This is a genomic window from Thermodesulfobium sp. 4217-1 (assembly GCF_039822205.1).
Classification (GTDB): domain Bacteria; phylum Thermodesulfobiota; class Thermodesulfobiia; order Thermodesulfobiales; family Thermodesulfobiaceae; genus Thermodesulfobium.
Genome location: NZ_JBAGBW010000007.1, coordinates 1 through 57,671, shown reverse-complemented (window position 1 = coordinate 57,671; position 57,671 = coordinate 1). Strand labels below are relative to the sequence as shown.

Here is a 57,671-nt window from a genome sequence, read left to right as displayed (position 1 = left end):
AGAAGAGACTCTTTTAGAGAAAATTCAGCACAACTTTCCTATTGTAGAAAAGCCCTTTGATGAGCTGGGCGCTCAATTGGGAATAAGTGGACAAGAAGTAATAAAAATTCTTCAGAAGTTAAAATCAGAGGGCATAATTAGATTGATAGGCGGGGTATTTGACCCAAGAAAATTAGGCTTCAAGGGAACCCTTGTGGGACTTAAGGTTGACAACGATCACATTGAAAATGTAGTAGAAAGAATTAACAAGTGTCATGGAGTTTCTCATAATTATCTAAGGGATCATGAATATAACCTCTGGTTTACTTTGATAATGCCTTCTAAAGAAGAAATTGACGCATTTATCGACGATCTAAGAAAAGAAGAGGGCATTATAAGCCTGGTGGAGCTTCCTGCCAAGAGAATCTTTAAAATTGACGTAAGGTTTAAAGTTAAGGAGTGAATTTTTATGACTATTTGTGAAGGCACCCTTCTGTGAACAATATAAATAACTCTCATAATGGCGCAGGCTGTCCTGACGATATAGATTGCCTTCCTGTGGTATCCTGTGGGGATCTATCTGGGATTAGCTTGATTTCTTTGATAAAATATTTGGAAAAAAATAAGGATAAAAAAGTCATACTCTTTACAAACAAGGCATTTTTTGATGATTTGTGCCATTTTATGGGCTCTGAAGTTCATATGCCCATCTATAATAAAGATAATGGCTTTGGGATTGTAGACCTTGACTCTGGTTTTGGAATAGAGGTTCTGGGCAAGCCAGATGAGAGAGTGGGGAGATTTTCATATCAGTGTTTTGTGGAGTCGTTAAAATTCGTAGAAGAGGAAAATTGTAAGTTTTATTTAACCTTGCCAATAAATAAGAGTTTGATATCAAAGTCTATAAATAGAAATTTCTTAGGACACACTGCCTTCCTTGAAGAGAGATATTCGAAAGATGTAAGCATGAATTTCTTTGACGGATTCTATCTCTTAAATCTTCTTTCCCACCATATACCCATTTGTGAAGTGCCAAAACAGGTTACATTTGAAAGGCTAAATCTCTCTCTGCAGTCGATCATATATCTTGCAAATATTTTAGACATAAAGCCATTGAAGATTGCTATATCTGGCCTTAATCCTCACGCTGGCGAAGAGGGAAGCATTGGAGGCGAAGAAGAGTCTATTATTAAGCCATTTATTGAATATGCAAGATCAAGCTGCTCTTATGCTGAGATCTTTGGTCCTCTTGCGCCCGATTCAATATATTTTAATTTAAAAAATCTTGATATCAGGTCTGTGATATCTCTTTATCACGATCAGTTTCTGTCTATTATGAAGGCGCTCTCCTTCCCAAGGATAATTGAGATAAATACCGGGCTGCCCTTTTTAAGATGTACCCTGGCTCACGGAGTGGGATATTCCATAGCAAACAATCCTCAAATGGTAGACGAGGGCGGGCTAAAACTGGCATTTGATTTCTATGAAAAGTTTGTCACCTTTAAGAACAATAGCTATTAAAATATTACATAAATAATGAAAAATCTTGCACCTTTAAAGAGATATGGTCAAAATTTTCTGGTAGATCAGAACGTATCCAAGAAGATTATAGAGTCTGCAATGATAGAAGAGGATGACTTTGTAATTGAGATTGGGCCTGGAAAAGGTGCTCTGACAACATATCTTTTACGGATTCCAAACGATTACTTAGGAATAGAGGTCGACAGGGGGCTCTTCGAGCTTTTGAGCGAGGATTACGAGAAGGATTTAACTCTGGCAAACAAAAACATTCTACTATCTGATGCGCTTAGGACTGATTTTGGATTTATAGACAAGAGAGTGAACGTAATTGCAAACCTGCCATATAATATTGCGTCTTTAATAATCGTAAAGATGATAAAAGAGAATATCAGGCTGAAGGGTATGACTTTGATGATTCAAAAAGAAATGGCACAAAGGCTCTTCGCTCCACCAGGCATCAAGGATTATGGAAGGCTAAGCGTCCTTATTCAAAACCTTTTTGACGGCAGGGTGCTTTTTGAGGTTTCAGAAGGGTGCTTTTATCCTAAGCCGAAGGTAAAGTCTGTGGTGATAAAGCTGACTCCAAAAAATGATTTCTACGAAAAAAAGCCATATTGTGAGGACTTTGAAAACTTCTTGAGAAGAATTTTTTCTCAGCCAAGAAAGATTTTAAAAAATGTGTTAAGTGAAGAGTACATAAGAGTATTTTCTGAAATATACAGTGATCTGTTGCAGAAGAGACCTGGTCAGATAGATCCAGAGACTTATTGGGAAATATTTAGATTCCATAGGTCTTAGAGATACAGTATTTAGAGGTCAATCTCCATAAGTAGAGGGGCGTGATCGGATGGCTTTGGCGTTCTTCTTCTTCTGAGAGAAAAGTCCACTTCTACTCTCTTTACTTTATCTAAAAGCGGCCTGGTCACCAATATATAATCTATTCTCATACCGTTGTTTTTCCATATTTCGCCGCCTATATAACTAAACCAGGTAAAGCCTGGATCGGTCGGATGAAAGTGCCTGTATGTGTCTACGAATCCGAAACTTAGAAGCTCTCTTAATGCGTCTCTCTCTTCGGGCATCGTGCCGATAGTGTCCTTTAAGAGCTCTGGATCGTATACGTCAAAATCTGTTAAGGCTACGTTGAAGTCTCCAAGCATAACTATTGGGTCATCAGGAGTAAAGTTTTCGTTTAGAAATTTAAGTAATTTTTTATAGAAAGTTAATTTATAATAAAATTTATCGTTGTTTCTAAGATCGCCGTGAGGAAAGTATATGTTCATAAGAGTAAAGTTTTCAAATTTTACAAATAGGGATCTTTTCTGATCCAGAGAGTCTTGAAATTCGTTTTCAAAATGAATCGAGTCAAGTTTTGTGCAAATTGCAACTCCATTGTATGACTTTTCGCCTGACACTAAACACTTGTAGTCGGGAAATATTAGTTCTGGAAAGAGATCTGGAGTGCACTTTATTTCTTGAAGTGCTATTATTTCTGGATTGTGCTTTTCTATAAGTAAGCTGACAATATCAGTTCTGCTTCTTATAGAATTTACATTAAAAGTAGTTATAATCAATTTAATCTCCTTTTGAAGAATTGAGGATATTATGAAAAAATATATTTTAGACGTTCAACTGCCAAATATAAATAAGAGACTGAGTTATTATATCAAATCTGACGTAGATATTGATAATGGGTACATTGTAGACGTTCCAGTAAGTGGGAAAAATTTCTTGGGAGTGGTCGAAACCGTAAAAGAGGCCGCAGAAGGAGATGACTCTTCAGAGCTCAAATTCGTTAATTCGATTTACGAGAAGAGATTTTTTAATGATGACCTGTATAAATTATACAAATTTGTTTGCGAATATTATTTTGTTATGCCTAATAGTGCGCTTGGACTTTTTCCATCATTTAACATAAAGCTATCAAGCAAAAATAAGGTTAAGATTGCTGAAAGGGGCAAGGAAGTCTTAGATTACTCTTTGCTAATTTCTGATGATCTGAAAGGCTTCTTAGAGCTGCTAAGCAAGAGAGAATATGATCTTTCATATATAAAAAGTAAGTACAAGGATACTTTTAGATACGCTCTATCTGAGAAACTGATAGATATAGTTAATGAAACTACTGCAAAAAATGATAAGGCTAATTTTGATCTGTGCGAAAAGACTGATGAGATTGAGAAATGCAAAAACTTAGCAATTCTAAACGATGAACAGGATAGAGCTTTTAAATACTTCAGGGGACATCTAAATGGGTACAGTGAGCTCTCTTTAGTAGGGACTACCGGGAGCGGCAAGACTGAGGTCTATCTGAAGCTGATAATGGAAGTTTTGCAAAATGGGAAGAATGCAGTGCTTCTTTTGCCAGAGATTACTCTTGCGACGCACTTTGTAGATATGCTGGAAAAGAGATTTCCCAATCTTATATATGTGTGGCACAGTCAGTTGGGTAAGTCTGAAAGAAACAAACTTTTGAATATCATTCCAAATCTGACTGAGAAGATATTTGTCGGACCAAGGTCATTGATCTTTCTCCCTATAAACGATATAGGGCTAATTATAGTAGACGAAGAGCAAAGCGAGAACTACAAGCAAGACGACTTTATAAGATACGATGCAAGAATCCTTGCAAGGGAGAGGGCAGAGTATAACAATTGTCCAGTTTTGTATGTAAGCGCCACCCCAAGCGTAAATCTGGGCAGAAAAATCCTGGATGGGAAGGTTTCTTCTTATTTTCTTTCTAAAAGGTTTGGAGATTTTAGCCTGCCAAAAATAAATATTGTTAAAAGACAGAGCTTTTATGGATCGTTTAGTGAAGAATTTATAAACTCTTTGAAAGAAGTAAGAGAAAAAAAAGAGCAAGCTATTGTTTTCGTGCCAAGAAGGGGATTTTATCCATTCGTTAGTTGTGCTGACTGCGGAGAGTTAGTAAAGTGTAAAAATTGTGATGTGCCGATGTGCGTTCACATGATAAAAGGGAAAAGGGTATATGTATGCCACCATTGCGGCTATAAGTTCACTACAGACCCTGTGTGCAAGAAGTGCTCGGGCTTAAATTTCAAACAATATGGCGCTGGATCACAAAAGATTACCGAAGAGTTAAAAAACCTTTTTCCAGATGCTAATGTGGAGAGGATAGACTCTGACAGCGTAAATACCTACTCAAAGCTAAAAGCTGTGCTTAAAGATATATTGGATGGCAAGATAGACTTCTTGGTTGGCACTCAGATAATTACAAAGGGTTTAAATTTTCCGAAAATAAACTTTGTGGGCATACCCTTTCTGGAACCCTTAACATCGATGCCAGATTTTAGATCGTTTGAAAAGCTATATCAATTGCTGGTTCAGGTAACAGGTAGGGCAGGGAGATATTCTATGGGAGGTAAGGTGGTAATTCAGGCGAGCGAAGATCAGGTACCTATTATTCGTAAGTATACGACGATAAGCTATTGGGATTTTTTATTGGAAGAATTGGAGTTAAGAAAGGATATGTCTTGCCCTCCTTTTAGCTATGAAGTGATATTTAGGTGGAATGGAAAATTGACAGAGGTAAAGGACGAGGCGAAAAAATTTAGAGAAATTTTAAAAGAGGTATATAACCTTTTTGACAATAGGGAAATAAAAGTAACTCCACCAAAGTTTTGTCCAATTTTAAGACTACATGGAAATTATAGGATGTATTCTTTGATCAGATTTAAGGATAAGGCCACAAGAAAAGACTTTCTTGAAATACTGCTGAAGAGATATTCTCCAAAGGATAAGAAAATATTTATTGTAGACGTAGATCCTTTGTATTATTTTTAGGAAGAGAGTGATCTATTTTGAAGCTCAATTAAGTTTTTGGCTACGTCTCTGGCTATTTCAGTAGTTTCTTCTATTGTTCTTCCTTGCGCAATAAGGCCCTGAATATCTTCAGACGTTGCAAGATAAAGCCCTTCTGGTAATCTCTCTATTTTTATGTTTATGATCTTTTCCATAATCTCCTCCTCAAATATTTAATAATATATAATTTTTGTCTTAATCTAAAACTTTTAGCTTGATATACCAATGTATTTTTTGGCACTAATTTTACCTAAAATATATTATTTGACAGTGAGCTATTAATAAGTATAATCTAGATAATTAGTTTTTATCAATTAGATTTATGATTGTTATTTAGGGGGCTTTTTTATGATAGATTTTTGTAGTTTCAATCTTTTTAGTGTGAGGAAATTATGAGTAGGATTTCAAATATTAGGATTAAAAATTTTAAAACTTTTGATGATTTGGAAGTTAAATCTCTAAATAAAAGGATTAACTTTGTGTATGGAGAAAACGGTGTAGGCAAGACGTCTTTGTTAGAAGCTATATATTTACTTCTGTGTTACTCAGAACCTGATGTCAGAGTTCTAAGCGCTAATTTTCAAATGGTGTTGCATTATCAATCTTATTTAAATCCTCTTTTAGGAACCACATTGCTAAAATTTGACGATTTGTGGAATACAATATTTAAAAATTTGAATATGGATATGATATTATCATTCGACTTAGAGGGTAAAGATAAATTGTCTTTGTTAATATTTAGAGATTTTAATAAAGATTATAGTTCTCGAGAAGTAGTTTTTAAATGGGAATATATAGATAAAAAAAGTAAAGAACCCCAGATGCAGCAGCATAGCATAATAGATAACAGCAATATGATGAATAGAAATCCTTTTCTATCATTTGATGTACTACCATCACAAACGACTATTAATAAAAAATTAAGTTTTTATTATATACCTTCAATGTTTATGTTTAACTCGACCCACATAAATGCAATTTATAGTGAAGTTGTTATGTCCAATAAGAAAAAAGAATTAATCGATATACTGAAAATAGTTGAAGACGATATTGAAGATATTGATCTTATTTCAACTGGTTTGCAAACTGTCATTGTTAAAAGAAAAAATGTTTCTGTGCCTATTAACCAAATGGGAGAAGGTTTCTTAAAGATATTTTATATTATAGGTGTTTCTATAACACGAATGGATGGAATTATTCTTATAGATGAAATAGAGAACGGCCTTCACTGGTCTATTCAAAAGAAAATTTTTGGATACATCTTAAGACTATCTAAGGATCTTAATATTCAATATTTTATAGCCACACACAGCCTGGAATTTGTACAGGAAGCCTTTAAGGCTATGAAAGATAACGATATAGATTCTATAGGTGCAACAAGAATAAATAAAAAGTACGATGGGAAGATTTATCCTACTCTTATTAGCGGACAGGATCTAAAAGAGATGGTAGAAGGAGATATGGAATTTAGATAAATTATGAAAAAGCAGAATGAATTATTCCTTAAATATTTAAACACTCAACACCTTATCGCAGTTGAGGATAAAAGTATTAATTGTTTAGTTGAGTCTCTTATAAAAAAATTAAATAATAATTATGTTATTAAAGAAAATGTAGATAATGATAGGGACAAGTGTGTATACTTTGATAATAAGTGTGTTTGTGATTTGTATTTATTAAATGGAAAGAATTATATTAATCAATTACCGAATGTTCCTTATTTTGATAATCTAAAATCACTTCTTTTGATACTGGATAAAGATGCATCTGCAGAGATAGAAGGTTTTAAGAAGAAGATTAACGAAAAAAACAATTTAGATTTAAAGAATTTTGACTTTTGTTTAATCCCAAGCGAATCTCAAGATGGCGACGAAATAGAAGACTATGTATGCAGCAAGCTTAAAGGTAAAAATAAAGAGAAAATTAATGAAATTGGGGAGTTTTTAGGGTCATTTATTTGTAAATTTCATAAAAGTAGATTAAATTCTGTTACAAAATATGGTAAAAGAAAATTAAGCATTCTTCTTTATATAGAATCGAAAAATTTGCGCAACGTAGAACAAGATAAGCATAAATATATAAGACAAATTGTTGATAATATTGACGAACAAGAAGAGATATTTATAAAGATAAAAGATTATTTTGACAGAATATTAGAGGGAGACAATGATTAAAGTTATTTCTAAATTTAAATATTTTAGGAATTAAACGATATGAATAAATCAAAATCTTTTTCTGAAAGAATGGGTGAGTAAAGAAGTCTATTTATTAATTTTTTCTACAAAATCGCGCACAACTTTGTTAAATTTTTCAGGCTCTTCCCAGAACAACATATGTCCTGAATTTTCGAAGAATTCTATTTGTGAATTGGGTATATTTTCTCCTACCCATGCACTGCCTTGCCAGGGAAAAACCATACTATTTCTTGCTACACAAACAAGCGTGGGAAGCTCGATGTGTGGAATAAAATCGCGCCAATCTAAATTTGTATGGTCGCGCATAATTTCTATTCGGACATAAGGTGGACATTTGGAAATTTCATCTGCGATATATTTAGCTTCTTCAGCAGATGGCTTATGATTAAGGCAGGCGAATGCCAATCCTTCTGCACAACCACGTGGGTCAAATTTTATATTGCAACAAAGATGAATAAACATTTCTACATCATAACAGCCCTTCTGCCCCCAAACCCAATCTGGACCTGTATATTGTGCAGGCGATTGATCTACACATATAAGGCCTTTAAGTCTGTAATTTCCAAACAGTTCTATATAGCTCCACAAAACAGAGGCGCCCATTGACCATCCAAGTACAGTAATATTATTGATATCTAAATGATCAAATAAGTTTTTTACGTCCATTGCATAGCGAGAAATGCGATGACTGTGCATAACCTTTTCTGATTCGCCGTGGCCACGCATATCCATACTGATTACTTTAAACTTTTTGGAAAGCTCGGGTATATTTTTCTTCCAGAAACGCGTGGTACATGTCCAGCCAGGCAGCATGAAGAGAGGCTTTCCTTCGCCCTGTATATCATAATAAATTTCTACCCCGTCGTTCGTCTTAAAGTTTGCCATCGCATTTCCTCCAGTCATAATTTATCAAGCGTTAAACTTAGTCATTTGAAATCTCTAATTCTAAAAAGCTTGGTATTTTAAATATTCAAAAATCTCGATAAGATAATTATAAACTCTTAAATCTGAAACTGTCACTGATAGCGCCTGCTAAAAATAATCATATACATCTCATGATAAAAATAAAACTACTTTTGCGATGGTTTTGCTCTAACTACTCCTTTTTTAAAGGTGCAGAGCTTGCGATCATATTTCTTATATTTTTTGGTTGATTTTTGGTGGCAGAAGTTAAATTTGATTCTAATAGTTAAATGTTATAGAATGTTTTTATTTATTGATCTTATTGATAATTATATATGTTATAATTCCAAACTATACTCTTTAAATTTTGCTGCTTGTAGAAAGCTAAAATTTTTATTTAATTAGGGGTAATATTTATGAGTTTAGATTTTTTTGAAGCAATATTGCGCTCTTCTTTGTTTGGCGTTTATATAAACCAGGGAGAAGATGGCAGGATAGTTTTTGCAAATAAACGTATTGCTGAAATTTTAGGTTATGAGAGCCCAGATGAGCTTATTGGTAAGAGCATATTGGATATTGCTATGAGAACGATTAAAGAAGAAATAAAAGTAAATCTAATAAGACGTACAAAGGGAGAATTTTTTACTGTAGAGTATTCTCAACACTTTCTTTTATCAAAATCAAACACATTTGTTCCTGTAGCCTTATTTGCTTATACTATAGAGTATGAAAACAAACCCTCTGGCTTGGTGCTTATTTTAGACAGAACTAAGGAAAAGTCATACGAAAAGCTTTTTTTCACTCTAAGCCAAATAAATCAACTAATAGTAAGAGTAGATAATGAGCAGGATTTGTTGGAAAAGGCTTGTGACATAATAGTCGATGAGGTGGGGTATTTAGATTGTGCAATAGGCTACGTGGATAAAGATAATCTCTTTAAAAAAATCTATACAAGGGCAAAAACAAAAGAGTTACAAGATGATATTAAAAATAATATAGAAGGCGTAGATGAGTCTACCCCTTATGGGAGAGGTTCTGTATCCAAAGCTTATCATACAAGAAAGGTGAGCATGGTCCCGCAAATCTCGAAACTTCAAACTACTTTCTATTGGCATGATTTTTACAATAAATACGATATCCAGTCTGCTTGCTCTATTCCAATATTAAAAAATAATAAGGTAGAATATATTTTGTCAATCCATGATAATGTAAAAAATTCTTGTGACGAAGATCATTTACACCTTTTGGATGAGATGCAGTTAGATCTATCTTTTGCTTTGGAAAAGATAGAATCCCAGAAAAATATTCTTGTTTTAAACCAGGCTATCTCTGTGTCTCACGAGTGGGCGGTAATCACAGATAGAGATGGCACTATAATAGACGCAAACAAGGCTGTTTCTGATATATCAGGTTACCCTAAAGAGGCGCTCATTGGCAATAATCCAAGAATATTTAAGTCAGGGCATCATGATAAAACTTTTTATGAAAAGCTTTGGAAAAAGATCTTGTCAGGAGAGTCTTGTACTTGTAGGTTTGTAAACAAAGCAAAGGATGGTTCAATTTTTTATCTTGATTCAATAATAATACCTGTTATGCAAGATGGTGAAGTTTATCGTTTTGTTGATCTATCAATGGATGTTACAAAACTTGTAGAATATGAAGATCGATTAGAGTTGAAATCAAGGATTTATAATACCTTGTATGAAATTAGCAATTTATCTCTGAAAATAAAAACAAAGGAAGAATTTTTATCGTCCTTACCCATGCTTTTAGTTGAAAATCTGGGTATGGAAGTGTCTTATGTACTTTTAAAAAGTAATAAAAATTTTGAAGTTGTCTACTTTTCAGCTAAAGATGATAGATTTCAAGGATATTTAGATAAGGCGAAAATGGTAGGTCGCCTATTTACAAATAATAAGTTTTTACAATCAGATGAACCTCTAATAAAGAGTCTAAACAGTAAAGGTATATATTTATTAGAAGACATTTGCTCACAGGATATTTGCCCATTTAGAGAATTTGTTTGCTCTTATGGGTTTAATTCTTGTATTGCGCTAAGCATATCCTTTAAAGAAGATATTATTGGTTCTCTTGTTCTAATTTTTACTAAAAGTCTTTTCAATAATGAGATATTTAACTTATTTAAAGTAATTCAGCAACAAATTGAATTTATCCTGAATAAACTGGAAGATGAAAAGTTCTCAAAGATAACTCTTAGTGCTTTGGATGCTGGTTTTGAGTTTGTAGCAGTTACTGACAGTAATTTTAACATAGTATATGTAAATGATAGAGCTCTTAGAATATTTGGTTATTCGAAAGATGAGATTATAGGTAAACACCACTCTATATTTTCTCCAAGAACGCATACAAAAGAGTTTTCAAAAAAATTTTACAAAATTCTGAAATCTGGAAATACTTACTCAGGATTAATTAAATATAGAATTAAAAATGGCTTATTAAAGGATTTTTATGTCAATATAACGCCTTTTTTTGAGGGTTCAAATATTACGCATTATATAGTAGTAGGCAAAGAAATTGAGAAAGATGATGAGCTTTTAAGAGAATTAGACAGATTAGTTAATTATGATGGCACAACTGGATTAATTAATTTAAACTCATTTAAAATGGAGTTAGAAAAACTTTTAGAAAGAGCGAAATCTGAAAACCAGATTTTTTCAGTAGCTATAATAAATCCTCTAAACTTTAAAAGAATAAACGAAGCCTATGGTTTTGAAGTTGGAGATTATATGCTAAAAAAAATAGCTCAGAGGTTGAAGGACAATCTAAAGGCATACGATGTTATAGCGAAGCTTGAATCTGACAGATTTGGCATTCTAGTTAAAGATTTAAAAGCGGAAGAGGACATACTTATAGTAGTTTCAAAGATCTTAAGTGATATTATAGAACCCTATGAGATGTTGAATAAAAATATTTCTGTTTCATTTAACATAGGACTTAGCCTGTTTCCTAGGGATGCTAATACTTCTGAAGATTTACTAAATAAAGCCATGATAGCTCTTGCAGATGCCAAAGAAAAAGGAGAAAACCAGATAGGTTTTTTCAGGCAGGATTTAGAAATAGAGGCTACAAAAGCTTTAAGACTAAAGTTAGATTTAGATCTTGCGGTAGCAAACAAAGAATTTATTGCCTTTTATCAACCTTATGTAAATAAAGATAGAAAAATTGTTGGGGCAGAGGCTTTAATGCGCTGGAATAAAGATGGTAAAATAATTCCTCCAATTGATTTTATAGAATATTTAGAAAAAACCCCTCTTATAATAGATGCAGAACACCAACTCATAGAGAATGTCCTTGATGACTTGCAATCCTTTAAAAAAACGATTCCTATATCAATTAACCTTTCTTCTAAAAGTTTGATGCAAAGGAGTTTGAGGGATGATTTATTTTCTAAACTAAAATTTCATCACCTGCAAATGGATTTATTGAAAATAGAGATTGTTGAAAGAGCATTTATAAACAGCTTTGATTATATTTCAGATCTTATTAGAGAGTTAAAAAAATATGGCATATATTTTTCTTTGGATGACTTTGGCACTGGATTTTCCTCCTTGTCTTACCTGTCAATGCTTGACATTGAGACGCTAAAGATAGATATATCTTTCATAAGAGGTATAGAAAACTCTAAAACAAGAAACATTATAAATTCCATTATTTTTCTTGCACATTCGCTAAATATAAAGACAATTGCAGAAGGAGTAGAAACTGTAGAGCAGTTTGATATTCTAAAATCTATGAATTGTGATTACTTTCAGGGATATTTGTTCTATAGGCCGATGCCAAGAGATGAGCTTGGTGAAATTTTAGGTAACATTTAAGGGTTATAAATAAATTTTTTGGAGACTTTAATCTGGAGAATAGGTTGGATTTCAGAATTGACTTGAGAAAAAAGAGTTTTTTGAGACAGCTTTTTGAGAAATCTATTAATGAGATATATATTTTCCATCCAAAGAGTTTAAAATTTTTTGCTGTAAATCAGGCTGCCAGGAAGAATTTAGGATTCTCATCGGAAGATTTAAGTAATATGACCCCAGTTGACTTGAATCCAGAGATGAGCGTGGATCGCTTTAAGAGGCTGCTTGAACCCTTGATAAAGGGTGAAAAAGGGAGTATTTCTTTTCAAACTAAGCATCGCCGAAAAGACGGCACTCTTTATCCTGTAGAGGTGAACTTGCAGCTTATTAGCTACAGGGGCAAAAACCTATGCATTGCCTTTATCTCTGACATTACAGAAAGAGTTCTAATAGAAGATGAGATGCAAGAGGCCCAACTAAAATTTGATGTGGTCATTAACTCAGTTTGGGATGCTATTGTAATAATCGACGATCAAGATAGAGTAACCTTTTGGAATAAAGCTGCAGAAAAGCTCTTTGGCTATTCTTGGGAAGAAGTTATTTGGAAGAAATTGGATCAATTTCTCGTTCCTGGTAGTTATTATAAGCCCCATATTGGGACGATAAAGCATAACTTTTTAGAAGGAAAAGGAAATTCCTTAGATAGGGCAGTAGAAATGAAAGCAAGAAATAAAGATGGAAGAGAGGTCTTTATAGAAGTTTCTTTATCAATTTTTAATTTTAAGGATAATTGGTATTCAGTAGGGATTGCAAGGGATATTAGTGAACAAAAGAAGTTGGAAGAAGAAAACAAGATTAAGGAAGATCGACCCAGATTAATGCTGGGGGGTTTGCCTACCCCTGCCTGGCTGATTACAAAGAACAAAAAAATTCTTGCACAAAACAAGATGGCTGAAAAGTTATTTCATACTAAGGTTAATGGCTATTGCTGGGAAGAAATTCACAAAAATATTTACATACAGAAAACAAATAGAGATGTATATGAAAATACAAGCGTGCCTTTGCCTGATACAAAGTGCTATTTTTGTAAGGCTGATGAGGCATTGTTAAGAAATGAATCGATAAACATTGAAGTGGAGCTTGAAGACAAAGTATGGGATACCTGGTGGATACCATTAGGAGGTGACATATACCTTCATTATGCCAATGACGTTACTGCGTATAAAAATATAGAAAAAGAGCTCTATCTTCTGTCAGTTACAGATCCTTTGACAAGCATATATAACCGTCGATATTTTCTTGAAAGATTGGATGAAGAAATAGAGAGGATAAAGAGGACGAGTTCTAAATTTTCTGTAATAATGCTCGATATTGACAATTTCAAGAGCATAAACGACAAGTTCGGTCACAATGCAGGGGATTTAGTTTTAAAAAGTTTATCTGAGACGATAAAAGATAGAATAAGAAAAATTGATATATTTGCACGCTGGGGCGGCGAGGAATTTGTAATATTGCTCCCTGAAACCACTCCACAAAAAGCTTCAATATTAGCAGAAGAGATTAGGGTTAGATTGAGTAATTTAAAAATTGAGGACATTAATGGCATTACTGTAAGCTGCGGCATTGCAGGATCTCGCCAATGGGACAGCGTTGACTCATTGATAGAAAGAGCCGATAATCTGATGTATGAGGCTAAAGCCGTTGGAAAAAATTGTGTACGTTATGAAGAGTAAGGTTGATTTTAGATGTAAAATTTGACAGAGGGGTAGAGTTAACAGTTAAAAAATTTTTTATTATCAGCGTTTTTGTGTTGTTTTTGATATTTTTATTTCCACTTCTATTTTTCAATGGAAGTGATAGGGGGTATTTAAATTCGGCAAATTCATTTTTTGATAAGAAAGAGTATTTCAAGGCTATATCATTTTATAATATGGCTATAGAGTCAAATCCAAAACTGGTTGATGCTTATGTAATAGGGCAAACTCATATTTCAAATTGCACGAATACGACAAAGCAATTCAAGATTTTTCAAAGGCAATAGAGCTAAACCCAAAAAACGCTGATGCGTATGAGGGCAGGGGAATATCATACTATAAAACAAAAAACTACGATCTTTCGATAAGAGACTACCAAAAGGCAATAGACTTAAACCCGAAAAATGCAAGCTATTATAACAATCTGGGGGTTAGCTATTATGATTCGCGTGAATTTAATAAGGCAGTCGTTGCATATAGCAGCGCAATAGACATTAACTCAAATATGTCTGTGGCATATTTTAATAGAGCAAGTGCATATTATGCATTGGGTGACTATACAAACTCAGAAAGAGATTCTGCTAATGCGAGAAGGCTTGATAGCAATAACTAAATTTGATATATTTGATAAAAATATCAAAATTTAAGGAGGGCCAATGTATACTGCGGTAGGCTTAGCAAACAAGTTAAGAGAGATATACCCAAATTTGGGAGAAAACAAACTGAATTTCAGTGTCGTATTCGAAGAAGACAAAAACGCTTGGTTGATAAATTTCTTTAAGGGAAATTTTAAGAGATATGCATATCTGGACAAGTCTGATGCTGATTCTTGTATTGAAGGCGAAAAGTGCATATATTTAGAGTTTATTATTGATCAATATTTGAGCATTTTTGACGAAGAAAACAAAAAATAAATCCTTTTTATCGCAGCCGTTAAGATATCTTAACGGCTGCAAGCGATAATACGTATATTATCATTAACCAACTTTTTTAGGGGTTAGCTTATCTTTTACAAATCCCTCATCAATGTCGAGCGTGCTATCTTTTGTAAACGAAGACGTTTCAAACATAATGTCTAACATGATAGTCTCCATTATAGATCTTAGACCTCTGGCGCCTGTATTTCTTTTTATCGCTTCTTTTACAATAAAGTCCAAAGATGCATCGTCGAAATTTAGAGATATATTGTCCATATCCATAAGTTTCTTGTACTGTTTTAGGATCGCATTTTTTGGCTCTGTTAAAATCTTTTTTAATAAAGCCTCATCAAGAGGGCTCAAAACTGATATGATAGGCAAGCGACCGACCAATTCAGGAATAAGTCCAAAGTGTATGAGGTCTTCTGGCAGAATGTTTTCCTGTAATATCTTCCACTTTTGCTCTTCTTGCTTGATGTCTCCATCTTTATTGCTCTTGGATATAAAGCCGATATTTTTCTTGCCAATTCTTGAATATACTATCTCTTCAACCTTTTCGAAGGAACCGCCGCAAATAAATAGTATATTTTCAGTGTTTATCTGTATAAACTCTTGTTGAGGGTGTTTTCTGCCGCCCTGGGGTGGGACATTCGCAACCGTGCCTTCAAGAATTTTTAACAATGCCTGTTGGACACCTTCTCCTGATACATCTCTGGTAATGGATGTATTTTCAGATTTTCTGCCGATCTTGTCTATCTCATCTATGTAAATAATGCCTTTTTCAGCAGCATGAATATCATAATTAGCGGCCTGAATAAGCCTTAAGAGAACATTTTCGACGTCTTCACCCACATAGCCTGCCTCTGTAAGGGTAGTGGCATCAGCTATTGCAAACGGAACGTTTAATATCTTTGCAAGTGTCTGGGCCAGCAGGGTTTTGCCTGTTCCAGTCGGTCCAATCAATAAGATATTGCTTTTTAAAATCTCGACGTCGTTATCGCTCTTTTCTTGCATTATTCTCTTGTAGTGATTGTAAACTGCCACTGATAAAACCTTTTTTACATCTTCTTGACCTATCACATATTCTGATAGCTTTGAAAATATCTCTTTTGGTTTTAGCTTATTTATGGTGTTGTTATAATTTTCAAGAAGTTTTTCTTCCTCTTCTTTTTCAAGTATCTTGTTTGCAATTTTTATGCAATCGCTGCATATCAAAGAGCCATTTTTTCCAGAGAAAAACTTATCGACTTCTTTCGAGTTCTTGCCGCAAAAAGAACATTTCTGTAAATTTTCATTGTCCATATCTTCGATTATTCTCTCTTTTCCAGAATTTCATCAATAATTCCATATTCTTTTGCCTGCTTGGCATCCATATAAAAATCTCTCTCTGTATCGTTCTTGATTTTCGATATATTTTTTCCAGTGTGATTGGATAATATTAAGTTCAGTGCATCCTTTATCTTCAAGATCTCTTTTGCCTGGATGGCAATATCAGTTGCCTGTCCCTCTGCTCCGCCCAAAGGCTGATGGATAAGGACTCTTGCGTTTGGAAGGCAATACCTCTTGCCCTTTTCGCCTGCTGCAAGTATGACTGCAGCCATGCTGGCAGCCTGTCCGAAACAAATCGTGTTAACTTTTGATTTTACATATTGCATAGTGTCATAGATAGCAAGTCCTGCAGATACCACACCTCCAGGGCTATTTATGTAAAGAAAGATATCTCTTTGTGGGTCGTCTGCTTCTAAGAAGAGCATTTGCGCTACCACAAGATTTGCTACATCTTCATTTATTGCAGTGCCTAAAAATATAATCCTATCGTTTAATAGCTTCGAAAATATATCGTAAACTCTTTCCCCATGGGAAGTTCTTTCAGTAACTGTTGGTATCAGAATACTATTTGAAATATTCATCTTCTTCACCATCCTAAGGTTAATTTGATTTAACTCTTTAATTCACTTTCTGAGCCTTCAGACTTGGAAGCCTCCTCAGCGCTATCAGTGGCTTTGTCTTCGGATTCTCTTTCGATGCACATTGTCAACAGGGCAGAGAAAACCCTTTCTCTTCTGACATCAGCCATTATTTGTCCCCAGGTCCTTTTGTCATTTTTAAGCTCTAAGATCCACTTTTCTAAATCTTCTTCTCCAATATCTTTTCTGTAGGCTCTCAACCTTTGTTCAATTTCAGCATCTTCTATTATTATGCCCAAATCTTTTGAGACCTTTTCAATTATTAGAAGCTCCTCTATTGACTTCTTTACCGTCGCATCTGCAAATTCTGAGAATTCATCCTTGCCGCTATTTAAGGCTTCCACCTCTTCTTTTGAAACCTGTCTATTTTTCAGTCTCTTTTCCAGATCGCTTATATACTGTTGCCTTTCTAATTGCAGGGCAGTTTCTGGAATGTATATCTTGCTCATTTCTCTAATCTTATCTAATATTGCATTTTTCTGATTTTCAATTTCTTGCTGGAGTTTGTTCATAAGAATCATATTTTTTTGTTGATCTTTAAGGTCATCCATGCTGTCTACTTGAAAATTCGCTTGTAAATCAATATCAGACCAATTTGATAGCTCTTTTCTTCTTATGGAATCAATCTTTGCCTTTATATGGGCAGTTTTTTTTGCTTCTTCTGACTCTAACTCTATATCACATTCGACTTCATCGCCAACTTTTTTCCCTATTAAGACGTCCCTGAGAGGTTTCAGTCTATCTTTGATATCTGGATTGATAGAAATGGCTGATTCTCCAGTATATTCTTTTACATCTTCGTTGTTCTCGTCTTTTGTGTCCATAGTTATCTCTACGACATCTTTTAACTGAATCTCTCCCTCTTCGACGTTATTCCACTTTGCAAAGCTTTGGAGTATTAAGTTTAATTGTTCTTCGACCTCTTCATCAGAGACTGCTACTTCATTGGCTTTTATACTTATCGATCTATAATCTCCCAATTCTGGGTCTGGCCAGTATTCAAATACCATCTTAAACTTATAGTCTTTATCTTTTTGGATCTCTGATTCGTCTTCTTTTAAAACGTTGTAAAGATGCTCATCGCTATGTTCATTCTTTATCTGGTTAAATGACTTTCTCAATAGCATTTCTTTGAGGTTCTCTACTATCTCTTCATCTTGTATTACCTTTTCTAATATATTTTTTGGCACCTTGCCCTTTCTAAATCCTGCTATGCTTGTTCTATTTGCGAGGGCGTTAAATGTCTGTTTCCATTCGCTTGCTACTTCCTCTTTTGGAAATATTACATCAAACTCAACTTTTGTTGTTGATTCATATGTCTTTGAATAGTCCAATTTTATCCTCCTAATTTATATTTATATTTATATTTCAATTTCGCCTTCGAATACCATGGTTGCGTTGGCAGTCATAAACACATTGACTGTGTTGTATTCTATGTAGAGCACTCCACCTGGAAGGTGAATGTTTACGTTGCAATCTACTAAGCCATTTAATTTTGCAGCGACAGCAGTAGCACAGGCTCCAGTTCCACAAGCCAAAGTCTCTCCTACTCCTCTTTCCCAAACCCTGAGCTCTATATCATTTTTCGATATTACCTTTGCAAATTCTACATTAGTTTTTTTCGGAAACCATGCTGAATGTTCTACTTCAGGCGCAATGCCTTCTATTGGGAAACTCTTTATATCATAATCCATAAAAATTACTGTATGAGGGTTCCCCATTGAAACACAGGTTACATTTAAAAATGTCTTATCATTTATTTGAATTTTTTCATTTATAACAGCATCTTTTCCCTCAAAGCCCAAAATTGGAATTGATTCTGGCTTTAAATTTGGAGTACCCATATCTACTCGAACTAGTGATTTTCTGCCATCGAACTTTACAACTTCTGGCACAATGATGCCAGCAAGCGTTTCTACCTTTATTTTGTCCTTGTTTACTATCTTCATATCTTTTGCTAATTTAGCAAAACATCTTATTCCGTTTCCGCACATTTCGGCTTCACTGCCATCTGCATTGAAAATTCTCATTTTTAAATCAGCTGTATCTGACGGCAGCATAAGGATCAAGCCATCGGCGCCAATCCCAAAATGTCTATCGCACAGCTTTTCAGAAATTTCAGCAGGATCGTTTGACTCTACGTATTTGGATTCTTCTGGTAAAAGCATAACAAAATCGTTACCAGCTCCTTGCATTTTGTAAAACTTCACTAATCCAATTCCTCCTTAATTTTTTTTAATAAGCAATTTGCACTAATATTATAATCTATGTTTTCAATCCATTCTGTATTTATTTTTTTAAACCATGTCATCTGTCTTTTTGCAAAATTCCTTGTGTTCTTCTTTATAAGTTCAATTGCCTCTTCAAGGGGCAAGTTGTTTACAAGATAATCTATTATTTCCTTATATCCATAAGTTTGAAAAGCCATAGTATTTATATCATACTTATCAATAAGAAATTTTACTTCATCTATTAGGTTTTGTTCAATCATTACGTCGACACGCTTGTTTATTCTTTCGTAAAGCAACCCTCTATCAAGTTTTAAGCCAAAAACTTTATAATCATACTTCTTTTCTGATATATTTGCTGATTTTGAAAAAATTTCTCCTGAGACCTCGTAAACTTCCAATGCCCTTATTATTCTTATTTCATCAATAGGGGAAATAGATCGGGCATAATCTGGGTCTATTTCCAAAAGTCTTTGGTAAAGGTATTCAAAGCCTTTTTCTGTTCCTATTTCTTTTAACCTATTTCGTAATTCTTTGTCTTTGGTTCCGCAAGCAAAGTTGTAACCTTCAATTAATCCCTTTAAGTAAAGGGCAGTTCCACCTACTATCAGGGGTATCTTCGATCTATTTATTATATCTTCAATTAACTCTAATGCCTTTGTTTGAAAAATGTATGCATTAAATTCTTCTGTTGGATATATTATATCAACAAGATAATGCGCTATCCCTCTCATTTCCTCTTTTGTGGGCTTTGCGGTTCCAATATCCATATGTTTATATACTTGTCTGGAATCAGCGGATATAATTTCTATTGGCAATTCTTGCGCAACTTCTACAGAAATATTTGTTTTTCCAGTACAGGTTTGTCCAAGTAAAATAAAAACTTTATTCACAATTGTTATTCAATTACCGCAAGAATAGCTTTGTTTGGCAAAATAAGATAGGAATTCCCCTCGAAAGTTATTTCGAAACCCATATCTTTTGAAAATATTACTTGATCGCCTACTTTTACTTTGATTTCTGATGAGTCACCTATTGCTATCACAAGACCTTCCTTTGGACTTTCTTTAACAGTTTCTGGTATGAGTATTCCTGAGGATGTCCTATCGCTTGGGCTCATTGCCCGCACAAGTATCATATTGTCTAAGGGTCTAATTGTCAATTTTATTCAATATCCTTTCTATTTCATCAAAGTCAGCAAAATATTTGTTTTCAAACTTTAAGATAGGCAAGGTTTCAAGCCCAACTTTTTTGAAAATTGTTTTTATATCTTTCTGATTTTGATTCATGCAGTACATATCGTATACAGATACTATCTCTACGCCTAAGCCTTTATCATTTATATATCTTTCTAAGATTTGGCAGTATTTATTTCCAGGATAGGTATAAAGCACAGGTTTATTTGTCATAATTTTCACCTACTATCATGGTTCCCACTCCCTCAGGGGTAAGGACTTCGAGCAAGAGCGAGTGAGGTTCTCTGCCATCGATAACGTGAACTGCTTCAATTCCAGATTCTATCGCCTCTTTTGCAGACAAGGTTTTTGGTATCATGCCCTTGGAGAGGACTCCCTCCTCTATTAGATTGTCTATTTCTGATGTCTTTACTTTGGACAAAATTGTAGATGGATCGTCTTTGTTTAGTAGTATCCCTGGTACGTCTGTCAGATACAAAAGCCTCTTTGCACCAAGCGATGACGCGATCTTTCCTGCGACAAAGTCGGCATTTATGTTTAGAGAGATACCATCCTCATCATAAGCGATTGGCGACATAACTGGCACATAGTTTGAGTTTACAAGGGCAGACAGTAGAGATGGATTTATGTTCACAATTTCTCCAACAAAGCCGTATTTTTCCGATTTCTTCTTAGCCATTATCGTTCCGCCGTCTTTGCCGCATATTCCCACTGCTTTGCCGCCATAATTTTGAATCTTGGCTACTATATTTTTATTTACCTTACCAGACAGTATCATCTCGGTAATTTCCATAGTTTTTGAATCTGTGACCCTTAGTCCTTCGATAAATTTGGTTTCTATATTAAGAATTTTTTGCCATCTTGAAATCTCTGGGCCTCCGCCGTGAATAAGTACAATTTTTACGCCCAGATAGCTGAGCAGTACGATGTCCTGGAAGAGCGCATCGTTTACGTCCTCAGATTCCAAAATAGAACCGCCGTATTTAATTACGATTATCTGGTTGTTGAACTGTTTAAAATAGGGCAGTGCGTCAATAATTATTTTTGCTTGATTTTTTTTGTCAAACAATTTACACCTCACGTTGAGTATTCTGAATTTAACTTAACATAATCAAAGGTTAGATCGCAACCATAGAAAGTAAAACTTTTATCTCCACTGTTATTATGAATTTCTATTATAACCCTTTCATTTGCTGAAATCTCTTTGCTAAGCTCATCTTTTTTAAATTCAATAGGTTTTCTGTTGTATACCTCAGTGTCAAAAATCTTTATTGAAACAGAGTCTTCATCGATCAGATTTGTGTTTCCTGCAGCACATAGTATTCTGCCCCAATTCGGATCAGAGCCAAAAAAGGCGCATTTCACAAGGGTTGATTTTGCAATATTTGAGGCAACTTTTTTTGCATCCTTTTCGTTGGCAAAACCAGTGGCTCTAACTTCAAGGATTTTTGTAGATCCTTCTCCATCTCTTACTATGTCGTTTGCTAACTTTGTGCAGCATCTATTTAGAGCTTTTTCAAAAGCTAACATCAATTCATCGTTTTTGTTGTTTATTTTATTCTTCGGATATAGCATGTCTGTCATAAAAAAAACTGAGTCATTGGTAGATGTGTCACCATCTACTGATATTGCGTTGAAACTTCTATTTACACAGTCAGTAAATATTTCTTTCAATATATCTTCGTCAGCATTGATGTCTGATGTGATAAAAACCAGCATTGTGGCAAGATTTGGGCAAATCATACCGCAGCCTTTGGCGTAAGCCCTTATGTGTATGTCACCTGACTCTGCTGAGGGTATCGTTTCAAAATATTCTTTTTCAAAGCTATCAGTGGTCATTATCGACTCTATAAAATCTTTATGATTATTGTTGTCTAAGCTTGCCGCTAACTCTGGCATCTTGTTTATTATCTTGTCTTTGTCAAGTCTTACGCCAATTATACCTGTGGATGCTAACAATATCTCTTCTTCTTTGATATTTAGCAGTTGTGAAAATTTCTTTGATATTTCTATGGCGTCGTTGTAGCCGTCAATTCCTGTGGCTGCATTTGCATTGCCTGAATTAATAAGGATAGCCTTTATGAGCTTGTTTTTGCTCAGTCTTTCTTTGGAAATTTTTACAGGAGCTGCTGCAACGCTATTTTGAGTAAATACTGCAAAGGTCAGCGCCCCTTTCTTGCATACAATAGCGCCAAGGTCTTTTCTGCCTGACAGCTTTAGCCCGCAACGAATTCCTGCAAAATTAAAATTTTCGGGGAAATTTGACAATTTATATTACCTCCGGGACATTAGTTAAGGACAATTCTTCGGGGAAGTCAAAAATAATATTTAGGTTTTGGACTGCTTGACCTGCGGCGCCTTTTATCAGGTTATCAATCGCGCTAAAAATTTTTACAGTATTATCTGAGGTTTTACAAATATTTATCGCACACAGGTTGCTAGACCTTACCATTGACGTATTTGGCAGGTCATTGTCAAGTATTTGAACGAACTTTTCATTTTTGTATTTTTCATAAAAAAGCTCTTTTATAGTCTTTTCATCTGGTATCTCTTTGTTGAAGAGCACATAAATTGTCGAGAGTATTCCTCTTTGCATTGGGATAAGGTGCGGCGTAAAGATTAATTCTGGAGCATCTTTTGAAATTAGCTTTATTTGGTCGTTCATTTCTGGTTGATGTCTGTGGAACTTGGCTCCATAGGGTTTTACGCTCTCGTTTACCTCGCAGAAAAGGAAATCTTTAGAAATTTTTCTGCCAGCTCCGCTTACACCTGATTTTGAGTCAGCGATTATGGTCCCTATGTCTCCCCCAAAGTAATCAACTATTGGATATAGTCCTAAAATCACGCTGGTAGGGTAGCAGCCCGGGTTTCCAATAAGTTTTGCAGTTTTAATCTTTTCCCTGTTTACTTCTGGCAGGCCATAAACTGAATTCTGCAGCACATCTGGACAGTTATGCTCTATACAATAGGTTTTTTCATAAATTTCTTTGTCTTGAAACCTAAAATCTGCTCCAAGGTCGATAATTACTATGTCTTTGTTCGAATGAATTAATTTTGGTATAAACTTTGACGTTTCTCCTGCTGGCAGCGCTATGAAACAAGCGTCTAAGTCTTTTGCTGCCTCTGGATCGGTGGGTCCGAGCACTATGTTTGTATCGAAGGATGGAAACAATTTCTTATAGCTTTCGCCGCTATTGGAGTGTGATGATAAAAACTTAAGCTCGACAAAAGGGTGATTTGATAAAATTCTAAATATATTTAAACCAGCGTATCCAGTTGCGCCAAATATGCCAACTTTAATCTTTTTCATACAGCCTCCTTGTTTAAGGTATTTAAAGACTTATAAATTCTATATTTGATTATAATAAATTTTCAAATGAATCAAAGTAAAAAAAGCTTGAGGAAATATCGCTTATTTCCTCTTTTTCCACCTTCAGCCAGACATTTTTTATGCCTATTTTCTTTGCTTGTATCAAGTTCTCTTCCAGGTCATCGATGAAAACAGATTTTTCTGGATCGAATTCAATTCTTAGCTTAAGCTTTTTCCAAAATTCAATATTTTCTTTTGGGTATCCCAAATCAAAACAGGTTATAATCCTATCAATTTGTTTTTCAATATGAATCTTTGTAAGCTTAATATTTATTGTTTTTTTATGTGCGTTTGTTAATATATAAATTTTTTTGTTGTGTTTCTTTGCAAAAGAAAAAAATTGATAAAGTCCTTTTGATGGTTTTATGAGATCTGAAATGGACATTGTGAGCTTCTCTATGTCAAGGTTTAACTTTGAAGACCAAAAATCTATATCAGACCAACAAAGCTGTCCCTTATAGCTATTGTAAAGGCAATAAAGTTTTTCTTTTGAATCTTCTATTGAAAAATTATTTTTTATTGAATACTGCAATGGGACATATTCAGACCAAAAGTAGCGATCGAATTCCTTGTGAACCAAAGTCCCATCAAAGTCTAAGAAAACGTTGTCAACGTTTTTTCTAAAAATACTTTTATACATCTAAATTATCTAAGTCTTTGCTCAAAATCATCTGTGCTATAGTTTTTTTGAATTTGTAACCAAGGGGCTTGCCGAATTCTTTTCTGAATTTTTGTTCTATTAAACTTAAATTCTGGAAGAACCTTGTCCTGTCTAAAAAATAAGGAAATTCAAAAAATTTGGAAGCCATAACCTCACAGCCTTTATAAAAATCAACCCTGCCATTTGGAAAGGCGAGCTTTGATGGAACGCCGTGTATTCTGCATATCATAGGCCTATATTTATATATTATACAAAGGCCATCTTTATTGGCCGGACACATCATTTTAAACTTACCCTTTCCAGAAAAATTTTCCTTTTTAAATATATATCTTTTTGAGTTTTCAATTATTGACGATCTAATGTCGCTATCAACTTTCGATAACCCGAATCGCAACATATATTCCTCAACAAAAGTATAGTGGTAGAAAAGAGTAGTGCAACAGTTTGTAGCACAACCAGAGCAGTTAAAATCGTAATTTTTGCCAATTGTAGAAAATTCATTTTCTACGTCTTCATAAAGTTTTTCTAAGCTATCTAATATTTTATTCATCTGAGTTGGGAGACGGCGTCATTTATTAAGCTATTCAAATCTTGTTCGACAAAAAAACCGTCCACAAAATAAGGAAACTGAAAATTAAGATTTTTAACGCTTTTTTGAAAATTTAAAATATGCTCAATTGATTCTTGATAGCCAGTTTTTATTGCTGCAATCGTGGCATAACCAACTGTTTCCATATCTGTCGCACAAAAGGTTTTAAGAAAATTGTCTTTGTGAAATTCTACATCATCCCAAGCTCTTTTGCCCACTTTTGCGACAGCCCACAAAATTGGCTTTTTCAGAAGCTCTTCGTCAAGAGCGTTCATAGCCATTGAGAGATACGGATCTTTTAAAGATGGGATGTGGATAATTATCTGTGCTATTGCTGGCGCAGAACTCCATCCAATCCCTCCAGATTCGTCATTCAGTGACCACAGAAGAGTTCTTATAAAAGTTCTAACTTTTTCTTCATTTTTATTCCATAAATTATTCATATATATACCAATAGCCTCAACTGCTCTATATTTTATTAGGATATCAGGATCATAGAGTCGCGATTTTAAAAAAGACCAAAATCGTCTTTCTTCATTACAAAGCAAGACGATTTTTTCATAGTTTCTATTTTTTAATAGTTCTAAAATTATTTCCATTGATGTTATCATTAATATTACTGAGCTTTATTTTAACATATTTAATATAACTTTATGCATAAAACTTATAAAGATGGAGGTTTTTTTATGATTAGAAAAGCTGTTTTTCCTGTTGCCGGGATGGGAACAAGATTTTTACCTGCTACAAAAGCGTCTCCAAAGGAAATGCTTCCACTTGTAGACAGACCCTTGATTCAATATGTAGTAGAAGAGGTTTTGGAATCTGGGGTTAAATATATGATTTTCGTTACTGGTAGAAACAAAAGGCCTATCGAGGATTACTTTGATGCCTCGTGGGAGCTCGAGTCTATATTGAAAGACCAGGACAAATCAAGCCTTCTTGCCGATGTAGACAAGATTCGTGATGATGCCGAATTTATTTATGTTCGACAGCCAAAGCCATTGGGTTTGGGGCATGCAGTTCTTATGTCATCTGCCGTAATCGACAACGAGCCCTTTGCTGTGGTCCTTGGCGATGACATTATAAGTTCTGAAATTCCTGCTATGAAGCAACTTATTAGCGTTTATGAAAGATATCATAGTCCAGTCTTAGCCCTTGAAAGGGTGCCAGAAGAAGAAGTCAGCAGCTATGGGATAGCTGTTGCAAAGCCAATTCCCGATGATGACGGAGTATTTAAAATTACTGATTTAGTTGAAAAACCTGAGATTCATGAGTCTCCATCAAACTATGCGGTAATTGGAAGATATATTCTTGTTCCTGAAATTTTTGATATTTTAAAAGAGACTAAACCTGGTAGGGGCGGCGAAATTCAGCTAACCGATGCTCTTCGAACTTTGTGCGAGAGAAGGTTGGTGTTAGGGGTTGAGGTTAAAGGTAAGAGGTATGACTGCGGCTCAAAGATTGGATATCTAAAAGCCACAGTCGATTTTGCACTTCAACACCCTGAGTTTAAGGATGATATGAAAAAACATCTAAAAGAAATTTGTGTAGATTTATAGATTTTTCAGAACCTCGTTTGCAAATTCTTTCGTGCCGACGGTGTTTTTCATTTTTAGATCTGCAGTGCCAAGTTTCATTTCTAAGACCTTTTCGACAGCATTTTCTAAGTCAAGAGCGATATCCTCTCTCTCAAAGCTAAGTCTAAACATTAGGGCAATTGAGAATATAGTAGCTATAGGGTTAGCTAAGTTTTTGCCTGCTATGGATGGCGCAGATCCGTGAACTGGTTCATAGAGAAATGGTTTTTTGTCTCCTATGCTTGCAGATGGCAAAAGTCCAAGTGAGCCTACCAGGGCAGCTCCCTCATCACTAAGGATGTCTCCAAACAGATTTTCGGTGATAATTACGTCAAATTGGTTTGGATCGTATATCATTTGAAGCGCAGCGTTGTCTACGTATAAGTGGTTTAGCCTTATTTCTGGGTAAGACTTTGACAGATTTTCTACTACTTCGCGCCAGAGTCTTGAATTCTCAAGAACATTCGCTTTGTCTATCGAAGTTAGGTTTTTTCTTCTTGAGGATGCGAGATTGAAGCCTATCTTAGCAAACTTTTCGATTGTAGTAGAACTGTAGGACATGGTATTTATTGCAACCTTTGAACCATCTGGCTGAGTATAAATTCCTCTTGGTTCGCCAAAATAAAGTCCCTCGGTTAGCTCTCTCAATATAACTATATCTAAGCCCTTGTCTACCGTTTCACATTTTAAACAGGACAGGTGTATTAGATGCTTTGAAAGCTTTATGGGTCTGATATTGCAAAAAACATCCAGACTTTTTCTTAATTTCAATAGTCCTGCTTCTGGTCTAAGGTTTGGAGGATTGTTGTCCCACTTTGGGCCTCCAACAGCGATTAATAAAACTGCATCAGAGTTCTTGCACTCCTTCAGGGTATCAGATGGCAAAGGATCCCCAAAAGAATCAATGGCGTTTCCTCCTATTGGCAGCTCGTTTAACGTAAAAGAAAAACTGTATTTTTCTTCAATCTTATCTCTAAATAGTTTAACAATTTCTTTTAAATCCTGACCAATTCCATCTCCCGGTAAGAATGCTACTTTATGCATTTTTTGCACCTGCCTCTAAACGATTTTTCGTGAAATTGAAGAGTCCGCCAATTTCAACAAGGTTTAATAAGAACTCTGGATAGGGGTCGAATTTATATGTCTTGTTTTTCGTCTTATTTATCAACGTGCCCTCTAATGCGTTTACTGAGATTACGTTTCCTTCTTCTATGGAGTCTAAATTCTCACTTGTGACAAAAATTGGCAGGCCCACATTTATGGCATTTCTGAAAAATATTCTTGCAAAAGAATTGGCAACGACTGCGCTAATTCCAGCACCTTTGATGGCCAATGGCGCGTGCTCTCTTGAAGATCCACAGCCAAAATTATTCCCTGCTACTATTATGTCGCCTTTTTTCATTTCATTTAGAAAATTTGGCCTAAGATCTCTAAATAAATTCTTACCAAGCTCTGTCTGATCGGTTTCTGCTAAATATCTTGCTGCTATTATCAAATCTGTATCGATATTGTTTCCAAAAAGTCTTGCCGCGCCTTCTAAAATCATTTATATTACCTCCTCTGGTGAAGTTATGTATCCAGTTAGGGCAGACGCCGCTGCAACAGCAGGCGAAGCGAGAACTACCTTGCTCTTTGGGTGTCCCATTCTGCCTATGAAATTTCTATTGGTGGTGGAGACGCACACTTCATCTTCTGCAAGGATGCCCATATGCCCGCCCAAACAAGGACCACATGTTGGCGTAGAAACTGCTGCGCCAGCTAAAATAAACTTTTCTATCAAACCTTCTCTTAGAGCTTCAAGATAGACCTTTGGACTTCCTGGCAAGACGATTACTCTGAGGCCATCCTTCACTTTGTTGTTAGAAATTATTTCTGCTGCAATTCTTAGATCTGAAATTCTGCCATTTGTACAAGAACCGATTACTACTTGATCCACATAAGTTTTTTCTAACTTGTTTATATTGGTAGTATTATCAGGAGAAAATGGAAGAGAAACAGTGTAGTCTAAGCTGCCTAAGTCTATTGTGATGCTATTTTCATATTTTGCATCTTTATCTGCTTCAACGTAATCGGGTGCTTTTATGCCCAAATCATTCAAATACTGTTCTGTTACACTGTCGTAATTAAAAATGCCAGCCTTACCTCCACACTCAATTGCCATATTTGAGATGGTAAACCTGTCGTCTATAGAAAGATTCTTTAACCCTTCACCGCAAAATTCAAGAGCAAAATAGTTTGCTCCTTCTACGCCAATTTTTCCTATAAGGTGAAGCACTACGTCTTTCCCGCTAATCCATTTCTTTTGTTTGCCTACTATTTCTACCTTAAAAGATGGCGGCACTCTAAACCATGTGTCTCCTGTAGCCATTGCCATGCCAGCATCGGTAGAGCCTACTCCTGTAGAAAAGGCGTTTAGTGCGCCGTAAGTACAAGTGTGTGAGTCTGCTCCGATTATCAAATATCCAGGACGGGCCAGTCCCAATTCTGGAACCATCACGTGTTCTATGCCTACGTGCCCTGGCTCATAGAAGTGCTTTATATTTTGATCCTTTGCAAAATTTCTAAGCATCTTAACGTTTTGAGCTGATTTAATATCTTTGTTTGGAGTGAAGTGATCGCATATTATAGCTATCTTCTCCTTATCGAAAACCTTTGTATTGCCTAATTTTTGAAACTCCATCACGCTAAGAGGACCTGTAATATCGTTTACGAGAACAATATCGACTTTAGCAAGGGTATAATCACCTGATTTTACGTCTTTGTTTGAGTGCTTTGAAAAAATTTTTTCCGCAACTGTTTTGCCCATTTTTAACTCCCTTCTTAAATATGCTTTTATAAAATCCACTTTTATTATAAAATGAAAAAAATAATTTAAATAGGGGAGAAAAATGCCATTTGAAAAAATCGAAACAGGGATCGAAGACCTTCTGATAATAAAATCAAAAAAGTTCTTTGATAATAGAGGATATTTTCAGGAGACTTTCAAGAGTTCTGATTTTAAGGAAATGGGAATCGAGCTGGAGTTTTCTCAGGATAACCTGTCTTTTTCTAAAAAAGACGTTATAAGAGGAATGCACTATCAAAAAGCGCCATACGGTCAGGCAAAGCTTGTAAAATGCGTTTCTGGAAGTATATTTGATGCTGTTGTAGATGTTAGAAGAGAATCAAAAACCTTTGGCAAATATTTTACTATTATTTTGCACGACAGCGATGATTATCTATTTTTTGTACCTGATGGATTTTTACATGGATTTTGTGTGTTGAGCGATTTTGCGATAGTACTTTATAAAACTTCTTCAGAATATTCCCCCGAAAATTCCAGCGGCGTGATATATAACGATCAGTTCTTAGCCATACCCTGGCCAGTGGAAACGCCAATTATTTCGCCCCAGGATGAAAAATTAAAGTCTTTTAAAGAAGAATTTCTAAAATAATTTCTATTATTACTTTATGAATTTTGTAATATAATATATTATATTGAATTCAAGGAGGTAATAAGATGCCAGAGAAAAAGGCTGCAAAAGAACAGCTTTTTGAAATGTTAAACCAGGCTATTGCTCGTGAGATCCAGGTTAGTATTCAGTATATGTGGCAGCATATACAGGCTAAGGGATTTAAAGGCAAGATTGTTGGTGAAGATATGAAAAAAATATCTATCACTGAGATGAAACACGCTGAAGACATTGCTGAACATCTTTTCGCACTTGGCGGAACTCCTACTACTAAACCAAATGCTATCGAAGTGGGCTCTTCTCTGAAAGATATGCTTGAGTTTGATATCAAGGCCGAAGAAGAAGCCATAAAGCTTTATAAAGAGATAATTAATTTTGCTAAGAAGCAAGACGATCTGGCTACCAAAAGGCTCTTTGAGAAAATCTTGTTGGAAGAAATGGAACATCTTCAGTCATTTGAGAACTATCTTTTGGATTAATATTAAGCTTAAATTTTCTTAAAGGGAGCAGATGTTTGCTCCCTTTTTTTGTTTCTTTTTTAATATTAAAATCGTATTCTATTTAGCATTGGTAAATGTTATATACTTATATAAATAGAATAAAGGTGATTGTATGAGGTGCTTTCTAAAATATGGATTCAGACTTAATTTTAAAGATAAAGTCGGGAGATCAAGTTGCTTTTAGAGATCTTTATAATAAGTATAGTAGTTATATTTATACACTCTCTTATAGGTTATCTGGATCTGCCGAAGAGGCAAAGGATCTCGTACAGGAGTTCTTTATTAGGTTTTACAATAGCGTGGATAAATTTGACACGAATTATCCTTTTATACCGTGGTCTAAGAAAGTGCTGACAAATTTATATATAGATAAAAAAAGAGTAAAGAAAGAATACACATCCTTTGAAGACCTGACCTCAGAGGACGATGATAGGAGTTTCGATCCAGTTGACGAATCTATGTTACCTGAAGATATGGTTGTAAGATATGAAAATAAGGAAGCTGTAGAGAAAGCACTATTAAAGATTCCTGAAATTTATAGGGTAGCTATAGTTCTTTTTTATCAAGAAGACCTGAGTATAAAGGAAATTTCAAATATTTTATCAGTTGATGAGGGAACAGTTAAAATGAGAATTTCAAGAGGTAGAAAAAAACTTTATAAGGAGTTGAGCGATTATGAGCTGTGATGAATGTAGAGAGCTTATAAGGTTAGAAGAGCTTGGAATGATCACATCAAAGCAGCTATACGAACTGGAGGCGCATGTTGGGGAATGTCCTGATTGTCTTTATCTAAGACAGACTTCACAAATGATGACATCATCTCTAAAAAGCCTTCCAATTCTTAGTGCTCCTGATGACCTCTTTTCGTTGATAATATATAGGATTGAAAAGGAAGCATTTATAAAAAATTCTATAATGTTTGCCTCTTTTATGCTCTTTGTGTTCTTGATCGGCTCAATTTTTATGAGCAACATTGATTACTCGGTATTTTCTGTAGATATAGAAGAAAGTGTTTTCTATATTTTTGAAGTTATATGGACAGTTTTGTATAACAATATTTCTTTGGTCTATCTTATAATGACCAGCTTTTTTATGTTTATCGCATTTTCTGTCTATAAAAAAAGAAAGGAACTGTTAAGTTGAAAAAGAGTATATTTTTATTTTTTGCTTTTATAACATTATCTTTTTTATCAATTTCTCTTGCTTGTGCCCAAGCACAAAATCCAATGATGCCCCAAGGTCAGCAAGGTTTTGGAAATCAGCCTAATGAAGAGAGATATTTAAAAAAAGATCAGATAAAAAAAGAGATTAACATTGAACAGGGCCAGGTGATTAGTGGGGATTTTATCGTTCACGATGCAATTTTAAGGTTAGCTGGAACGATAAACGGCGATCTAATAGCCTATAGGTCTGATGTTATTTTAAAAAATTCTGCTGTAGTAAATGGAAAGGTTATAGTTCACAATGGATCGTTGAAAAAGGATAGTGGAGCTAAAACAGGTGATATTTTAGAGATTTCGTCGAAAAGAACCCCTCCACCATTTTTAAATGTTAGCCCGTTTTTTGTTAAGAGATACGATGGTGCGGTTGTCTTGGATTTTAGAACGCTGTTAAACAGCTTTGAGGCTAAGATATTTTTCGCAGTGTTAATCTTCTTTATGTGCTTTATATACTTTCTATTTTTTAAAAAGGTTATAATCGGCAAATATAACTATATATACAAATTTTCATTGAAAGCAATATTTTTTGCATTTTTTATCTTCTTGTCAGTTCCGAGTATCTTCTGGTTTTCAAGAGAAGCACCTTTTTTAAGTGTAATCTTTTTATTTATTATGTCAATATTAAGCGTTCCAGGCATTTCAATTTTTTCTTATTCAATTTTTAGAAATCTATTGCACTTTATTATGAAAAAGGAAATCCCTTATTACTTCTACGTGGTAATTTCATGTTTATTCCTGTCATTAACAATATTAATTTTTAGTGGCAGCTTGTTCTATCTGATATGGCTATCGCTTGGCCTTTCTTACAGCGTTTTACTGTATAAGAACTGCTGAAAATTTGATATTTTTTGATATTTGTTTTATATTTATATGCGAAGGATTTTAAGCGCGAAAGGGGAGATTGGCTTGTTTAGAGCGAAGGAAGAAATTATAAAGTGTCTTGAGGACAATGGCCTAATGAGTTGTGGCAAGCTTTTTTTAAACGAAGACAAATTAAGAACTGATGTAATAGATGACCTTATTAAGACAGCGATATTTTCTGAAGATCCAGAGCTAAAAAATTATTGTTTTCTTCTGATTAGAGAGTACGCAAATATGACAGGTGCTATTTCTTCATCTATTCACGATCTGTATATGGCAAAGGGAAGAGGAGAAGCTCTTGAGTTTACCGTTCCTGCGATAAACATTAGGTGTTTGACTTACGACTTTGCAAGAAGAATATTTAAGGTCGCTCTTGAGAGAAAGGTATCGCCCTTGATATTTGAAATTGCAAGGTCTGAGATAGACTACACTTTTCAGAGACCTTTGGAATATATTTCCTGTATTTTATCGGCTGCCGTTAAAGAAGGATACAAGGGTCCGATTTTCGTTCAGGGAGATCACTTTCAGTTTAGTTCCAAAAATTATTTTTCAGATCAGGATTCTGAATTAGAAAAGATAAAGAAAATCACACAGGAGGCTATTGAAGCAGGTTTTTACAATATAGATATCGATCCGTCAACCTTGGTGGACTATTCAAAAGCTACTTTGGTAGAACAGCAATATCATAATTATATAAATACTGCAAAGATGACTGATTTTATTAGGTCTATTCAGCCGAATGGAATAAATGTTTCTGTAGGAGCTGAGATCGGTCATATTGGCGGTAAAAATTCTACAGTAGATGAATTTGAAGCTTTTATGGACGCATACCTTTCTAACCTGAATACCAAGCCTGGAATTTCTAAAATAAGCGTTCAAACAGGCACTGCCCATGGGGGAATTCCTTTGCCTGATGGTTCTGTAGCAAGCGTGAAATTAGATTTTAGCGTTTTGGATTCCATTGGAAAGCGCGCAAGAGAAAAATATGGCATAGGCGGAGCAGTACAACATGGTGCTTCAACGCTGCCCGATGAGCTATTTAATAATTTTCCCAAGCACAAAACTGCTGAGATACACTTAGCTACAGGGTTTCAAAATATAATGTTTGATTATGCTCCTGAAGAATTTAGAGAATACAACTTTAAGTTTATAGAAGAGAATTTCAAGTCAGATTGGAAAGAAAATATGACAAAAGAACAGTTTATCTATAAAACAAGGAAAAAAGTATTTGGTCCGCTAAAAGATAAGTGGTGGAATTTGCCCGAAGTAGATAAAAATAAGATATTGGATGCATTAGAGAAAAAGATTGATTTTCTTTTCTCTCAATTAAAAGTTTATGATACCAAATCATATACGGATAAATATATCAAATTAGTTAAAGTGGAGTACAAAAATAATACCGACTTAACCAATAAAAATGTAGATTTTCGTTCTTTGAAACTTGAAGAGGGAGCTGACTGATATTGTCTAAGATTGGCATCGATCTAAATCGTTTTATTCTGGAAGAAGAAAGGCAATTTCCTCAGGCCACTGGTTCTCTGAGCTTAGCATTGATGTCTATTGAAAATGCTACAAAGATAATATCTTCAAGGATTAGAAAGGCTGGGCTCTCGGATATATTGGGCAAATTGGGAAAAATAAACGTTCAGGGTGAAGAGGTCCAAAAGTTAGATCAACTGTCAAATAACTGGCTAATTGAGCACCTATCTGATTCTGGCGAATTCTATGCTCTGGCGTCAGAAGAGGTAGACGATGCAATATTTCCAGAAAAGGGGAAAGATGGAAAATACGTAATTGCTCTGGACCCTTTGGATGGCTCATCAAATATTGATGTAAATGTGAATGTTGGGACAATATTTTCTATATATAAAAAATATTGTGAAGGGGTAGAGAATTTTTTTCAGGAGTGTTATAAGCAGGTTGCTGCAGGATATGTGGTCTATGGTTCTTCTACAATGATGATGTACACTACAAAGAACGGCACCCATGGGTTTACGCTCGACCCATCGGTGGGCTCATATCTTCTCTCTCATCCGAATCTGAAGATGCCTACAAGAGGCAAAATTTACTCTATTAACGAGGGATATTCCCAGCGTTGGGATGATTCTCTGAAAAAGTATATTGAAAATATAAAGTCCAATAATTATTCTGCAAGGTATATTGGTTCCATGGTAGCAGACGTTCACAGAACCCTACTTAAAGGCGGCATTTTCGCTTATCCAGGGGACAAGCGAAATCCCTGCGGCAAATTAAGGCTGCTTTATGAGGCTGCACCGATGAGCTTGCTCATAGAACAGGCTGGTGGCAGGGCAACTGATGGCAATGATGAGATATTGAATACAAAAGCCACCAGTCTTCACCAGAGAACGCCTGTTTTTATGGGCAGTAAGGAAGATATAGACGATCTTATGGGCTATATCAAAAAATAATTAACAGAGGGCAGATAGATGAAGCTTTTTTATCTTTTTGCCTTCAATTTACTATAGATATCCCCTTTGAGTCTTTTAGGAATTTTTCGAGTCCAATGTCGGTCAATGGATTTTGTACAAGTTGCTTAATTGTTTTAAATGGCACTGTCGCAATGTGAGCTCCTGCTTTGGCAGCCTGTACTACGTGAAGAGGATGTCTAACGCTTGCAGCAATTATTTTTGACTTTGAATTCGTTATGTTTAAAATCTCAGATATTGATTTTACCAGATTCATCCCGTCATAAGAAATATCATCTAATCTGCCTATAAAAGGGCTTATATATGCTGCTCCAACGAGTGATGCTAAGATGGCCTGAGATTCTGAAAATATAAGCGTCATGTTAACTGCGATATTTTCTCTTGATAACACTTTTGTGGCTTTTAGCCCATCTTCGGTTATAGGTATCTTAACAACTATATTTTCTGCAATCTTGGCTATTTTTAAGCCTTCTGATATCATATCCTTGAAATTGGTAGATACCACTTCTGCGCTTACTGGACCGTTTACAATGCTGCAAATCTTCTTTAGGTGATCAATAGGGGCTGACGGATTGGCTTTTGCAAGCAATGATGGGTTGGTGGTTACGCCTGAAACAACACCAAGCTCTACTCCTTCTTCTATTTCTTCTATTTTTGCTGTATCTAAATATAATTCCAAATTTACACACTCCTTAAAATTTTTTAACTATTATAAATTAATTATTTTCAAAAATCCACACGCAGTAAAAAGCACACCTTAAATTTTTTGGTTTATTTTTATATTAATTTTTGCTGGTATAAGAATCTAAAATTTAGCGCTTTGTCTGATGATATAATTTAAATAAGCAAGACATAATCTTTATGGAGGTTCTTATGCAATTTTTATTTGGTCCTGTGCCCTCAAGAAGGCTTGGCTTGAGCCTTGGGATAAATATAATTCCACACAAGGTATGTAATTTCAACTGTGTTTACTGTGAAGTCGGTAAGACAACAAGCCTTATAAACGATAGGAGATCTTTTTACAATCCAGAGGATATTGAAAAAGATTTTAAAGAAAATTATGAAAAAATGGGAAAATTTGATTTTATTACATTTTCTGGCAGTGGAGAGCCCACTCTAAACAAAGATATTGGCAGGTTTATTAGGTATGTGAAGAGCTTTAATCTGGCCAAGATTGCTGTGCTCACGAATGGCAGCCTTTTAAATTTAGCTGATGTGCAAGAAGATTTGATGGATGCTGATGTAATAATACCAAGTTTGGATGCAGCAAATCAGGAAGCCTTTAAAAAAATCAATAGGGCGCACGGCAGTTTGAAGATTGATGACATTATAAATGGGATAAAAGAATTTAGGGACAAGTTTAATGGCGAGGTATGGCTGGAGGTTTTGTTTGTAAAAGATTTTAACGATAGTCAGAAAGATATTGAAGATCTGAAGAGGGCGGTAAAGTTTATAAATCCTCACAAGTTTCAAATTGGGACGATTGATAGACCACCTGCGGAAGAAGAGATAAAAAGACTGACAAACTATGAGCTTATGCATATCTATTCTGAGCTCAAAGATCTAAATGCGGAATTGATTAAACCCTTTGCAGACAAAAATATGGATTTTCATGAGTTTCTCGAGCTCTCTATTGCAAAGATGGTGAGCATTAGACCATGTTCGAAAGAGGAGCTTATGGACGTGTTCGGCGCAAATGATGAAGATATATCAAGAATATTAAATAAGCTGTTTAAGGAGGGCAAAATTAGCCAAAAGGTTTATGAGGGAAAGAATTTTATTGTCACAAAATAGCTTTTAACTTTTTATCAAAATTGAAAAATTTAAATATCTGGAGGTTGGTATGTCAGATTTAAAAGACTCTTTATTTAGGAAGAAAAAGAACGCATGGCTGAATGCAGATAAGGGAATTATTTTCGATTTTGCTCAAGAATATAAAAAATTTCTACATATATGTAAAACTGAGAGAGAAACTGTAAAATTCGTAAGTGAGTACTTTCTTAAGCACAAAAGAGACAGAGAGTTTATTCTTGTAAACAGAAATAAAAGTGTGGCCTTGGTAAGGCTTTCAGAGGGTTTTGGTATGAGGATGGTTACAAGTCACATTGACACGCCAAGAATCGATCTAAAACAGAATCCACTTTTTGAGGATAGCGGTTTTGGCTTATTTCATACTCATTATTATGGTGGGATTAAAAAATATCAGTGGTTAAATATTCCGATTTCTTTGCACGGATTTTTAATAAAACCTGGTGGAGATATCGTAGAGATAAACATTGGCGAAGATGATGGCGATCCAGTTTTCGTAATACCAGACCTTTTGCCTCATCTTTCAAAAAAGGCTGTAGATGAGAAGCTGGTAAAAGAGGCATTCGATGCTAACAAGCTTAATCTAATATGTGGCTCTTTGCCTTATTCAGAGGAAGAAAAGGATCAGATTAAATTAAATATTTTAAATTACTTGCATGAAAAATACAAAATCGTTGAAGAGGATTTTATAAGTGCTGAGATTCAGGCGGTGCCTGCCCTTGAACCGCGCGACATAGGATTCGATAGAGGGTTGATAGGAGCCTATGGACAGGATGACAGGATATGCGCCTTTACTTCTTTGAAGGCATTTTTCGATATTGACGCATCTGACAAAACTCAGGTAGTCTTGATGGTGGACAAGGAAGAAATTGGATCCGAGGGAAATACATCTGCACAATCAAGCTTTATATATGAGATAGCTGTAGAAATATTGAAAAGAAAGGGAATGGATCCTACATTTATAAATATTTTAAACTTTTTCAAAAACTCGCAGTGCCTATCAGCTGACGTTAGCGCAGCGGTCAACCCAATGTATAAAGACGTTCATGAAGCTGATAACGCAGCATTTATAAATAACGGTATAGTTATTACAAAATTTACAGGACATGGTGGAAAATATAGTTCCAATGACGCAAACACTGAGTTTGTTGCCAAAATCAGAGATATTTTTAATAAGGACAAAGTACTTTGGCAGATTGCAGAGCTTGGCAAGGTAGATGAGGGCGGAGGCGGCACTATTGCGAAGTATATTTCAAAGCACAATATTGAAACCCTTGATTGTGGGCCTGCTTTGATCTCTATGCATTCGCCTTTTGAGATATCGTCAAAAGCTGATCTGTATGAAACTTATAAGGCATACAAGTCTTTTATGACTATGAAATAATTTTTAAATTTTAAAACTTGATGCCTGGATAAAGTATTTATCAAATATCTCTTTTACAGATGTTGTTAGGTTTTTGTAATATTCAACTATATCGGTCGTGTCCTTATACTTTATCATTTTTTTTATGATTGATAATTCGCTTTCAGATAAAAGGATGTTGTTTGAATTTCCATTTACGAATTTCAGGGCAAAGATCATCTTGTTGTAAAAGATGAACGCATCTTTTAGTATGCTGTGCTCTTTTGGCGACCATGGTGCGAAATTATCCATATTTTTAAGAATTAGCCAGGGATCTGACAGCCTTAGAGGCTTATAATCTTTTGCCAGAGGCAGTCTATAGACCTGTAATAAGAAATCAATATCCATTAGACTGCCTGGTCCCAGTTTTATATCCATTTTTGGATCTAAGTTTTTATCTGTTCTCTCATTTATTACTCTATTTCTTATTTTCAATAGATCTTCCAACTCTTCTTTAGAAAACGGTTTGTAACAAAATTCTCTTGTTAACATAATCAAAGATTTTGCGAGATTAAAGTTTCCACAAATAAATTTTAATTTTGAATAGGCAATTCTTTCCCAGGGCTCCAAATATTTTTCATAATAAAATTTATAAGCCGATAGGCTTCTTATTACCTCTCCATTGTCTCCTTCTGGTCTGAGTCTGGGATCGAAGTAGAGAGGGAAGCTTGTGTTTTCGTGAGTATTTAGGAAGCTTATAACAGCTTTTTGAGCATTTTTGTGTAAAGTATAGGGATCTGCGTCTGAGTCCTGGTCTGAGTGAACGAACAATATATCCAAATCAGAGGTTATGGTCAATCTGCCAGTTGCGAAATTTCCAAGAGCCAGAAGGGCAATTTTGTCCTTGTAGTTTTCGGGAACATTTTGGGAAAAACAGTGTTCACATAGCTTTTGGCCAAGGTATGAAATCTCTTTTTGAACCCAGGTTTCATTTCTCATATTTGTTAGGTAACTTTGGGAAAAATTTAAAACCTCTCTAAAGATTGAACTGCTAATATTTTTCTTGTTGAATATGATTTCTCTATCTTTTATGCTCTCGAAGTCAGATTCTTTCGTTTCTATCAGATAGTCAAGATACTCTGGCTCATTTATAATTTTGCTCAATAGATATGGGCTAAAATTTGAGAAAGAAAGAATTAGGTTTTTCAGATATTTATTGTCCATAAAAACTTGAAAGAAGGTATCTTTTCCTTTCATATTCGAAAGAAACAGAGAAAGATTTTTTAAGGTGTAGTCTGGGTGATTTGTTTTGCATATTTCTATTAGCAAGTCTTCGAGCTGATAGGACAATGACTCTTGAAATTTTGTGCTGCCTAATTTTAATAACAGTAAATATTTAGAAGATTCTTTTATGTCTGAAAAGGTGTTTAAGCCTTTTGAAATCTCGTCGTTAAAATCTATTAGTAACTTTTCAACGTCTTCCAAACCATCTTCGTCTAATTCGATTATTTGAGAGATGCCTTTGTTTAATTTTTTTCTTTTAATCCAGGAATATTTATTAAAATATTTATCAAATACGCTTCTTATATTTTTTTTATGCTCTTTTATGCTCTCTATAAGGTCTCTTTCAGAATATAAATTCATAAGCTTGCTAATTATATTGTTTTGCTCGCAATCCTTGCTGAGCTCGTGAGAAATTTGATTGTTGTATATCATTAGAAGATGCTCAATCCTTCTTAGAAAGATATAGCCATTATAGAGTTTATAAAATTCGTCTTCTGATATAAAACTAAATTTCAATATTTTTTCTAAAACTTTAATTGTGTTTACTTCTTGTAATTCTGGGTATATATGACCATAAAGAGTCTGAAACAGCTGGCACAAGAATTCAACGTCTCTAATACCTCCTGCTGATCTTTTTAATTCTGAGGAGTCATCTAAGATTTGGCTTTCTATTCTTTCTTTTATTTGTATTATCTGATCTATTCTATTTTCCAATGGGAAATTTGGATATATTATTTTATTTAGAGATTTTAAGATTTCTTTGCCCAGACTAATGTCTCCTGCAACAGGTCTAAACTTTATCAATGATTGCCACTCCCAGGGATCTGCCCATTTTTTCCAATATTCGATTGAGGCATTTTCTTTTGGCAGCAGCGCTCCATCTGGTCCTTCTGGCCTAAGATTCATGTCCACGTGGAAGAAAAAGCCATCCTGGGTAAAATCTGAGAGAACCTTTATATAAAATCTTGCCAATTTATTTAGCAATTTAACCTCTTCGTACTCTATACCCTGAGATGAAACGAAGACAAGATCTACGTCAGAGCAGTAATTTATCTCCCTGCCGCCAAGCTTCCCTCCAGAAAAAACGGTGAAAAGGGACATTTTCTTATCAAGCTTTTCTTCAAGATGACTGTGACATACATTTAAAATCTCTCTCAAAAGTGCCTCATACAGGGCGCTTAGCTGTAGGGTGGAATTCTTTAGGTCTAAGCTCCCCTGAATCTCTCTGGTCGCAATTCTAAGATGTTCTCTTAGCTTTAACCTCTTAAGAGCATTTATCTTGTTTTCAAAACCTTTAAATATTTCAGTAGTTCTTTTAGCCTCAAGGATATAACTTTCTAAGTCCAGATTTAGCTCAAAATTTACCGAGCTAAGCAAGTCCATATAGTTTGGATGCTGCAAAAGTATTTTGGTAAGATAAATGCTAGAAGACAGTATCGTAAAAAGTCTGTATGCGAAAAGGGGTCTTTTTACCAGGTCGCTGCATAGAAAATATGGGGATGGTGAGTGATCGAGTATCCTTAAAAAATTATTTTTGGTAAACTCAATATCGGTAATTTTAAGATTGTGTTTTTCGATAATCGAAGAGAAGAAAGCTTCTGGGTTAATATTGAGGTTGGCTGATTTTAAGTTCATTTAATGGGGTTATGTTTGATATTTTTTCAAAATAAACGTTTACCTTATCAAATCTAAAGTAATATTCTATTTTCTTCTTTAAAAGATTTATGTCAAATGTGTCGTATATAAAAATTCTTTTTGGCTTATCTGTGATGCTGCTTGTCGGTAAGAGACTGAGAGCCTCAAAAGAAATCTTTGTACAGGGGTCTAAAATTGTTATTTTGCTTGAAAATATCTTAGATGCCACATTGTTAATCTCATCTTTTATTATAGGATAGTGTGTACAGCCCAATAATATGCCTACTGGTTCGTGCAGGTTTATATTTATTTGAAGATACTTTTTTATAAGATCTTTTATTTCTAAGGACGGATCTTTTAATTCTATAGCGTCGACAAGCTGTGGACAGGCTACTGGATATATGTCGTAGTCAGATGCAGCAAGCGCTCTCTCAAAGGTCTGGCTCTCTATTGTGGCCTTTGTGGCAAGGAGTATAAGGTTTTTGTGATGAAAGGTTTCTTTTATGAAGCTTACCGTAGGCTCTATGGTGCCTATTATAGGGGTGCTGGTGTCTTGTTTTAATTTATTTAAAACTGTGGATGATGACGTGTTACAAGCGCTGATAATTAAATCGCAGCCCTTACTCTCCAGAAAGGAAATAATATTTTTTACTATATATTCGAGCTGTTCTGTATCTTTGTTCCCATAAGGTACATTTATGGTGTCAGCGACATAGAATATGTCGTCTATTAGCGGCGAATTGCTATTTATAATAGAGTTTAAGATGTTTACTCCACCCAACCCCGAGTCAAAAATACCTATTTTCAAGATAAAACCTCCACATAATTTTAAAGCAATGTAAATACTATTTTATCATTTTTTATGAAGATAGTAGTGTTTTTTATATAACTTTAAATGGGGTTATTTAAATTTAAAAGCTTTTATTTGAATAAATTTTCCAAAAATGTTCTCTGTTTCCCTTTTGTTTTTTGCTTTCATACATTGCTATATCAATAAATCTCAAGATATCATCGGGAGTAGCAGAATCATCCTTTTGATATAGATATACCCCAATACTGGCACCAACCTTGGCAGTAATATTTTCTGTCATCTTAATAGGCGAGCTAATAGCTTCATCAATTTTTGTAAAAATCCTTTCTAAATGCTTTGGATTTTTAATAGATTCTAATAGAATTACAAACTCATCACCACCCAGTCTGGCGACAAAATCAACCCTTCTTAGTCTGTTTGTTAAACGCTGAGCTATAGTTTTTAAAACTATATCGCCTATATTGTGACCATAAGTATCGTTTATGGGCTTAAAATCGTCCAGATCTATCATGCAAACTGCCAGGATATGATCATGCCTTTTGACACGTTCTATTGCCTTTGCAAGTTCTAAACTTAAATAACGTCTATTTGGTAGTTTTGTAAGATTATCGTGAAGTGCCTGGAAATAAAGTTTTTCTTTTAGTAAATATAGGTTTGTAGTATCTATTGCACTCCAGATAATTGCCCTTTCATTATTTGGAAGTTCGATCAAGGAACTTGTAGCCTCGATCCAAATAGTTGAACCATCTTTCCTTTTAAAATTTTGTTCTATAGTTATTTCTTCGTTCGGTTTTCTAAAGAGTTTCTTGATAAGTTTCCTACACTTTTCAATTGATTTGTCATCTTTATGGATAAGGTTTATGTTTTTGTTTATAAGTTCTTCTTTGGTATATAGAAGCATTTTGCAAATAGTTGGATTAGCATCAATTATAGTAAAGTTTTTATCTATAATTAACATACCTGCCGCATTTTTTTCAAATAGAATTTTATAATAGGCAAGTGAGTGCTTTAAGCTTTCTTGGGCCTCTTTTAATTGTTTTTCTGCTATCTTTTGTTCTGTTACATCCCTTGCTGCTCCAAGTATTGCAGTTATTTCTCCTTTTTCGTTTTTTCTTGGAACTTTTATAACATCAAGGTGTAGATACTTTCCTGCTACGTTTCCGTATTCTTCGAATCTACCTCGCTTTTTAGTAGCAAGTACTACTGAATCAGAGTCCATACACAATTCTCCAAAGGTATGAAAGTTTGGATCATCTGGTTTTTGGGCTCTTATTCTTTGGGCAAAATACAGGTCAGTTTTGCCTACAGGCTCGTTTGTATTTTTTGCATGTAAGAGTTTATTACATATTGCTTTATTTGCGAGTAGATATCTTTTTTGAGAATCTTTTAGCCATACCATATCTGGCACAAGATCTATGACTTCTCTTAAAAAATTTTTTTCTTCTTTTAGCCCTTTCTCTTTTTCTTTGGAGTGAGTTAAGTTTATTAGATAAATCAAGTACATATTGTTTTTGTCTAATGATATCCAGTTCAATTGCCAGTATTCATCCTTAAAATATAATTCTTTAAGCAAATATTTTTTTGAATTAAGTTCTATATTGGATAGGCAAAAGTAGCATTGCATGGTTGGTAAAACTTTCCCTTCTTCAAAAAACTCCCTTTGAACTTTAGGAAGGAAGTTAGCATTCCATAATTCATACCAGCAATGTCCGCCTATTTTTGAACCAAATAAATCAAAAGCGCTCTTATTTTGCAAAATAATTTTATGATTTTTATCTATAAGTAAAATGGGTATGTCTAAGTTATCAATTATATTTTTAAGAGTATCAAATTTATTTTCTAAAGGTATATTATTATTTTCTTGCATTTTCTCCTTACTAATATAAAAAAAATGAAATAAAAGCTTCAAAATCTTACATATAATCTTATTAAACAAATTGGACTTAGATTAAATATTTTTTTTATTTTTGTCAAGCACATTGTGTTAGCGTGTGTTAACGGACACTGATTTTGTCAACAAATAAACTTATTAGCTCCTTGATTTGATTGGAATAAAATGATATTATCCTTATTACTTTAATGAAAGTTAAACTAATTTTATTCTTAAATTTTTTTGGGTGGGTTTTGGTGAACTTATATATTAAAATAAAAGGATTTGTAATAACTAAGGTGGTATTATGACTAAAGAAGAGAAATTTTACAGGGCTTTACAGGATGTTTTTATCGGTGCCAGGATTGAAGGCACTGGCGGTTTTGTTAATTTGATGAGCATAAAATCAAATTACTACAGAAAAATCGAACAATTACTGAAAGAAGATATAGAAAAAGCATTAGAAAGATATTCCTCATTCAAGAATGAACTTTTTGATAAGCTCTACTCCTTTTTCAGCCGCTATTTTACAGAAAGTGGCTCAATCTATTTCAACTCAACGCCATTTCATAACAACATCTACGAAAAGGTTTACACTGATAACAAAGATGTCATCCTCTTTTGGAAAACGCAGATGCTCTACTATGTAAAGACCGACCGTATTTTCAGAAGTTTAGAGATAGAATCCGATGGTTTTAAATTTTATTTTGATGTTTCAAGTTTAGAGCATAAAAAAGCCAATGAAAAACGCTCGTTGATTTTTGAATTAGATAAAGTTAAAGAAGACAGAACAATTGTCTTTGACGTTCAATACTCCGAGAGGGGCACAAAAACAAAACAAGACGAGATATTAAAAGCCATAAAGAGAAAAGGCTTGAGCATTACGGAAGAACAATTGGAACGCGCTTTTAGAGTTTTTGAAAAACAAAGCGAGGTTGATTTCTTCATTAACAAAAATGCCAAAGCATTTTTACAAGAGCAATTTAAGCTTTGGAGTTATCAGTATTTCTGGGAGGGGGCGAAAGAGTGGGGCGCGGACAGGGTCAATCAACTGCAAATCCTCAAAGACATTGCTTTCAAAATAATTGATTTTATCTCCCAGTTTGAAGACGAGTTAGTAAAAATCTGGAATAAGCCAAAGTTTGTTAAAAATTCAAATTATGTAATTACGCTGGACAAAATAACTCCCGCTATCATTGAAAAGATTATCAAACATAAGAATTTTGGCGAACAGGTGAAAGAGTGGGAAGAGCTGGGGATAATTCAAAATGCAAAAATCAAAAGTCAAAATGACAATTCAAAATTCAAAATTGATTTATTTGAAGATACTTTAGAAGGCAAGCAGATTAAAAAAGAATACGAGCATTTACCCATTGATACAAAGTATTTCAAGGATTTAGAACTTGAGATTTTAGACCAGTTTGATGATTTAGACAAATCTCTGGACGGCTGGCTAATAAAAAGCGAGAACTATCAGGCATTAAATACCATTCTGCCGAAATTTAAAGAAAAAGTGCAGACGATTTATATTGATCCACCGTTTAATTTGGATTCTTCCGATCAGTTTTTATATCGCACAAATTACAAAGATGCCAACTGGGCAACATTACTTGAAAACCGATTACGCCTTGCCAAAAAATGGCTGAATGAAAAAGGAAGCATTTTTGTAAGATGCGATTACAATGGAAACTGGATTGTAAGACCGATAATGGATAACATATTCGATAATAATTATAAAAACGAAATCATTTTGAGTAAATCGGCCAAGTTAACCGAAAAAATAAACAAGTATCATAGTGCGCACGATTCTTTATTCTTCTATACAAAATCAGATATTTATGATTTTGAACCAGCAACAAGGAAAAGAGAAGAACCAAAATGGAGAGGCATGCATTTACCCGGTATTCGATGGTCGACTATCCCGAATGAATATGTAAAATTGTTTTCAAAAGAAAATGTAAAAGAGAAGAATGGAAAGTTTGTTACGAGAGCAAGAATAATTTTAGGCAAAGAATTATTGCCACCAGAGGGTAGACATTGGGCATTAAGTCAAGAATCAATATTTGAGTTAGAAAAAGAAGGAAAAATTAAGTTGAATGAGAAAGGAGAACCACAAACCGAAGAAGCAGAAACTCAAAAATTAACTGATAATTGGACCGATTGGGTTGGTTACTCTTCAATATGGGGGTTTACTACTGAAAATAACGAAAAAGTTATTGAAAGAGTAATTAGGACTTCTTCCCTTAGAGAAGCTGATTTAATCCTTGACTTCTTCCTTGGCTCTGGCACAACCACCGCAGTGGCGCATAAACTTAAAAGAAAGTGGATTGGCGTGGAGATGGGAGAGCATTTTTACAGCGTGATTTTGCCAAGGATGAAAAAGGTTTTGGCTTATGATAAATCAGGAATTTCAAAAGAAGTAAAAGAATATCAAGGTGGTGGATTTTTCAAATACTACGAACTTGAGCAATACGAGGAAGCCCTGGCAAACTGCAAATACGAAGATGGTGACTTGTTTATAAGACCAAGTGCATCGCCTTATCAGGAATATGTTTTTATGAAAGACGAAAAAATGCTCAAAGCTTTGGAGATTGATTATGATAACAACAAAGTCAAAGTGGATCTATCAAAACTCTATCCGAATCCCTCGGCTCCGCTCGGGACAAGCATAGACATTGCTGAAACTTTATCAAATCGTACCGGAAAATGGATTAAGAAAATCAGCGATGGAAAGGTAGAATTTGAAGACGGAACAAAAATCAATACCAAAAATTTGGATTATAAACTCATTAAGCCATTAATTTGGTGGGAGTGATGGAAGAATCCCAAACTATTGAATTCAAGTCATCTTGGCGGGATGAGTATTTGAAGTGTATTTGTGCTTTTGCAAATACTGAATGTAACGACAAAGAAAAAAGCGAAAGGTAGTCAAATGAGGAAAGAATGCAATGAGTAAGTTACATCTCCAAAACATCGTAGATGATATTTCTTTTGAAAACTTGCCGGTAAAGTGGCAAGGATTTGATTTTGTGCGGTTTTCAAAAGATAAAGCGCTCTTTGATTTTCAGCAAAATGCGTTAAAAAACGCCCTAAAAGCCTTGCATTTATTTTTTAAGGACAGGAATGCTGATAAAAAGGAGTTGTTTGATCATTACAAGCTTAATGGTTTGGAAGAAGATTTTGATTACGACTTAAAGAAAAAGCAGGATAGTAAAACTGCAAAATATCTTTTGGAATATCCTGAAGATTATCCGATAATTAAGAATAAGATATCATATGCCTACTTTATCAACAGAATGAGTTTCTGGATGGCGACAGGTTCGGGCAAAACGCTGATTATAGTGAAATTGATTGAACTTTTGGGCAAACTGATTGCCGAAAAAGAATTGCCGACGCGGGATATTCTCTTTTTAACGCACCGTGATGACCTTTTGGACCAATTTAAAAATCATGTTGATGAGTTTAACAATTTTAACTTTGAAACGAAGATAAATCTTAAAAGTTTGCGAGATTATGAGAGTGTAAAACGCGAAAACGCTTTACCGTTTGGGAAAAACGAGATTACTGTTTTCTATTATCGTTCTGATTTGATCTCTGACGAACATAAGGAAAAAATTGTCAATTTCAAAAATTATGACAATAGCGGTAAATGGTATATTCTTCTGGACGAAGCTCATAAAGGAGACAAAGAAGATAGCAAACGGCAGATCTTATATTCTATCCTCTCAAGGAACGGATTTTTATTTAATTTTTCAGCTACATTTACCGATCCAAGGGACTTTGCGACCTGTGCGTTTAATTTTAATCTTTCAAGGTTCGTTGAAGAAGGGTATGGTAAGCATATTTATGTGTCTCAATCAAATATTAGTGCATTTAAAAGTAAAGATGATTTTTCCCTAATTGAGAAGCAAAAAATCGTTTTAAAAACTCTTTTGCTATTAACTTATATCGATAAGTATTTTGAAGAAATAAGGAAAGTTGATAACTCATTGTATCATTGCCCGCTACTTTTGACGCTGGTTAATTCTGTGAATGTGGAAGAAGCTGATCTAGAATTATTTTTCAGGGAACTGGAAAGAGTTGCGAGAAACGAAATTAGAGCCGATTTACTTAAAATAGCAAAAGAGGAACTTGTCCAAGAATTTCGCGACAACACTAAATTTGTATTTGAGGAGTTGGAGTGCACTATCAACGCTGACTTGGCTTCAAAATTGGATTACGAGGATATTTTGAAATATGCTTTGAACGCTAAAACTCCGGGTAGTATTGAAGTTTTGAAAATTCCAGGCAACAGAAATGAATTGATTTTTAAACTTAGGACAGCCGAAAAGCCGTTTGCGTTAATTAAAATCGGCGATATCTCCGGCTGGCTAAAGGACAAACTTGAAGGATATGAAATAAACGAAAGTTTTGAGAACGAAAGTTATTTCAGGCGAATCAATAGCGATGATTCCGATATAAACATTTTAATGGGCTCCCGCTCTTTTTACGAGGGCTGGGATTCTAATAGACCCAATCTACTTCTATTTGTTAACATCGGAGTTGGAAGCGATGCTAAAAAATTCGTTTTGCAATCAGTGGGCAGGGGCGTAAGAATAGAACCGCAGAAAAACAAAAGAAAAAGACTCCAAAATTTGTACAATGCAAATGAAGTAGACAAGCAATTATTTGAGAAAGCCAAAAATCTGATTTTGCCGATTGAAAGCTTGTTTGTTTTCGGGACTAACGCGGAAAACTTGAAGGAAATAATTGCAACCCTAAAAGCGGAAAAACAGGACAAGAGTTTGGGCGAAGCGTTTATTTTAAATCCCGAAGCGCAAAAACATCTTCTTTTGGTGCCGGTTTACAAAAACTCTGAAAGGATTTTTGCCGAAGAAAAAGACCCGCAAAAATATCCTATCAGCCGCGAAGATTTTGATATAACCTCGAAGTTTTATGGATTTTTAGGTGATAAAATCGCTTTAGCCAAATATGATTGTGAAGCGAAGATCTTAAAGAAAACAGAAGAAAGTTTTGCAAAAAAGAATCGATACTATGACTTTAACGAAAGCAACTCTCTCTTTGAGCCAGAGTTAATTCTGGGTCGAATTTTTGATTATTTCAGTGTTAAAAGCAAAGAGTTTGATAAATTTAAGGAATTAAAAAATGAAATTGTACATTTCAAGCATGTTAGATTTAGCGATGGCGAAAAATATCAAAAAATACTGGAAGCAATTGGGAAGGTGAAGAATTATCCTCAGAAGGTGGCTAAAGAAAAGGGAATTGATGAAGAGTTTGAAAGAACAAAGGATAAAGAAAAGTATAAAAAGGCAATAAAACAATTAGAATTGGATTTTCAGCCAGAAATTAAGTGTGACAGATTAAAGATCAAGTATTTGGCTAACCATTACTACCTTCCGATGATAGTTTCAGAAACCGAAAAAATTGATTATCTCAACCATATTATCAATGTTGATAGCGAGGTAAGATTTATTGAGCAACTGGAAGAATATCTTGCCAAACCAAACAATATATTTGTTCAATTTGACTGGTGGATGTTTTCAAAACTTGATCAAACGCTGGATGATGTAACAATTCCTTATTACAATCCAAAAGAAAATAAAATGGCAAACTTTAAGCCGGACTTTATTTTTTGGATGCAAAAAGATAAGCGATACCTGATTTTGTTTGTTGATCCCAAAGGGACAAATTTTGCTGATTACCAACACAAAGTAGATGGGTACAGAAAGATTTTTGAAAACAAAGTTTTTTTATATAACGAATTTAATATTTCTACTAAACTACTTCTTTATACTAATGATATTGCTAAAGTGGGAGAAAATTATAAAAGATATTGGTTTGATAATTTTGACGATTTTGAAGACAAAATTAAGTTAATTTTATGATTAATATTGTTATGGCTTTGCAAATGAGAAAAATAACTATCAGAGAGAAAATTCTCACTAATTTGGTGGAGGCGGTGGGAATCGAACCCACGTCCACAAAGTAATGCAAAAACCGTCTACGAGTGTAGTCCAAAGTTTTAAATTTCATCCTCTTGACCCGCCTTGGACACGGTTCTTGAAGACTAAGACCTGTTTATTAGAAGAAAAGTCCAGGTCAAGCTTCTCTTCTTCCCCTCTAAACTAAAATTGTGTGTCGAAGGGGAGCACACAAAGTGTTACATCTACTCCGAAGAGTAGACTAAGCTGCTAAAGCTAAACTGTTATTATTGGCAGTTAATTTTTTGGCGTTTTTTTACGAGGCCAACGCCACCTCGACTCGCAAGCTTTTACATAAAACTCTATGTCGAAACCTTTCGCCCCCGTTCATTTACGATAATATTATAGATCAAATATGCAAAAAAGTATATGCTATAAATTGCTTTATCGAGGAATTAATGTAATTATTTGAAAATTTGTCACTGTTTTACTGTTGAAATTATCTCATTGCAATGTTGGCACATTTTTATAACGCTTTTGAAAGTAAGATGCTATTTGGCAGTCTGATTATGATATTATTATATTTAGTGCTCTTTTATTTTCAGTTTTCGAAAGGAGAAATTAATATAAAATGTATGTAGAAAACAATATTAATATGTTTGAAGAGTTTAAAAAATGGGCAGTGGTTGGCGCAAGTCCTAAAAAAGAAAAGTATGGGTATAAAGTTTTTAAAACTCTTGTCGGAAGAGGGTTTACTGTGTATCCTGTGCACGTGGCAGCAAAGGAGATTGACGGTTTTAAGGTGTATCCGAATATAAACTCTTTACCAGAGATACCAGAGGCAGTGGTATTGATAATTCCTCCAGAAAAAACACTGTCGGTGCTAAATGATATGGTTAAACTAAATATTCACAACGTATGGTTTCAGCCTGGCTCAGAGTCTGAAGAGGCTGTTGAGTTTTGCAAAAAAAATGACATAAATTTTGTATCAAAGGCCTGTCTAATGATGGACGTTTCACCGGAAAGCTTCAGGTTTGAAATCTAAGATTATAGATTGCCTGATCTTTTTCATAGAGAGGATCCCAGATAGCTGGGATAGCGCTTTTTCATCTATTTGTGGTAATATTTTGTTTTTTTTGCTGCCGAGGACAAGGGAGTTGATTCTCAAAAATCTCTCTATAGTTTTTCCTGATTGGTCAGATGAAAAAAAACACGAGGTAGCAGTAAAAAATTTATCGCATTATATTCTAAACCTCATTGAGTTAGTAAAAGCGCGAAATAAGGATATTAAAGAAATAATGAAAAATGTAGAAGTAGTTGGATTGGAAAACTTTTCACAGGTACGTAAAGAGAAAAAGTCTTTTATTGTCGCCTCTGCCCATTTGGGCAATTGGGAGCTTTTAGCTACAATGTCTATAGGTGTCGGAATTCCTATAGCAGTTATTGTAAAAGAACAGGTTAGAGATATCATTGACAAATTATTTTCTTTTCTTAGACTGACCAAAGGAATAGTGCTGGTAGAAAAAGAAAATTCTCTGAGAGAGGGATTAAAAATAATTAAAACGGATAAGTTATTTGCTCTCTTGTCAGATCAAGATGCTGGGAAAAATGGAGTTTTCGTGGATTTTTTTGGGATAAAATCTTCTACATATCCTGGAGCTGCGTTCTTTGCATATAAAGGAAATGTAAATCTTTACACTGCCTTTACTTTTAGAAAAGAAAGAAATAAACACTGCCTAATCATCGAGCCAGAAATAAAAATTGATAGATCTTTGCCTAGGGATGAGTGGATTTTACTTGCTATGACTGAGGTGGCCAAGAGAACTGAAAGGATGATAAGGCTTTATCCTGAGCAATGGCTTTGGTGTCAGAAGAGATTTAAGACTTTACCTACTAAGGAGGTAAACAAAGAACTTTATGGCTAATAGACCTGGAAAAAAGAACCCCTGGTTAATCTTGCCCGGTGAGGGTGTAGGAGATATAAGGCTGGGTATGAATCCTGATGAAGTTAATAAAATTTTGGATACAGAGCCAACAAGCAGCAAGGATTTTGAACTTGACCGTAGGTTTTTTAAAATTGAAGGATTTGAGCACGCAAATTTGGAGATGTATTACGAAAGTATTGCTGATAATTGGGTTTTAAATATGGTAAACGTATATGTTTTTCCAGTTATGTTCTTGAGCAAATTTTATGTGACAAAAGAGGGTATTTGTTTAGGGGACCATATTGAGAGGGCTTTAAATGTTTTTGGTACACCAAATATATCTGATAGTCATCCAGACAGTTCCCCAATTGCAGAGGTCTATGCAAGGTATGATAAACAGGGCATTGCATTTTCTACTGATGATGCGCTAATAGTTCACGTTGGAATTTATAAATCCTCTGAACTAACTTAAAAATATCGACAAATAAAGCTTGTTTTTAATCAAATTTTAATATTTGTTGGTATAATTAAGTAAAGTTTGGTATTGGTGGGTATTGTATATTAAGTATAAAATATTTTTCTTGATTATTTTAATTTTTACAGTTTCTTCTTTTTCTTCAATTAGTTATTCGGAAGGAAGGGAAGGCTCTAAGGCTCTTGTTTTAATATTGACTGATTTTTATGGTCCAAAAGATAATTTTCTAAAAGAAGTTAAAAGTGCAGTTAAAGAAGATAGCTTTTTTAGTAATTTTGGGGAAGTTAAATTCGTAGATCCAAGGGAGGCAAAGATGCATGTGGCTGTAAATAAGGATCTAAAGGTGGATGAGTTTAGCAAAAAAGCTCTCCTTGATAGGTCACATGGTCCTTTAGATGAAAGTGTCGCAAAGGATATAATGGATAAATACAATTCTGACAAGCTTTATGTGTTTTCTTTTTTTGATACAAACCCTGTAAGCCCTATGGGCTGGAGACCAGTGGATCCTTTGAGATATGTTTATCTAATGACAGATAGATTGAAAAGACTGACACAAGGATGGGTAGAAGTCGATGCATGGTTTGAAGTCTACAACAAAGACGGAAAGTTAATCTATCCCTCAGATGAAAGGCAGCTTCCATCAAAACAAGATTTACAGGGAACAATATTGTCATTTAACGATCTATATGACGGAGAGACTGGTCAGAGAGTTTGGCCGAAATGGCCTGATGCAAAAGCTTTTAAGATATACTTTAATGTCGATCAGGGTTCGGAAATAAATACCCTTATAAAAGAGTTTACCCTTCAATGAGATATCTTAATATAATTCTTTTCTTGTTATGTTTCTTGTTATCCAGTCTCGGCGTTTCTAATGCGCAAGATCTGTCAACTGTTCAAAATGTATTTTTTAAATCTTCCCCTGATGCGGTAGCGGTCTTTGTCCAGATTCAGGGCGAGCCTAAATTTAGCTATTTTAGGCTGGAAGATGGAAGAATAGTATTAAACATAGAGCAGTCTAAAATTCTTAAAAAGGGTGCTATTATGCCCTCATCAAATACAGTAACCAACATTCATTTTGCCCAAAATACTCCTGATATGGTGAGAGTGGTTGTCGGGAGCGATGTTAAGGCAAGTTTTAATGTTTCAAAGATTGATGGCGGCATACTTATAAGCGTGGGAAGCACCACTCCTTTAATAAACCTGGCAAACGGAATAACCAATGAGGTTCCAAAAGTGGTTCCTTACAATTATATTCCTGAGAAAAATCAACTTGCAAGCAATCAAAATTCTCAAGGAAACTCTAATCTAGTGCCAAACAATTCTAATCCTGAAACATCTCAGCTTAAGAGTACCCAAAGTAATCAAGTAAATTCAAATCTTTATCCGCCGTTAAAAAACGCCAAGCTTATTGTGATCGATCCTGGGCATGGCGGCTCGGATCCTGGATGTGTGGCGAATGGAGTTCAGGAAAAGATCGCTACATTGGGAGTCGCTCTTCATTTGAAGCCCATATTGGAAAAGATGGGGTTCAAGGTCATAATGACCAGAGATACTGATAGAGATGTGTGGGGTAGACCAAACATGCCAGGTTATGATGCTGATGAGTCTGAGCTTCAGGCAAGAGTAAATATAGCAAACGAGAATGGGGCAGCTCTTTTTTTGAGCATTCACTTCAACGCTTGTGCTGACCCATCTGTTCATGGTACACAAGTTTATTACTATAGTCCACAGAGCTATAGATACGCAAGTATAATGACTAATGACATCGCAAAGGTGAACCCAGTTTACACAGATAGGCCAATTAGAAGGCCGTTTTGGGTTATAAAATATACAACAATGCCCGCGATATTGATTGAAACTGATTTCATTACCAACCCATCGGTAGCTTCTCAAGTATATAATTCAGAGTACCAAGAGAAAATGGCCCAGGCGATTGCCCAGGGAATTTATGATTCTTATAAGGAGATTTATCAATGAGAAATATACTTATCTTAGTTTTTATAGTTGGTTTATTCTTTTTAGCTGGTTGCAATGAAAATCAAAATAATAATACGCAGCAGAATACAAATAGTTCCACAAACGCTTCACAACAATCTACGGCTACTGTCAATCACAGTCAAAGATATGAGGCAATGATATATTGGGAGCAACAAGGAAAGATTGTCCCTGTCAGAAAACAGGTTGGAACGATTTCTGAGCTGGTGAATTCACTGTTTAGAGGTCCTTCAGAGGAAGAAAGCAAGAGCGGATATTTTACCGAATTGCCAAAGGTAAGTCCCAACAAAGTTATCTTGGAAGACGATAAGGTTTTGCTCGATTTGCCAGCTACTTTTTATGAGGCAAGAGGCTCATTTAGGGTTAGCAACATACTGAAGCAAATCGTATATACCTGCGAGAGCTTTCCTGGGGTAAAAAAGGTTGTGTTTTTAAAGGATGGCAATCCAATTTCAGTATTCCCAGGAGAGGGATTTGTGTTGGCACCTTATGTGGATAAAAATTCTATTAAGGGTCAAAATGGTTGATAGTCTGAATTAATTTTTGAGATTATATACATATTTCTTCCATTTGCTTTTGATTTATACATATTGTTATCCGCGGTTTTAAATAAGATATTTTCCAGCTTGTTTGTTTCTTTGTTGTATTCACCAGAAAAATAAGCTATACCTATGCTAATGCCTATCTTTGCCTTTGCATCGTTTATGACAAAAGGTTCGCATATTTTCTCTATTATTCTTGACGCAATCAATTCAAGGTCATTTTCAGAATTAAATGATTCTACTATCAAAGTAAATTCATCTCCGCCAAGCCTTACCAAAACATCCTGTGTTCTTGTGAGAGATTTAATTCTTTTAGCGACAATTTTTAGCAATTCATCCCCTGCATCGTGACCAAATGTATCGTTTATAGCCTTAAATTTGTCCAGATCCATCTCAAAAATAGCAATATTTAGGACTTTTTTGTTTTTGTTTAATATCTTTGTAATACATTCTTTTAAGAAAGATCTGTTATATAGACCAGTTAACTGGTCGTGATACGCAAGATATTTTATGCTCTTTTTTATTCTTTCCTGTTCAATTTCAAGGTTTGTAATTTCTAACTTATTTGAAATATTTTTTGAGATTTCTTCTAAGAGCAATATTGTTTCTCTATCAAAGATTTTCTTATTGCTCCATAAAGTGAGAGTACATATGTAGCTATTATTAATTTTTAGAGGTATAAATATAGCTGAACATATTTTGGTAGATTTATCATAACTTCTAAGAATATTAAAATTTTTATCATTTTTTATTTTTTCTATCAAATAGAACTCTTTATTTTTAATACTTTTATAAAAGTGAATAATTTCTTGATTGCTGCTATCTAAAATTGAAAAAGTTGAAAAACTGATCTTTAAAGTCTTCATCTTTAGTTTGAATGGACTTAACCTTTATCTTGTTTCTCTCCTGAAATAAGAAGGCACAAACCTCAATTTCTTCAATTTTAGTTAATATGTTGCAGATTTTTTGCGTTATGTCATATAAATAAGTCCTTTCAATCAATATTGAGTTAATCTCTCTAATAGACTCGCTAAAACTAAGCCTTATCTGCTGCCTGGCAAGAAAATTTGAAAGATTGTAAGAAAAAGCAATAAAAGTTAAAGTAAATAAAATAAATCCTAATAATATAAATAAGATAAATGGTATGGTCAGTTTTATAAACCTGCCTATCAAACTTTTCGTATAAGATGTTACTATTATGGTCTTTCCTCTTTCATACATTGGGAAAATTGAAGAAATAGTATTTTTTCCAAAAAACAGGTTGTCTGTGTAGGGATTTTTCAAATTGGTTTCTGGAATGTATGGACTTTTAACTGTTGAGCTCAATATATTTCTGTCTGGATCAATAAAAGAAATTTCATAGTTTTTGAAGTTTGCCTGAAGACTTCTTTTTAAAAATTCTACTATTGATAGACGTCCTATTATCAACTTTCCACTATTTGATAATTTTGTAGTCGTGGAAAATTCCTCCTCATCTTTTAAGAAGACGTCTCCGTAGCAAGGATATGTGCTGTTCAGATGGCAGACAGAGGAAGATTTTATGAGATCTGAATTTAATTCAGGAGAGGTAGATATTGTGTTGCCATTTTTATCGATAAACAGTATATATTTTATTTCTTTGGTCATTCTAAGAGTTTTGTCCATATATGACATTATCTCTGAATTTGTTTTTGATTCATTGATATTTTCAGAAAGCTCGCATAGTGCAAGGTTCGTATAGTTTAGATAATTGTGTATTAAAGAGTATGATTGATAAGTTAGGCGTCTTATTTCCGACTTTTCATATGACATAAAATTGCTGAAAGCAGTTTTTGTTAAAGAGGATATTATTGTTATTGATATTATCACCAATATTAGATATGTAATGACAAAATATTTTAAAATATTTGATCTATTTTGTCTTCTTTCAGTCCCCTTAATTTTATTGAAAGAAAAATTTAAGAATTCCATAATACTCATTTTAAATAATTCTCATCATAATTGTCAAATTCTAATAATTTTCTCATTAAACCTATGAATTGGTAGGATTTCAGTAGTTTCAATTTAAGATTTTTAAAATTTAAGAAAATAAAGAAATACTTTAGTTATAGATTTTAAATTTTTGGTGTTAAAATTTAACCTATGAGTAATCTATTTGCTAATTTTTTGTTTTTTATTTTAATAATTATATGGTCATACACGGCAATTGTTACCAAGGTGGCTTTGCAGTATATCGACCCATTTGAGCTTTCTTTGTTAAGAACTCTTATCGGTACTTTGTTTTTATTTTTGATCGCAGTTGCACTAAAAAAACTTACAATTCCAAAAAATCTATGGTTAGTTATGGTTTTAGGTTTTTTGCAAAACTCTTTATTGATGATCTTTTACAATATAGCTCTTGTACGGGGTGGAGCTGGCAAAGTGGTTTTGTTAATCTATTCTATGCCATTCTGGACCATCTTTTTTTCTGTAATGTTTTTCAAAGAAAAACTATCTTTGCTGCAGAAGATTTCTTTTGTCTTAGCTCTTTCTGGACTGATTTTTATTCTAAGACCATGGTCTTCTAATTCTGATCTTTTAAGCTATATTGTGGCAATATTGGGTGGTCTCTCGTGGGCTGCTGCAAATATCGTTGCAATTTTCATTTGGAGAAGGGGAGAGAAAATCGACGGCATAACTCTTTCGTTCTGGCAAATGCTGTTTGGCTTCCTGGGGGTTTTCGTTTTTATGTTTTTTGTAAAGGTATCAAGGCCAATGGACGTTAACCCAACCCTCATCTTTGCTTTGTTTTTTATAGGCGTTTTGGCAACCGGGTTTGCATGGTTTTTATGGCTTTATCTTTTGAAAAATATCTCTCCTTCAGTGGTGGGCTTAACTTCATTGCTTGTGCCAATCTTTTCAATTTTTGAGGCCTGGTATCATCTGGGAGAGGTGCCTGAGAAATACGAGATTATTGGAATTTTTCTTATATTGACAGCACTTCTGTTGATTTATTTAAACTCTGTGATGAAAATTAAGCGAGATAAGACTCATCAAGATGTTTGATGGTTTTTCCCCACTCTTCAATGTTTTTGAAAAAATGATATAACGTTGAAATCAAAATTGAATTTGTATA

At 34.5% G+C, this 57,671-nt stretch carries 55 protein-coding genes, 1 other RNA gene and 1 pseudogene (1 of these 57 running past the window's edge); 31 read left to right on the top strand and 26 right to left on the bottom strand.

The window, feature by feature from the left end:
- The 3 genes in view from ahbA to rsmA are tightly spaced (at most 32 nt apart) and all read left to right on the top strand, a layout consistent with a single transcriptional unit that may run on beyond the window.
- Nucleotides 1–442, top strand: the 3' portion of a protein-coding gene (gene ahbA / locus V4762_RS04210) for a siroheme decarboxylase subunit alpha (protein ID WP_347314532.1). Its footprint begins 35 nt before the window's first position; 442 of the gene's 477 nt are visible here — the last part of the coding sequence; its start codon lies off the left edge, out of view; it ends in the stop codon at nucleotides 440–442.
- Nucleotides 443–474: 32 nt separating this feature from the next.
- Nucleotides 475–1,500: a 4-hydroxythreonine-4-phosphate dehydrogenase PdxA gene (locus tag V4762_RS04205; RefSeq protein ID WP_347314531.1), complete on the top strand. Its 1,026-nt coding sequence runs from the start codon at nucleotides 475–477 to the stop codon at nucleotides 1,498–1,500.
- Nucleotides 1,501–1,515: 15 nt separating this feature from the next.
- A complete protein-coding gene (rsmA, locus tag V4762_RS04200) occupies nucleotides 1,516–2,298 on the top strand; it encodes a 16S rRNA (adenine(1518)-N(6)/adenine(1519)-N(6))-dimethyltransferase RsmA (protein ID WP_347314530.1) in 783 nt (260 codons plus the stop codon).
- Nucleotides 2,299–2,309: 11 nt separating this feature from the next.
- On the opposite strand, the gene xth is transcribed toward rsmA, so the two are convergent.
- On the bottom strand, nucleotides 2,310–3,074 hold the full coding sequence (gene xth, locus V4762_RS04195) for an exodeoxyribonuclease III (protein WP_347314529.1): 765 nt from the start codon (nucleotides 3,072–3,074) through the stop codon (nucleotides 2,310–2,312).
- Between the two features lie 31 nt (nucleotides 3,075–3,105).
- Between xth and priA the strand changes: the two genes are divergently transcribed.
- Nucleotides 3,106–5,301, top strand: coding sequence for a replication restart helicase PriA (priA, locus tag V4762_RS04190; RefSeq protein WP_347314528.1), 2,196 nt, complete (start codon nucleotides 3,106–3,108; stop codon nucleotides 5,299–5,301).
- Here the strand turns inward: priA and V4762_RS04185 are convergent.
- Nucleotides 5,298–5,474 carry a type II toxin-antitoxin system HicB family antitoxin gene (locus V4762_RS04185; RefSeq protein WP_347314527.1) on the bottom strand — a complete coding sequence of 59 codons (177 nt, stop codon included), beginning with the start codon at nucleotides 5,472–5,474 and terminating at the stop codon, nucleotides 5,298–5,300. The two genes, priA and V4762_RS04185, sit on opposite strands and share 4 nt — an antisense overlap.
- Nucleotides 5,475–5,711: 237 nt before the next feature.
- Here V4762_RS04185 and V4762_RS04180 point away from each other — a divergent pair, with 237 nt between their 5' ends.
- Nucleotides 5,712–6,794, top strand: a complete 1,083-nt coding sequence (locus tag V4762_RS04180; protein ID WP_347314526.1) for an AAA family ATPase — start codon at nucleotides 5,712–5,714, stop codon at nucleotides 6,792–6,794.
- A 3-nt stretch (nucleotides 6,795–6,797) separates the two neighbouring features.
- Complete coding sequence (locus V4762_RS04175) at nucleotides 6,798–7,493, top strand: hypothetical protein (RefSeq protein WP_347314525.1); 696 nt, start codon at nucleotides 6,798–6,800, stop codon at nucleotides 7,491–7,493.
- A gap of 87 nt (nucleotides 7,494–7,580) precedes the next feature.
- Here the strand turns inward: V4762_RS04175 and V4762_RS04170 are convergent, their stop codons facing one another.
- Nucleotides 7,581–8,399, bottom strand: a complete 819-nt coding sequence (locus tag V4762_RS04170) for an alpha/beta fold hydrolase (protein WP_347314524.1) — start codon at nucleotides 8,397–8,399, stop codon at nucleotides 7,581–7,583.
- Between the two features lie 434 nt (nucleotides 8,400–8,833).
- Between V4762_RS04170 and V4762_RS04165 the strand changes: the two genes are divergently transcribed.
- The 5 genes from V4762_RS04165 to V4762_RS04145 are packed head-to-tail and all read left to right on the top strand — an operon-like array spanning nucleotide 8,834 to nucleotide 14,897.
- A complete protein-coding gene (locus tag V4762_RS04165; RefSeq protein WP_347314523.1) occupies nucleotides 8,834–12,253 on the top strand; it encodes a bifunctional diguanylate cyclase/phosphodiesterase in 3,420 nt (1,139 codons plus the stop codon).
- 44 nt (nucleotides 12,254–12,297) lie between these two features.
- Nucleotides 12,298–13,962 carry a sensor domain-containing diguanylate cyclase gene (locus tag V4762_RS04160; RefSeq protein ID WP_347314522.1) on the top strand — a complete coding sequence of 555 codons (1,665 nt, stop codon included), beginning with the start codon at nucleotides 12,298–12,300 and terminating at the stop codon, nucleotides 13,960–13,962.
- 2 nt (nucleotides 13,963–13,964) lie between these two features.
- A complete protein-coding gene (locus V4762_RS04155; RefSeq protein WP_347314521.1) occupies nucleotides 13,965–14,270 on the top strand; it encodes a tetratricopeptide repeat protein in 306 nt (101 codons plus the stop codon).
- Nucleotides 14,225–14,596 (top strand): tetratricopeptide repeat protein, encoded by a 372-nt coding sequence (locus tag V4762_RS04150; protein ID WP_347314520.1) that lies wholly within the window; start codon nucleotides 14,225–14,227, stop codon nucleotides 14,594–14,596. The genes V4762_RS04155 and V4762_RS04150 overlap by 46 nt, the downstream gene beginning before the upstream one ends.
- 43 nt (nucleotides 14,597–14,639) lie before the next feature.
- A complete protein-coding gene (locus tag V4762_RS04145) occupies nucleotides 14,640–14,897 on the top strand; it encodes a hypothetical protein (RefSeq protein ID WP_347314519.1) in 258 nt (85 codons plus the stop codon).
- Between the two features lie 63 nt (nucleotides 14,898–14,960).
- Here V4762_RS04145 and clpX read toward each other — a convergent pair whose 3' ends face one another.
- The 13 genes from clpX to V4762_RS04080 are packed head-to-tail and all read right to left on the bottom strand — an operon-like array spanning nucleotide 14,961 to nucleotide 25,510.
- The gene (clpX, locus tag V4762_RS04140) at nucleotides 14,961–16,202 is read right to left on the bottom strand and encodes an ATP-dependent Clp protease ATP-binding subunit ClpX (protein ID WP_347314518.1); all 1,242 of its coding nucleotides are present in this window, start codon (nucleotides 16,200–16,202) and stop codon (nucleotides 14,961–14,963) included.
- An 8-nt stretch (nucleotides 16,203–16,210) separates the two neighbouring features.
- A complete protein-coding gene (gene clpP, locus V4762_RS04135; protein WP_347314517.1) occupies nucleotides 16,211–16,810 on the bottom strand; it encodes an ATP-dependent Clp endopeptidase proteolytic subunit ClpP in 600 nt (199 codons plus the stop codon).
- A 29-nt stretch (nucleotides 16,811–16,839) separates the two neighbouring features.
- Entirely contained in the window at nucleotides 16,840–18,201 is a 1,362-nt protein-coding gene (gene tig, locus V4762_RS04130; protein ID WP_347314516.1) for a trigger factor, read from the bottom strand.
- 27 nt (nucleotides 18,202–18,228) lie between these two features.
- Nucleotides 18,229–19,077, bottom strand: a complete 849-nt coding sequence (gene dapF, locus V4762_RS04125; RefSeq protein ID WP_347314515.1) for a diaminopimelate epimerase — start codon at nucleotides 19,075–19,077, stop codon at nucleotides 18,229–18,231.
- Entirely contained in the window at nucleotides 19,077–19,988 is a 912-nt protein-coding gene (gene miaA, locus V4762_RS04120; RefSeq protein ID WP_347314514.1) for a tRNA (adenosine(37)-N6)-dimethylallyltransferase MiaA, read from the bottom strand. Before miaA ends, dapF begins: the two co-directional genes overlap by 1 nt.
- A 5-nt stretch (nucleotides 19,989–19,993) precedes the next feature.
- Nucleotides 19,994–20,257 (bottom strand): co-chaperone GroES, encoded by a 264-nt coding sequence (locus V4762_RS04115; protein WP_347314513.1) that lies wholly within the window; start codon nucleotides 20,255–20,257, stop codon nucleotides 19,994–19,996.
- Nucleotides 20,247–20,504: a hypothetical protein gene (locus V4762_RS04110; RefSeq protein ID WP_347314512.1), complete on the bottom strand. Its 258-nt coding sequence runs from the start codon at nucleotides 20,502–20,504 to the stop codon at nucleotides 20,247–20,249. Before V4762_RS04110 ends, V4762_RS04115 begins: the two co-directional genes overlap by 11 nt.
- The gene (gene argB / locus V4762_RS04105; RefSeq protein WP_347314511.1) at nucleotides 20,494–21,360 is read right to left on the bottom strand and encodes an acetylglutamate kinase; all 867 of its coding nucleotides are present in this window, start codon (nucleotides 21,358–21,360) and stop codon (nucleotides 20,494–20,496) included. The genes V4762_RS04110 and argB overlap by 11 nt, the downstream gene beginning before the upstream one ends.
- An 8-nt stretch (nucleotides 21,361–21,368) precedes the next feature.
- Nucleotides 21,369–22,559: a bifunctional glutamate N-acetyltransferase/amino-acid acetyltransferase ArgJ gene (argJ, locus tag V4762_RS04100; protein WP_347314510.1), complete on the bottom strand. Its 1,191-nt coding sequence runs from the start codon at nucleotides 22,557–22,559 to the stop codon at nucleotides 21,369–21,371.
- Nucleotide 22,560: 1 nt separating this feature from the next.
- Nucleotides 22,561–23,601, bottom strand: coding sequence for an N-acetyl-gamma-glutamyl-phosphate reductase (gene argC, locus V4762_RS04095; RefSeq protein ID WP_347314509.1), 1,041 nt, complete (start codon nucleotides 23,599–23,601; stop codon nucleotides 22,561–22,563).
- 49 nt (nucleotides 23,602–23,650) lie between these two features.
- Nucleotides 23,651–24,301 carry an HAD-IA family hydrolase gene (locus V4762_RS04090; RefSeq protein WP_347314508.1) on the bottom strand — a complete coding sequence of 217 codons (651 nt, stop codon included), beginning with the start codon at nucleotides 24,299–24,301 and terminating at the stop codon, nucleotides 23,651–23,653.
- Nucleotides 24,294–24,872, bottom strand: a complete 579-nt coding sequence (locus V4762_RS04085) for a YkgJ family cysteine cluster protein (RefSeq protein ID WP_347314507.1) — start codon at nucleotides 24,870–24,872, stop codon at nucleotides 24,294–24,296. Before V4762_RS04085 ends, V4762_RS04090 begins: the two co-directional genes overlap by 8 nt.
- On the bottom strand, nucleotides 24,869–25,510 hold the full coding sequence (locus V4762_RS04080) for a DVU0298 family protein (RefSeq protein WP_347314506.1): 642 nt from the start codon (nucleotides 25,508–25,510) through the stop codon (nucleotides 24,869–24,871). Before V4762_RS04080 ends, V4762_RS04085 begins: the two co-directional genes overlap by 4 nt.
- Nucleotides 25,511–25,597: 87 nt before the next feature.
- Here V4762_RS04080 and galU point away from each other — a divergent pair, with 87 nt between their 5' ends.
- A complete protein-coding gene (gene galU / locus V4762_RS04075; protein ID WP_347314505.1) occupies nucleotides 25,598–26,470 on the top strand; it encodes a UTP--glucose-1-phosphate uridylyltransferase GalU in 873 nt (290 codons plus the stop codon).
- On the opposite strand, the gene leuB is transcribed toward galU, so the two are convergent.
- From leuB to leuC, 3 genes are read right to left on the bottom strand one after another with little or no spacing between them, the layout of a single operon-like run.
- Nucleotides 26,465–27,532: a 3-isopropylmalate dehydrogenase gene (gene leuB, locus V4762_RS04070; RefSeq protein WP_347314504.1), complete on the bottom strand. Its 1,068-nt coding sequence runs from the start codon at nucleotides 27,530–27,532 to the stop codon at nucleotides 26,465–26,467. The two genes, galU and leuB, sit on opposite strands and share 6 nt — an antisense overlap.
- A complete protein-coding gene (locus V4762_RS04065; protein ID WP_347314503.1) occupies nucleotides 27,525–28,034 on the bottom strand; it encodes a 3-isopropylmalate dehydratase small subunit in 510 nt (169 codons plus the stop codon). The genes leuB and V4762_RS04065 overlap by 8 nt, the downstream gene beginning before the upstream one ends.
- The gene (gene leuC / locus V4762_RS04060) at nucleotides 28,035–29,294 is read right to left on the bottom strand and encodes a 3-isopropylmalate dehydratase large subunit (RefSeq protein ID WP_347314502.1); all 1,260 of its coding nucleotides are present in this window, start codon (nucleotides 29,292–29,294) and stop codon (nucleotides 28,035–28,037) included.
- A gap of 82 nt (nucleotides 29,295–29,376) precedes the next feature.
- Here leuC and rfbC point away from each other — a divergent pair, with 82 nt between their 5' ends.
- The 7 genes from rfbC (at nucleotide 29,377) to fbp (ending at nucleotide 34,950) form a co-directional block, all read left to right on the top strand.
- Nucleotides 29,377–29,922: a dTDP-4-dehydrorhamnose 3,5-epimerase gene (rfbC, locus tag V4762_RS04055; RefSeq protein WP_347314501.1), complete on the top strand. Its 546-nt coding sequence runs from the start codon at nucleotides 29,377–29,379 to the stop codon at nucleotides 29,920–29,922.
- 65 nt (nucleotides 29,923–29,987) lie between these two features.
- Entirely contained in the window at nucleotides 29,988–30,419 is a 432-nt protein-coding gene (locus V4762_RS04050) for a ferritin-like domain-containing protein (protein WP_347314500.1), read from the top strand.
- 152 nt (nucleotides 30,420–30,571) lie between these two features.
- On the top strand, nucleotides 30,572–31,126 hold the full coding sequence (locus V4762_RS04045; RefSeq protein WP_347314499.1) for an RNA polymerase sigma factor: 555 nt from the start codon (nucleotides 30,572–30,574) through the stop codon (nucleotides 31,124–31,126).
- Complete coding sequence (locus V4762_RS04040; RefSeq protein ID WP_347314498.1) at nucleotides 31,116–31,583, top strand: hypothetical protein; 468 nt, start codon at nucleotides 31,116–31,118, stop codon at nucleotides 31,581–31,583. The genes V4762_RS04045 and V4762_RS04040 overlap by 11 nt, the downstream gene beginning before the upstream one ends.
- A complete protein-coding gene (locus V4762_RS04035; protein WP_347314497.1) occupies nucleotides 31,580–32,494 on the top strand; it encodes a polymer-forming cytoskeletal protein in 915 nt (304 codons plus the stop codon). Before V4762_RS04040 ends, V4762_RS04035 begins: the two co-directional genes overlap by 4 nt.
- 72 nt (nucleotides 32,495–32,566) lie before the next feature.
- Nucleotides 32,567–33,982: a class II fructose-bisphosphate aldolase gene (locus V4762_RS04030; RefSeq protein WP_347314496.1), complete on the top strand. Its 1,416-nt coding sequence runs from the start codon at nucleotides 32,567–32,569 to the stop codon at nucleotides 33,980–33,982.
- Between the two features lie 2 nt (nucleotides 33,983–33,984).
- The gene (gene fbp, locus V4762_RS04025; RefSeq protein WP_347314495.1) at nucleotides 33,985–34,950 is read left to right on the top strand and encodes a class 1 fructose-bisphosphatase; all 966 of its coding nucleotides are present in this window, start codon (nucleotides 33,985–33,987) and stop codon (nucleotides 34,948–34,950) included.
- Between the two features lie 43 nt (nucleotides 34,951–34,993).
- Here the strand turns inward: fbp and fsa are convergent, their stop codons facing one another.
- Entirely contained in the window at nucleotides 34,994–35,647 is a 654-nt protein-coding gene (fsa, locus tag V4762_RS04020; protein ID WP_347314494.1) for a fructose-6-phosphate aldolase, read from the bottom strand.
- A 194-nt stretch (nucleotides 35,648–35,841) separates the two neighbouring features.
- Here fsa and V4762_RS04015 point away from each other — a divergent pair, with 194 nt between their 5' ends.
- Entirely contained in the window at nucleotides 35,842–36,762 is a 921-nt protein-coding gene (locus V4762_RS04015) for a radical SAM protein (protein ID WP_347314493.1), read from the top strand.
- A 49-nt stretch (nucleotides 36,763–36,811) separates the two neighbouring features.
- Nucleotides 36,812–38,161: an aminopeptidase gene (locus tag V4762_RS04010; RefSeq protein ID WP_347314492.1), complete on the top strand. Its 1,350-nt coding sequence runs from the start codon at nucleotides 36,812–36,814 to the stop codon at nucleotides 38,159–38,161.
- 3 nt (nucleotides 38,162–38,164) lie between these two features.
- Here V4762_RS04010 and V4762_RS04005 read toward each other — a convergent pair whose 3' ends face one another.
- From V4762_RS04005 to V4762_RS03995, 3 genes are all read right to left on the bottom strand, one after another.
- Nucleotides 38,165–41,038, bottom strand: a complete 2,874-nt coding sequence (locus tag V4762_RS04005; RefSeq protein ID WP_347314491.1) for a [protein-PII] uridylyltransferase family protein — start codon at nucleotides 41,036–41,038, stop codon at nucleotides 38,165–38,167.
- Nucleotides 41,007–41,846: a glutamate racemase gene (murI, locus tag V4762_RS04000; protein WP_347314490.1), complete on the bottom strand. Its 840-nt coding sequence runs from the start codon at nucleotides 41,844–41,846 to the stop codon at nucleotides 41,007–41,009. The genes V4762_RS04005 and murI overlap by 32 nt, the downstream gene beginning before the upstream one ends.
- Before the next feature lie 103 nt (nucleotides 41,847–41,949).
- Nucleotides 41,950–43,716 carry a diguanylate cyclase domain-containing protein gene (locus V4762_RS03995; RefSeq protein ID WP_347314489.1) on the bottom strand — a complete coding sequence of 589 codons (1,767 nt, stop codon included), beginning with the start codon at nucleotides 43,714–43,716 and terminating at the stop codon, nucleotides 41,950–41,952.
- Between the two features lie 310 nt (nucleotides 43,717–44,026).
- On the opposite strand from V4762_RS03995, the gene V4762_RS03990 reads away from it, so the two are divergent.
- The 3 genes and pseudogenes from V4762_RS03990 to V4762_RS03980 all read left to right on the top strand — a co-directional run bounded on the left by V4762_RS03990 (nucleotide 44,027) and on the right by V4762_RS03980 (nucleotide 49,604).
- The gene (locus V4762_RS03990; protein ID WP_347314488.1) at nucleotides 44,027–46,534 is read left to right on the top strand and encodes a site-specific DNA-methyltransferase; all 2,508 of its coding nucleotides are present in this window, start codon (nucleotides 44,027–44,029) and stop codon (nucleotides 46,532–46,534) included.
- Nucleotides 46,534–46,617 (top strand): annotated as a pseudogene (locus V4762_RS03985) (AlbA family DNA-binding domain-containing protein); the annotation flags it as partial. The gene V4762_RS03990 and the pseudogene V4762_RS03985, both read left to right, overlap by 1 nt.
- Before the next feature lie 50 nt (nucleotides 46,618–46,667).
- Nucleotides 46,668–49,604, top strand: coding sequence for a DEAD/DEAH box helicase family protein (locus tag V4762_RS03980; RefSeq protein ID WP_347314487.1), 2,937 nt, complete (start codon nucleotides 46,668–46,670; stop codon nucleotides 49,602–49,604).
- A 63-nt stretch (nucleotides 49,605–49,667) separates the two neighbouring features.
- Here the strand turns inward: V4762_RS03980 and ssrA are convergent.
- Nucleotides 49,668–50,025, bottom strand: a transfer-messenger RNA (tmRNA) gene (ssrA, locus tag V4762_RS03975).
- Nucleotides 50,026–50,271: 246 nt separating this feature from the next.
- On the opposite strand from ssrA, the gene V4762_RS03970 reads away from it, so the two are divergent.
- The 6 genes from V4762_RS03970 to V4762_RS03945 all read left to right on the top strand — a co-directional run bounded on the left by V4762_RS03970 (nucleotide 50,272) and on the right by V4762_RS03945 (nucleotide 54,562).
- The gene (locus V4762_RS03970; RefSeq protein WP_347314486.1) at nucleotides 50,272–50,685 is read left to right on the top strand and encodes a CoA-binding protein; all 414 of its coding nucleotides are present in this window, start codon (nucleotides 50,272–50,274) and stop codon (nucleotides 50,683–50,685) included.
- A complete protein-coding gene (locus tag V4762_RS03965; protein WP_347314485.1) occupies nucleotides 50,675–51,565 on the top strand; it encodes a lysophospholipid acyltransferase family protein in 891 nt (296 codons plus the stop codon). Before V4762_RS03970 ends, V4762_RS03965 begins: the two co-directional genes overlap by 11 nt.
- Nucleotides 51,558–52,037: a hypothetical protein gene (locus V4762_RS03960; protein ID WP_347314484.1), complete on the top strand. Its 480-nt coding sequence runs from the start codon at nucleotides 51,558–51,560 to the stop codon at nucleotides 52,035–52,037. Before V4762_RS03965 ends, V4762_RS03960 begins: the two co-directional genes overlap by 8 nt.
- A gap of 82 nt (nucleotides 52,038–52,119) precedes the next feature.
- Nucleotides 52,120–52,851: a hypothetical protein gene (locus V4762_RS03955; protein WP_347314483.1), complete on the top strand. Its 732-nt coding sequence runs from the start codon at nucleotides 52,120–52,122 to the stop codon at nucleotides 52,849–52,851.
- Entirely contained in the window at nucleotides 52,848–54,017 is a 1,170-nt protein-coding gene (locus V4762_RS03950) for an N-acetylmuramoyl-L-alanine amidase (RefSeq protein ID WP_347314482.1), read from the top strand. The genes V4762_RS03955 and V4762_RS03950 overlap by 4 nt, the downstream gene beginning before the upstream one ends.
- Complete coding sequence (locus tag V4762_RS03945; RefSeq protein WP_347314481.1) at nucleotides 54,014–54,562, top strand: GerMN domain-containing protein; 549 nt, start codon at nucleotides 54,014–54,016, stop codon at nucleotides 54,560–54,562. Before V4762_RS03950 ends, V4762_RS03945 begins: the two co-directional genes overlap by 4 nt.
- Here the strand turns inward: V4762_RS03945 and V4762_RS03940 are convergent.
- Together V4762_RS03940 and V4762_RS03935 are read right to left on the bottom strand one after the other, a co-directional pair.
- Nucleotides 54,550–55,341 carry a GGDEF domain-containing protein gene (locus V4762_RS03940; protein ID WP_347314480.1) on the bottom strand — a complete coding sequence of 264 codons (792 nt, stop codon included), beginning with the start codon at nucleotides 55,339–55,341 and terminating at the stop codon, nucleotides 54,550–54,552. The genes V4762_RS03945 and V4762_RS03940 overlap by 13 nt on opposite strands.
- Before the next feature lie 55 nt (nucleotides 55,342–55,396).
- On the bottom strand, nucleotides 55,397–56,536 hold the full coding sequence (locus V4762_RS03935; RefSeq protein ID WP_347314479.1) for a hypothetical protein: 1,140 nt from the start codon (nucleotides 56,534–56,536) through the stop codon (nucleotides 55,397–55,399).
- Between the two features lie 162 nt (nucleotides 56,537–56,698).
- On the opposite strand from V4762_RS03935, the gene V4762_RS03930 reads away from it, so the two are divergent.
- Nucleotides 56,699–57,601: a DMT family transporter gene (locus tag V4762_RS03930; protein ID WP_347314478.1), complete on the top strand. Its 903-nt coding sequence runs from the start codon at nucleotides 56,699–56,701 to the stop codon at nucleotides 57,599–57,601.
- The last annotated feature ends 70 nt before the right edge of the window (nucleotides 57,602–57,671 follow it).

Excerpts from the sequence above, each read along its gene's own strand:
- V4762_RS04040 (WP_347314498.1), top strand. The coding sequence starts at position 31,116 with ATGAGCTGTGATGAATGTAGAGAGCTTATAAGGTTAGAAGAGCTTGGA.
- V4762_RS03990 (WP_347314488.1), top strand. The coding sequence starts at position 44,027 with ATGACTAAAGAAGAGAAATTTTACAGGGCTTTACAGGATGTTTTTATC.
- V4762_RS03995 (WP_347314489.1), bottom strand. The coding sequence starts at position 43,716 with ATGCAAGAAAATAATAATATACCTTTAGAAAATAAATTTGATACTCTT.
- V4762_RS04185 (WP_347314527.1), bottom strand. The coding sequence starts at position 5,474 with ATGGAAAAGATCATAAACATAAAAATAGAGAGATTACCAGAAGGGCTT.
- V4762_RS04080 (WP_347314506.1), bottom strand. The coding sequence starts at position 25,510 with ATGGAAATAATTTTAGAACTATTAAAAAATAGAAACTATGAAAAAATC.
- clpX (WP_347314518.1), bottom strand. The coding sequence starts at position 16,202 with ATGGACAATGAAAATTTACAGAAATGTTCTTTTTGCGGCAAGAACTCG.
- V4762_RS04005 (WP_347314491.1), bottom strand. The coding sequence starts at position 41,038 with ATGAACTTAAAATCAGCCAACCTCAATATTAACCCAGAAGCTTTCTTC.
- V4762_RS03960 (WP_347314484.1), top strand. The coding sequence starts at position 51,558 with ATGGCTAATAGACCTGGAAAAAAGAACCCCTGGTTAATCTTGCCCGGT.
- V4762_RS03950 (WP_347314482.1), top strand. The coding sequence starts at position 52,848 with ATGAGATATCTTAATATAATTCTTTTCTTGTTATGTTTCTTGTTATCC.
- V4762_RS04110 (WP_347314512.1), bottom strand. The coding sequence starts at position 20,504 with ATGACAAATAAACCTGTGCTTTATACCTATCCTGGAAATAAATACTGC.
- V4762_RS03935 (WP_347314479.1), bottom strand. The coding sequence starts at position 56,536 with ATGAGTATTATGGAATTCTTAAATTTTTCTTTCAATAAAATTAAGGGG.
- V4762_RS03980 (WP_347314487.1), top strand. The coding sequence starts at position 46,668 with ATGAGTAAGTTACATCTCCAAAACATCGTAGATGATATTTCTTTTGAA.
- argC (WP_347314509.1), bottom strand. The coding sequence starts at position 23,601 with ATGAAAAAGATTAAAGTTGGCATATTTGGCGCAACTGGATACGCTGGT.
- V4762_RS04015 (WP_347314493.1), top strand. The coding sequence starts at position 35,842 with ATGCAATTTTTATTTGGTCCTGTGCCCTCAAGAAGGCTTGGCTTGAGC.
- clpP (WP_347314517.1), bottom strand. The coding sequence starts at position 16,810 with ATGAATATTTCAAATAGTATTCTGATACCAACAGTTACTGAAAGAACT.
- V4762_RS04145 (WP_347314519.1), top strand. The coding sequence starts at position 14,640 with ATGTATACTGCGGTAGGCTTAGCAAACAAGTTAAGAGAGATATACCCA.
- V4762_RS04050 (WP_347314500.1), top strand. The coding sequence starts at position 29,988 with ATGCCAGAGAAAAAGGCTGCAAAAGAACAGCTTTTTGAAATGTTAAAC.
- V4762_RS04180 (WP_347314526.1), top strand. The coding sequence starts at position 5,712 with ATGAGTAGGATTTCAAATATTAGGATTAAAAATTTTAAAACTTTTGAT.
- V4762_RS04175 (WP_347314525.1), top strand. The coding sequence starts at position 6,798 with ATGAAAAAGCAGAATGAATTATTCCTTAAATATTTAAACACTCAACAC.
- V4762_RS04170 (WP_347314524.1), bottom strand. The coding sequence starts at position 8,399 with ATGGCAAACTTTAAGACGAACGACGGGGTAGAAATTTATTATGATATA.
- V4762_RS03945 (WP_347314481.1), top strand. The coding sequence starts at position 54,014 with ATGAGAAATATACTTATCTTAGTTTTTATAGTTGGTTTATTCTTTTTA.
- V4762_RS04165 (WP_347314523.1), top strand. The coding sequence starts at position 8,834 with ATGAGTTTAGATTTTTTTGAAGCAATATTGCGCTCTTCTTTGTTTGGC.
- V4762_RS04045 (WP_347314499.1), top strand. The coding sequence starts at position 30,572 with ATGGATTCAGACTTAATTTTAAAGATAAAGTCGGGAGATCAAGTTGCT.
- V4762_RS03970 (WP_347314486.1), top strand. The coding sequence starts at position 50,272 with ATGTATGTAGAAAACAATATTAATATGTTTGAAGAGTTTAAAAAATGG.
- V4762_RS04085 (WP_347314507.1), bottom strand. The coding sequence starts at position 24,872 with ATGAATAAAATATTAGATAGCTTAGAAAAACTTTATGAAGACGTAGAA.
- V4762_RS04065 (WP_347314503.1), bottom strand. The coding sequence starts at position 28,034 with ATGATTTTAGAAGGCGCGGCAAGACTTTTTGGAAACAATATCGATACA.
- leuC (WP_347314502.1), bottom strand. The coding sequence starts at position 29,294 with ATGGGCAAAACAGTTGCGGAAAAAATTTTTTCAAAGCACTCAAACAAA.
- V4762_RS04010 (WP_347314492.1), top strand. The coding sequence starts at position 36,812 with ATGTCAGATTTAAAAGACTCTTTATTTAGGAAGAAAAAGAACGCATGG.
- leuB (WP_347314504.1), bottom strand. The coding sequence starts at position 27,532 with ATGCATAAAGTAGCATTCTTACCGGGAGATGGAATTGGTCAGGATTTA.
- priA (WP_347314528.1), top strand. The coding sequence starts at position 3,106 with ATGAAAAAATATATTTTAGACGTTCAACTGCCAAATATAAATAAGAGA.
- V4762_RS04090 (WP_347314508.1), bottom strand. The coding sequence starts at position 24,301 with ATGTATAAAAGTATTTTTAGAAAAAACGTTGACAACGTTTTCTTAGAC.
- V4762_RS03930 (WP_347314478.1), top strand. The coding sequence starts at position 56,699 with ATGAGTAATCTATTTGCTAATTTTTTGTTTTTTATTTTAATAATTATA.
- rsmA (WP_347314530.1), top strand. The coding sequence starts at position 1,516 with ATGAAAAATCTTGCACCTTTAAAGAGATATGGTCAAAATTTTCTGGTA.
- rfbC (WP_347314501.1), top strand. The coding sequence starts at position 29,377 with ATGCCATTTGAAAAAATCGAAACAGGGATCGAAGACCTTCTGATAATA.
- galU (WP_347314505.1), top strand. The coding sequence starts at position 25,598 with ATGATTAGAAAAGCTGTTTTTCCTGTTGCCGGGATGGGAACAAGATTT.